Annotated in this window: 56 protein-coding genes; 22 read left to right on the forward strand and 34 right to left on the reverse strand. The window is 60.5% G+C overall.

Going from position 1 to position 55,455, the window contains the following annotated elements:
- Window positions 1-11: 11 nt before the first annotated feature.
- Window positions 12-848 carry a CvfB family protein gene (locus tag BFQ03_RS14910; protein ID WP_029292380.1) on the reverse strand — a complete coding sequence of 279 codons (837 nt, stop codon included), beginning with the start codon at window positions 846-848 and terminating at the stop codon, window positions 12-14.
- Window positions 849-1,185: 337 nt separating this feature from the next.
- On the opposite strand from BFQ03_RS14910, the gene BFQ03_RS14915 reads away from it, so the two are divergent.
- The 3 genes from BFQ03_RS14915 (at window position 1,186) to BFQ03_RS14925 (ending at window position 3,232) form a co-directional block, all read left to right on the forward strand.
- Window positions 1,186-1,365, forward strand: a complete 180-nt coding sequence (locus BFQ03_RS14915) for a hypothetical protein (protein ID WP_007946007.1) — start codon at window positions 1,186-1,188, stop codon at window positions 1,363-1,365.
- A gap of 211 nt (window positions 1,366-1,576) precedes the next feature.
- The gene (locus tag BFQ03_RS14920; RefSeq protein WP_065943464.1) at window positions 1,577-2,299 is read left to right on the forward strand and encodes a TorF family putative porin; all 723 of its coding nucleotides are present in this window, start codon (window positions 1,577-1,579) and stop codon (window positions 2,297-2,299) included.
- 66 nt (window positions 2,300-2,365) lie between these two features.
- The gene (locus BFQ03_RS14925) at window positions 2,366-3,232 is read left to right on the forward strand and encodes a DUF6279 family lipoprotein (RefSeq protein WP_032863466.1); all 867 of its coding nucleotides are present in this window, start codon (window positions 2,366-2,368) and stop codon (window positions 3,230-3,232) included.
- Here the strand turns inward: BFQ03_RS14925 and copD are convergent.
- Genes copD through BFQ03_RS14945 form a run of 4 tightly spaced genes read right to left on the reverse strand, consistent with a single transcriptional unit; the run spans window position 3,229 to window position 7,257 of the window.
- Entirely contained in the window at window positions 3,229-4,155 is a 927-nt protein-coding gene (copD, locus tag BFQ03_RS14930; protein ID WP_065943465.1) for a copper homeostasis membrane protein CopD, read from the reverse strand. The genes BFQ03_RS14925 and copD overlap by 4 nt on opposite strands.
- Window positions 4,152-4,538: a copper homeostasis periplasmic binding protein CopC gene (copC, locus tag BFQ03_RS14935; protein WP_032863468.1), complete on the reverse strand. Its 387-nt coding sequence runs from the start codon at window positions 4,536-4,538 to the stop codon at window positions 4,152-4,154. The genes copD and copC overlap by 4 nt, the downstream gene beginning before the upstream one ends.
- 60 nt (window positions 4,539-4,598) lie before the next feature.
- Window positions 4,599-5,441 (reverse strand): copper resistance protein B, encoded by an 843-nt coding sequence (locus tag BFQ03_RS14940; protein WP_065943466.1) that lies wholly within the window; start codon window positions 5,439-5,441, stop codon window positions 4,599-4,601.
- 10 nt (window positions 5,442-5,451) lie between these two features.
- Window positions 5,452-7,257, reverse strand: coding sequence for a copper resistance system multicopper oxidase (locus tag BFQ03_RS14945; protein ID WP_065943467.1), 1,806 nt, complete (start codon window positions 7,255-7,257; stop codon window positions 5,452-5,454).
- A gap of 173 nt (window positions 7,258-7,430) precedes the next feature.
- Here BFQ03_RS14945 and BFQ03_RS14950 point away from each other — a divergent pair, with 173 nt between their 5' ends.
- Window positions 7,431-7,706, forward strand: a complete 276-nt coding sequence (locus BFQ03_RS14950) for a hypothetical protein (RefSeq protein ID WP_032863471.1) — start codon at window positions 7,431-7,433, stop codon at window positions 7,704-7,706.
- A 47-nt stretch (window positions 7,707-7,753) separates the two neighbouring features.
- Here BFQ03_RS14950 and BFQ03_RS14955 read toward each other — a convergent pair whose 3' ends face one another.
- The gene (locus tag BFQ03_RS14955) at window positions 7,754-9,100 is read right to left on the reverse strand and encodes a DEAD/DEAH box helicase (protein ID WP_032863472.1); all 1,347 of its coding nucleotides are present in this window, start codon (window positions 9,098-9,100) and stop codon (window positions 7,754-7,756) included.
- Window positions 9,101-9,293: 193 nt separating this feature from the next.
- Between BFQ03_RS14955 and BFQ03_RS14960 the strand changes: the two genes are divergently transcribed.
- A complete protein-coding gene (locus BFQ03_RS14960; protein WP_032863473.1) occupies window positions 9,294-10,592 on the forward strand; it encodes a mechanosensitive ion channel family protein in 1,299 nt (432 codons plus the stop codon).
- 45 nt (window positions 10,593-10,637) lie between these two features.
- Here the strand turns inward: BFQ03_RS14960 and BFQ03_RS14965 are convergent, their stop codons facing one another.
- From BFQ03_RS14965 to BFQ03_RS14975, 3 genes are all read right to left on the reverse strand, one after another.
- Window positions 10,638-11,510, reverse strand: a complete 873-nt coding sequence (locus tag BFQ03_RS14965) for a carboxylate/amino acid/amine transporter (RefSeq protein ID WP_032863537.1) — start codon at window positions 11,508-11,510, stop codon at window positions 10,638-10,640.
- Between the two features lie 203 nt (window positions 11,511-11,713).
- The gene (locus BFQ03_RS14970; RefSeq protein WP_032863474.1) at window positions 11,714-12,313 is read right to left on the reverse strand and encodes an FMN-dependent NADH-azoreductase; all 600 of its coding nucleotides are present in this window, start codon (window positions 12,311-12,313) and stop codon (window positions 11,714-11,716) included.
- A gap of 152 nt (window positions 12,314-12,465) precedes the next feature.
- Window positions 12,466-12,780, reverse strand: a complete 315-nt coding sequence (locus tag BFQ03_RS14975; RefSeq protein WP_032863475.1) for a hypothetical protein — start codon at window positions 12,778-12,780, stop codon at window positions 12,466-12,468.
- Between the two features lie 49 nt (window positions 12,781-12,829).
- On the opposite strand from BFQ03_RS14975, the gene BFQ03_RS14980 reads away from it, so the two are divergent.
- The 5 genes from BFQ03_RS14980 (at window position 12,830) to aqpZ (ending at window position 17,917) form a co-directional block, all read left to right on the forward strand.
- Window positions 12,830-13,753: a PA3225 family LysR-type transcriptional regulator gene (locus tag BFQ03_RS14980; RefSeq protein ID WP_029292366.1), complete on the forward strand. Its 924-nt coding sequence runs from the start codon at window positions 12,830-12,832 to the stop codon at window positions 13,751-13,753.
- A gap of 14 nt (window positions 13,754-13,767) precedes the next feature.
- Window positions 13,768-14,571: an alpha/beta fold hydrolase gene (locus BFQ03_RS14985; RefSeq protein ID WP_065943468.1), complete on the forward strand. Its 804-nt coding sequence runs from the start codon at window positions 13,768-13,770 to the stop codon at window positions 14,569-14,571.
- 3 nt (window positions 14,572-14,574) lie between these two features.
- Window positions 14,575-15,135, forward strand: coding sequence for a peptidylprolyl isomerase (locus BFQ03_RS14990; RefSeq protein ID WP_032863477.1), 561 nt, complete (start codon window positions 14,575-14,577; stop codon window positions 15,133-15,135).
- 81 nt (window positions 15,136-15,216) lie between these two features.
- On the forward strand, window positions 15,217-17,049 hold the full coding sequence (locus tag BFQ03_RS14995) for an ABC transporter ATP-binding protein (protein ID WP_065943469.1): 1,833 nt from the start codon (window positions 15,217-15,219) through the stop codon (window positions 17,047-17,049).
- Window positions 17,050-17,215: 166 nt separating this feature from the next.
- Window positions 17,216-17,917 carry an aquaporin Z gene (gene aqpZ, locus BFQ03_RS15000; protein WP_065943470.1) on the forward strand — a complete coding sequence of 234 codons (702 nt, stop codon included), beginning with the start codon at window positions 17,216-17,218 and terminating at the stop codon, window positions 17,915-17,917.
- Window positions 17,918-18,063: 146 nt separating this feature from the next.
- Here the strand turns inward: aqpZ and BFQ03_RS15005 are convergent, their stop codons facing one another.
- The 7 genes from BFQ03_RS15005 to aceK form a co-directional block, all read right to left on the reverse strand.
- Window positions 18,064-19,188 carry a GNAT family N-acetyltransferase gene (locus tag BFQ03_RS15005; protein ID WP_032863480.1) on the reverse strand — a complete coding sequence of 375 codons (1,125 nt, stop codon included), beginning with the start codon at window positions 19,186-19,188 and terminating at the stop codon, window positions 18,064-18,066.
- Between the two features lie 165 nt (window positions 19,189-19,353).
- Window positions 19,354-20,688, reverse strand: coding sequence for an OprO/OprP family phosphate-selective porin (locus BFQ03_RS15010; RefSeq protein ID WP_032863481.1), 1,335 nt, complete (start codon window positions 20,686-20,688; stop codon window positions 19,354-19,356).
- Window positions 20,689-21,024: 336 nt separating this feature from the next.
- Window positions 21,025-21,258 (reverse strand): anti-sigma factor family protein, encoded by a 234-nt coding sequence (locus BFQ03_RS15015; RefSeq protein ID WP_032863482.1) that lies wholly within the window; start codon window positions 21,256-21,258, stop codon window positions 21,025-21,027.
- The gene (locus tag BFQ03_RS15020; RefSeq protein WP_032863483.1) at window positions 21,252-21,866 is read right to left on the reverse strand and encodes an RNA polymerase sigma factor; all 615 of its coding nucleotides are present in this window, start codon (window positions 21,864-21,866) and stop codon (window positions 21,252-21,254) included. The genes BFQ03_RS15015 and BFQ03_RS15020 overlap by 7 nt, the downstream gene beginning before the upstream one ends.
- Before the next feature lie 52 nt (window positions 21,867-21,918).
- Window positions 21,919-23,040 carry a beta-ketoacyl-ACP synthase III gene (locus BFQ03_RS15025; RefSeq protein ID WP_032863484.1) on the reverse strand — a complete coding sequence of 374 codons (1,122 nt, stop codon included), beginning with the start codon at window positions 23,038-23,040 and terminating at the stop codon, window positions 21,919-21,921.
- A 225-nt stretch (window positions 23,041-23,265) separates the two neighbouring features.
- Window positions 23,266-27,177: an ATP-dependent RNA helicase HrpA gene (gene hrpA / locus BFQ03_RS15030; RefSeq protein ID WP_065943471.1), complete on the reverse strand. Its 3,912-nt coding sequence runs from the start codon at window positions 27,175-27,177 to the stop codon at window positions 23,266-23,268.
- Between the two features lie 127 nt (window positions 27,178-27,304).
- Complete coding sequence (gene aceK / locus BFQ03_RS15035) at window positions 27,305-29,032, reverse strand: bifunctional isocitrate dehydrogenase kinase/phosphatase (RefSeq protein ID WP_065943493.1); 1,728 nt, start codon at window positions 29,030-29,032, stop codon at window positions 27,305-27,307.
- A gap of 235 nt (window positions 29,033-29,267) precedes the next feature.
- On the opposite strand from aceK, the gene BFQ03_RS15040 reads away from it, so the two are divergent.
- Complete coding sequence (locus BFQ03_RS15040; RefSeq protein ID WP_032863486.1) at window positions 29,268-30,164, forward strand: DMT family transporter; 897 nt, start codon at window positions 29,268-29,270, stop codon at window positions 30,162-30,164.
- Between the two features lie 30 nt (window positions 30,165-30,194).
- Here BFQ03_RS15040 and BFQ03_RS15045 read toward each other — a convergent pair whose 3' ends face one another.
- Entirely contained in the window at window positions 30,195-31,055 is an 861-nt protein-coding gene (locus BFQ03_RS15045) for a DMT family transporter (protein WP_065943472.1), read from the reverse strand.
- Window positions 31,056-31,483: 428 nt separating this feature from the next.
- Here BFQ03_RS15045 and BFQ03_RS15050 point away from each other — a divergent pair, with 428 nt between their 5' ends.
- Complete coding sequence (locus BFQ03_RS15050) at window positions 31,484-32,017, forward strand: hypothetical protein (RefSeq protein WP_065943473.1); 534 nt, start codon at window positions 31,484-31,486, stop codon at window positions 32,015-32,017.
- 48 nt (window positions 32,018-32,065) lie between these two features.
- Window positions 32,066-32,224 carry a hypothetical protein gene (locus BFQ03_RS30260; RefSeq protein ID WP_156356829.1) on the forward strand — a complete coding sequence of 53 codons (159 nt, stop codon included), beginning with the start codon at window positions 32,066-32,068 and terminating at the stop codon, window positions 32,222-32,224.
- A gap of 57 nt (window positions 32,225-32,281) precedes the next feature.
- Here BFQ03_RS30260 and BFQ03_RS15055 read toward each other — a convergent pair whose 3' ends face one another.
- Both BFQ03_RS15055 and cysK read right to left on the reverse strand, forming a co-directional pair.
- Entirely contained in the window at window positions 32,282-33,220 is a 939-nt protein-coding gene (locus BFQ03_RS15055) for an aspartyl/asparaginyl beta-hydroxylase domain-containing protein (RefSeq protein WP_032863489.1), read from the reverse strand.
- A 301-nt stretch (window positions 33,221-33,521) separates the two neighbouring features.
- Window positions 33,522-34,496 carry a cysteine synthase A gene (gene cysK / locus BFQ03_RS15060; RefSeq protein WP_032863490.1) on the reverse strand — a complete coding sequence of 325 codons (975 nt, stop codon included), beginning with the start codon at window positions 34,494-34,496 and terminating at the stop codon, window positions 33,522-33,524.
- 253 nt (window positions 34,497-34,749) lie between these two features.
- On the opposite strand from cysK, the gene BFQ03_RS15065 reads away from it, so the two are divergent.
- Window positions 34,750-35,595, forward strand: coding sequence for an AAA family ATPase (locus tag BFQ03_RS15065; RefSeq protein ID WP_029292347.1), 846 nt, complete (start codon window positions 34,750-34,752; stop codon window positions 35,593-35,595).
- Window positions 35,596-35,606: 11 nt separating this feature from the next.
- Window positions 35,607-36,785 carry a vWA domain-containing protein gene (locus BFQ03_RS15070; protein WP_032863491.1) on the forward strand — a complete coding sequence of 393 codons (1,179 nt, stop codon included), beginning with the start codon at window positions 35,607-35,609 and terminating at the stop codon, window positions 36,783-36,785.
- Window positions 36,786-36,899: 114 nt separating this feature from the next.
- On the opposite strand, the gene BFQ03_RS15075 is transcribed toward BFQ03_RS15070, so the two are convergent.
- From BFQ03_RS15075 to BFQ03_RS15085, 3 genes are read right to left on the reverse strand one after another with little or no spacing between them, the layout of a single operon-like run.
- Window positions 36,900-37,814 (reverse strand): 5-oxoprolinase subunit C family protein, encoded by a 915-nt coding sequence (locus BFQ03_RS15075; protein WP_065943474.1) that lies wholly within the window; start codon window positions 37,812-37,814, stop codon window positions 36,900-36,902.
- A complete protein-coding gene (locus BFQ03_RS15080; RefSeq protein ID WP_032863493.1) occupies window positions 37,811-38,515 on the reverse strand; it encodes a 5-oxoprolinase subunit B family protein in 705 nt (234 codons plus the stop codon). The genes BFQ03_RS15075 and BFQ03_RS15080 overlap by 4 nt, the downstream gene beginning before the upstream one ends.
- Window positions 38,512-39,255 carry a 5-oxoprolinase subunit PxpA gene (locus BFQ03_RS15085; protein WP_032863494.1) on the reverse strand — a complete coding sequence of 248 codons (744 nt, stop codon included), beginning with the start codon at window positions 39,253-39,255 and terminating at the stop codon, window positions 38,512-38,514. Before BFQ03_RS15085 ends, BFQ03_RS15080 begins: the two co-directional genes overlap by 4 nt.
- 178 nt (window positions 39,256-39,433) lie before the next feature.
- Here BFQ03_RS15085 and BFQ03_RS15090 point away from each other — a divergent pair, with 178 nt between their 5' ends.
- Entirely contained in the window at window positions 39,434-40,372 is a 939-nt protein-coding gene (locus BFQ03_RS15090; protein WP_032863495.1) for a LysR family transcriptional regulator, read from the forward strand.
- 127 nt (window positions 40,373-40,499) lie between these two features.
- Here the strand turns inward: BFQ03_RS15090 and BFQ03_RS15095 are convergent, their stop codons facing one another.
- From BFQ03_RS15095 to BFQ03_RS15105, 3 genes are read right to left on the reverse strand one after another with little or no spacing between them, the layout of a single operon-like run.
- Window positions 40,500-41,042, reverse strand: coding sequence for a DUF2937 family protein (locus BFQ03_RS15095; RefSeq protein ID WP_065943475.1), 543 nt, complete (start codon window positions 41,040-41,042; stop codon window positions 40,500-40,502).
- Window positions 41,043-41,053: 11 nt separating this feature from the next.
- Entirely contained in the window at window positions 41,054-41,830 is a 777-nt protein-coding gene (locus BFQ03_RS15100; protein ID WP_032863497.1) for a class II glutamine amidotransferase, read from the reverse strand.
- A gap of 30 nt (window positions 41,831-41,860) precedes the next feature.
- Window positions 41,861-42,325, reverse strand: coding sequence for an MFS transporter (locus tag BFQ03_RS15105; RefSeq protein WP_223232741.1), 465 nt, complete (start codon window positions 42,323-42,325; stop codon window positions 41,861-41,863).
- A 90-nt stretch (window positions 42,326-42,415) separates the two neighbouring features.
- Between BFQ03_RS15105 and BFQ03_RS15110 the strand changes: the two genes are divergently transcribed.
- Window positions 42,416-44,470, forward strand: coding sequence for a S9 family peptidase (locus tag BFQ03_RS15110; protein WP_065943476.1), 2,055 nt, complete (start codon window positions 42,416-42,418; stop codon window positions 44,468-44,470).
- Here BFQ03_RS15110 and BFQ03_RS15115 read toward each other — a convergent pair.
- Entirely contained in the window at window positions 44,467-44,757 is a 291-nt protein-coding gene (locus BFQ03_RS15115; protein ID WP_032863499.1) for a hypothetical protein, read from the reverse strand. The two genes, BFQ03_RS15110 and BFQ03_RS15115, sit on opposite strands and share 4 nt — an antisense overlap.
- 81 nt (window positions 44,758-44,838) lie before the next feature.
- Between BFQ03_RS15115 and BFQ03_RS15120 the strand changes: the two genes are divergently transcribed.
- The 4 genes from BFQ03_RS15120 to BFQ03_RS15135 all read left to right on the forward strand — a co-directional run bounded on the left by BFQ03_RS15120 (window position 44,839) and on the right by BFQ03_RS15135 (window position 46,950).
- Window positions 44,839-45,525, forward strand: coding sequence for a spermidine synthase (locus tag BFQ03_RS15120; RefSeq protein ID WP_057441278.1), 687 nt, complete (start codon window positions 44,839-44,841; stop codon window positions 45,523-45,525).
- 75 nt (window positions 45,526-45,600) lie between these two features.
- A complete protein-coding gene (locus BFQ03_RS15125; protein WP_003172528.1) occupies window positions 45,601-45,975 on the forward strand; it encodes a YajD family HNH nuclease in 375 nt (124 codons plus the stop codon).
- Between the two features lie 96 nt (window positions 45,976-46,071).
- Complete coding sequence (locus BFQ03_RS15130; protein WP_032863501.1) at window positions 46,072-46,539, forward strand: RNA methyltransferase; 468 nt, start codon at window positions 46,072-46,074, stop codon at window positions 46,537-46,539.
- Between the two features lie 69 nt (window positions 46,540-46,608).
- Window positions 46,609-46,950 (forward strand): YgaP family membrane protein, encoded by a 342-nt coding sequence (locus tag BFQ03_RS15135; RefSeq protein ID WP_065943477.1) that lies wholly within the window; start codon window positions 46,609-46,611, stop codon window positions 46,948-46,950.
- Between the two features lie 113 nt (window positions 46,951-47,063).
- Here the strand turns inward: BFQ03_RS15135 and BFQ03_RS15140 are convergent, their stop codons facing one another.
- Window positions 47,064-48,296: a hypothetical protein gene (locus tag BFQ03_RS15140; protein WP_032863503.1), complete on the reverse strand. Its 1,233-nt coding sequence runs from the start codon at window positions 48,294-48,296 to the stop codon at window positions 47,064-47,066.
- A gap of 12 nt (window positions 48,297-48,308) precedes the next feature.
- Window positions 48,309-48,758, reverse strand: a complete 450-nt coding sequence (locus tag BFQ03_RS15145) for a YcgN family cysteine cluster protein (protein WP_032863504.1) — start codon at window positions 48,756-48,758, stop codon at window positions 48,309-48,311.
- 152 nt (window positions 48,759-48,910) lie between these two features.
- Here BFQ03_RS15145 and BFQ03_RS15150 point away from each other — a divergent pair, with 152 nt between their 5' ends.
- Window positions 48,911-49,504: a nitroreductase family protein gene (locus BFQ03_RS15150; protein WP_032863505.1), complete on the forward strand. Its 594-nt coding sequence runs from the start codon at window positions 48,911-48,913 to the stop codon at window positions 49,502-49,504.
- A gap of 36 nt (window positions 49,505-49,540) precedes the next feature.
- Here the strand turns inward: BFQ03_RS15150 and BFQ03_RS15155 are convergent, their stop codons facing one another.
- The 6 genes from BFQ03_RS15155 to cynR form a co-directional block, all read right to left on the reverse strand.
- Window positions 49,541-50,473 carry a D-2-hydroxyacid dehydrogenase gene (locus BFQ03_RS15155; protein ID WP_032863506.1) on the reverse strand — a complete coding sequence of 311 codons (933 nt, stop codon included), beginning with the start codon at window positions 50,471-50,473 and terminating at the stop codon, window positions 49,541-49,543.
- Between the two features lie 112 nt (window positions 50,474-50,585).
- Window positions 50,586-50,879, reverse strand: a complete 294-nt coding sequence (locus BFQ03_RS15160) for a YcgL domain-containing protein (RefSeq protein ID WP_032863507.1) — start codon at window positions 50,877-50,879, stop codon at window positions 50,586-50,588.
- Window positions 50,876-52,009: a ribonuclease D gene (gene rnd / locus BFQ03_RS15165; RefSeq protein ID WP_065943478.1), complete on the reverse strand. Its 1,134-nt coding sequence runs from the start codon at window positions 52,007-52,009 to the stop codon at window positions 50,876-50,878. Before rnd ends, BFQ03_RS15160 begins: the two co-directional genes overlap by 4 nt.
- A gap of 122 nt (window positions 52,010-52,131) precedes the next feature.
- A complete protein-coding gene (locus tag BFQ03_RS15170; RefSeq protein WP_065943479.1) occupies window positions 52,132-52,788 on the reverse strand; it encodes a class I SAM-dependent methyltransferase in 657 nt (218 codons plus the stop codon).
- Window positions 52,789-52,879: 91 nt separating this feature from the next.
- Entirely contained in the window at window positions 52,880-54,253 is a 1,374-nt protein-coding gene (locus tag BFQ03_RS15175; RefSeq protein ID WP_032863510.1) for a glutamine synthetase family protein, read from the reverse strand.
- 286 nt (window positions 54,254-54,539) lie between these two features.
- Complete coding sequence (gene cynR / locus BFQ03_RS15180; RefSeq protein ID WP_065943480.1) at window positions 54,540-55,451, reverse strand: transcriptional regulator CynR; 912 nt, start codon at window positions 55,449-55,451, stop codon at window positions 54,540-54,542.
- Between the last annotated feature and the right edge of the window lie 4 nt (window positions 55,452-55,455).

Consider the following 55,455-nt stretch of genomic DNA (forward strand, 5'->3'; position numbering starts at 1 on the left):
CCAGCCACTGATCAGCTCAGTTCAATGCGATCGGCATGAATCACGATCTGGCCCTGCTTATACAACGCACCAATGGCCTTCTTGAAGTTGCCCTTGCTGACGCCAAACAGGTTACTGATCACGGTCGGGTCGCTCTTGTCGCTGACCGGCAAGCTGCCGTTGTTTTCACGCAACTTGGCGAGGATCTTCGAGTTCAGGCTGGACGCCGCTTGCTCGCCGACCGGTTGCAAGCTCAGGCTGATATTGCCATCGGCGCGGATTTCCTTGATGAAGCCCTTCTCTTCCTTGCCCGGACGCAGGAACTTGAACACTTCGTTCTTGTGGATCAGGCCCCAGTGCTTGTTGTTGATGATTGCCTTGAAGCCCATATCAGTGGCTTCGGCAACCAGCAAGTCGACTTCCTGGCCCACGGTGTAGTTGGCCGGGGTCTTGTCCAGGTAACGGTCAAGGCGCGCAGTGGCGGTGATGCGCTTGGTGTGCTTGTCGAGGTAAACGTGTACCACGCAGTATTCACCGGCGGTCAGTTGGCGCTTTTCCTCGGAGTACGGCAGCAACAGGTCCTTGGGCAAGCCCCAGTCGAGGAACACCCCGATGCTGTTGACTTCTACCACTTTCAGGCTGGCAAACTCGCCCACCTGCACTTTCGGTTTTTCGGTGGTCGCGATAAGTTTGTCATCGCTGTCCAGATAAATAAAAACGTTAAGCCAGTCTTCATCTTCACTGGGAATATCTTTGGGAATATAACGATTAGGCAAGAGGATTTCGCCCTCTTGCTCACCGTCCAGATACAAACCAAAGTTAGTGTGTTTAACCACTTGCAAACTGTTGTAGCGCCCGACTAAAGCCATTTCCAATACCCTCATTGCGTGGGCGGCATTCTACCCGAGTTGAAGGCCGCGGTCCCGTATCCAGGCGCGCGCCCCCCCTGAAAAATCGCGGGTTTGCCAAGGATTTTGGCCAATCGCTCCGCTCGTCAGGTCAACCCACAGGCCGGCACCGCTGGCCAGGTGCTATTTTTCACCCGGGGTTTCTATTTAAAACAGCGAGTTAGGGCCCTCAGCCAAACACCAACTTAGGGTATTTATAATAACGCAGCTTATTCCTGGGAGATATTTACCAAGCAATTGTCAAGCATTTCATGTACGATAGCTGGCCAAGTTAATTTTCTACAGGTTAGTGGCCGCCATGCGCGTAAAAGCATCCAACAGCAAAGCAAAGCCAGCTCCCGCCGTTGAAACCAGCGAATCGATCAACAACCAAATCGCCGCGTTCCTCAAGTCTGGCGGCGAAATCCAGCAGATCGCCAAGGGCGTGAGCGGCCAGACCTTCGGCCCGTCCAAGCAGATCACCCTGGGTAAAAAGTAAGCGCGCCAAGCCGCCTACCTGGTCCCTAAGCGCCTTGCCTATCAAGGCGCTAGGACTAGAGCAAGCAACATCCCCCCGACACACACTCAAATCATGCCAATCGACGAACGGGCCTCAACCCCTGACTTTCGCCGGTATGCTTGCACACGTCTAGCACGGGCGTTTGCCCGATTCCTTCTGTTACTGCTCCTCGCTTTTCATGGAGTGACGCATGCTCAAACCCTGCATTTTCCTGGTCAGCGCCCTGCTCGCCAGCCCCCTTGCCGAAGCGCAGGTGTTCCAGCATGAGTTGGGTGACTTCGACCTGAAACTGGGTACCACGCCCAGCCGCAGCATGGCCCAGGGCCTAGTCAAACCCACGTCACCGGGCAGCAACTCGTTCCACGGCGGCCTCGACCTGAGCCACGCCAGCGGCCTGTATTTCGGCCAGTTCTCGCCGAGCATGGGCCTGTCGCCTGCAAACAACCTCGAAGTCGACTCCTATATGGGCTTCAAGCGCCCGTTCGACCAGACCCTGGGCTATGAACTGGGGATGATTCACTACAGCTACCCCAAGCTGAGCCCCCTCGACAGCCAGGAGTTCTACGGCGGCCTGAATGTGCTGGGCAATCGGTTTGGCGTTTCACTGGGCAACGACCCCGACCGCCGCGACAGCACCCTGTTTGCCGACCTCGGCGGCACCCAGCCGTTTGGTATTGGCGTTAGCATGAAGTACACCACCCATCAATTGGGCACCCCAGCGGCAGTGGATGGTGGCTCGATTCGCAGTTTCAGCGACTGGTCGGTGAAATTCTCCCGGCCGTGGATGGGCATCGACCTGGACCTGATCTACAGCGACTCCAACCTCAGCGGCAGCGACTGCTCGGCCTACTCCGGACACAATTCGCAATGTGATGGCCTGTTGACCTTGAAGGCCGAGCGGTCGTTTTATTGATGGGCTGAACTGTCGCGCCACTGGCGGGTTCAGATGAACACCCCTGGCCCGCACAAGGACACGCCCATGCTGCGTCGGTTAAAACTGCTGGTAGTCTTGCTGACCTTGAGCGCCGCTCTGGCTGGCTGTAGCCGTGTCGACCTGGCCTATCGCAACCTCGACGTGATCATCCCCTGGACCCTCAACGACTACCTGGACATGAACCCAGGGCAGAAGAGCTGGTTCAACGACACCCTCAAGGAACACCTGGCCTGGCATTGCACCACTCAATTGCCGGGTTACCTGGGCTGGCTCGACCGCCTGCAACAGATGGTCGCCAACCATCAAGTGACAGACGCCACACTGCAAGCCCGCACCCTTGAAGCCAAACAGGCGATTGCCGACGTTGCCCGGCAAATCACGCCATCAGCCATCGAGTTGCTGCGCGGGCTGGATGAACAACAGGTGCACGAGATGGACCTGGCACTGGCCAAGGATCTGCGTAAACGCCAGGACGAATACCTCAAGCCGCCCCTGGCGCAACAGATCAAGGACCGCAGCGAGCGCATGAGCAAACGCCTGGATGGCTGGTTGGGCCCATTGAGCGCCAGTCAGCAAGAACGTGTGCGCAACTGGTCCACCGCCCTGGGTGCACAGAACCAACAATGGATCGGCAACCGCGCCCAGTGGCAGGCGCAGTTCATCGCGGCGCTCGATCAACGGGCAAACAGCGACTTCCCGCAGAGGATGGAGCAACTGCTGGTGGACCGTGAAAGCCTGTGGACCGCCGACTATCGCCAGGCCTATGCCCAGACCGAAGCCGCGGCCCGCAGCCTGCTGGTGGACTTGATGGCCGAAAGCACAGTGCAGCAGCGCCAGAAACTGGTGCAGAAAATCGACAAGGTGCGCAGCGACTTCCAGTCACTCAAGTGTCTCAAGGGCAGCCAAGCCTAGTCCGGCGACATCGGGCCCAATGTCCCCAGCCACGCGACCAGTCCGAGGATCAGCAACACCGCGCCAAACTCCAGGCTCAAGCTGCGCCGCAGGGCACGACAGGCCACCGTGTACTCGCCAGCATCCACCGCCCGTTGCATGAATGGGCTCAGGTGGAAGCGGTTGAGTGCCGCCATCCCCAGCATCACGCCAAACAGCGCCAGTTTCAGGCTGAGTAAAATGCCGTAGGTGCCACTCGTGATGCCATCCAGGTTCGGCCCGACAATAAACAGGTAATTCACCACGCCGGTCAGTATCAACACCGTCACCAGCGCCGCGCCGATCACCTCAAAGCCGGTCAGTGCCCTGGCCAGGATCCTTGCACGCTGAATGTCCTGCACACTGCCTGGCATCAACAACAACCCAAACGCCGCCAATGCCCCGACCCACGCGCCGGCCGCCAACAGATGTGCACTGTCCGCGATCAGGTGCCAGGCCCGCAGCGCTCCGTCATCCATCGCACCATGACCGGCCCAGGCCAGTGTCGCCAGGGCGACACCCGCTGCCCAGGTCGCCAGCCACAGACTGGCACTGGGCCATCTTGCACTGGTCAAGACAGCCAGAACGGCCACCAACATCGCGCCGATACGCAGCATCCAGGTCAAGCCCAACTCGGTCTGCCACAGCATCATCTGCAGATGCGGCCCAAGCGCCTGCCACTCTTGCTCGCCGCTCATGGCCTGAGTCATAACCAGCAACGAAGCCATCGAAAGCAACACGCCAAGAAACGCGGCACCGACCAGCCAGCCCTTGAAATTCAACACAGCACCGGATATCCGCTCCGATGCCTTCAGACCATACAGACCAAACAAGCCCAAGCCGAACAGCAGCATCAAGTCCAGATACAGCGCAAACCGCAAGGCGACGCCCACTGAATCACTCATGGCTGGACGCTGAACACCACATCGCCGGTAATGGGGTGGGTGTCAGACGACACCGCGCGCCAGTCCACCCGGTAAGTCCCGGCCGGCAACGGCGCCGCAGGCTTGATCAGCATCACCTTGGGGTCGCTGCTGCCCGACACACTAGCTTTGATTGGCATGGGCGAATGGGCCATACCGGGCATCGCGGTCATGATCAGCTTGGCCCCGGAAAACTGGGTCATCAGGTTTTCCGAAAAGTGCAACTCGATGGTCTCGGGCGCCGGCCCGCTTGCCCCGGCCGCTGGCAGTGAAGACAGCAACTTCGGATGGGCCCAAGAAGGTCCACTGAGCAATAATCCAGAACACAGCGCAACCGCCACCAACGTAGTTTTAAACACAGACATGCAAGGCTCCTGGCCGCTCATGGCGGCAGGTTATAGGTAGAGTTGTTTAATCAGCATCCATCAAAACCACAGGCGTACACCCAGTACCCAGCGCACCTCGCTGCGGTCCTCGCCCTCGTCCCTGGCGTACTCGGCCGTCTGGCCGTAGGCACGATTCCAGGTCACACCGACATAAGGCGCAAACTCGCGACGAATTTCGTAGCGCAACCGGACCCCGACCTCGGTTTCCGAAAGGCCTGAACCCATCCCGCGTCCGGGATCGTTTTTCCCGTAGAAATTAACTTCGGCGGTAGGCTGCAGCACCAGCCGATTGGTCAGCAAAATATCGTAGTCCCCTTCAAGGCGCGCAGCGGTCTGCCCACCTTCACCGACAAACAGCGTGGCCTCGGCCTCAAAGTTGTACAGGGCCATGCCTTGCAAGCCGAACGCCGCCCAACTCTCGCTGTCACCGGGCTTGAAGTCCTGGCGCAGACCGGCCACTACGTCCCACCAGGGGCTGATGGCATGCCCCCATAGGGCCTGGATCTCAGCTTTTTCAGTCTTGCCCTTGGCGCGCTCACCTTCGGTGCGCAGCCACAAGCGGTCGATATCACCGCCAATCCAGCCCTTGGCATCCCAACCCACGGCGCGGCCATCGTCAGAGCCTTGCCATTCCAGTTGATTGATCACAAACAATGAGTTGATGCCACTGTCATGCACCATATGCCCGCCCGGGGCGTTGTAGACCGCGGCGCGATCAGCGTCGGTCAACGGTGGAATCGGCGTACGACTCTGGCTGGTCGCCACCGGTTTGGCTGGCGTCATGCCCTGCATCTGGCTGTGGTCCATGGTTTCGGCGCTGACCAGCGCTACGGGGGCAAATGTTGCGATCAGCAGCGCTACGGGACGAAATAGATGGCTCATGCTCGGTTCCTCATTCTTGCACCCGGACTTCACGGAACATGCCCATTTCCATGTGGTACAGCAGATGGCAGTGATAGGCCCAACGCCCTAGGGCATCGGCCGTTACCCGGTAGCTGCGGCGCGATCCCGGCGGCATGTCGATGGTGTGTTTGCGCACCATGAACTGGCCGTTTTCGTCTTCCAGGTCACTCCACATGCCATGCAGGTGAATCGGGTGGGTCATCATGGTGTCGTTGACCAGCACCACCCGCACCCGCTCGCCATAAGTCAGCCTCAGCGGCTCGGCATCGGAGAACTTCACCCCGTCAAAGGACCAGGCAAACTTCTCCATATGCCCCGTGAGGTGCAACTCGATGGTGCGACTGGGCTCGCGGCCGTCGGGGTCTTCAAAGGTGCTGCGCAAATCGGCATAGGCCAGGACCTTGCGCCCGTTGTTGCGCAAGCCGATGCCCGGGTCGTCGAGCTTGGGTGAGGTGCTCATCGCCTGCATGTCTACCAGCGGGTTGTTGTTTTCGCTGGCCGGATGGCTTTGCATTGGCATCGCCATCGGCATCCCCGCCATGGCGCCGTGGTCCATGCCCTCCATCGCCCCGCCGGACATACCTTGCATAGCCCCACCGTCCATACCGGTCATCTGACTGTGATCCATGGCCGGCATATCAGCCATGGTCCCATGATCCATGGCACCGTGGTCCATCCCGCCCATCCCCATGTCGTCCATGGTCAGCCAGGGGCGAGGGTCCAGCGCAGGGACCGGCGCCAGCAAGCCCGGCTCACGGCTGAGGGTGCCGCGTGCGTAGCCGGTGCGGTCCATGGATTGGGCGAACAGGGTGTAGGCGGCTTCGCTCGGCTCGACGATCACGTCGTAGGTCTCAGCCACGGCGATGCGGAACTCGTCCACGCTGACCGGTTTCACCGGCTGGCCGTCGGCCGCCACCACCGTCATCTTCAGGCCCGGAATACGCACATCGAAGTAGGTCATGGCCGAGCCGTTGATAAAGCGCAGGCGGATCTTCTCGCCGGTGCGGAACAGCCCGGTCCAGTTTTGCGCAGGTGGCTGGCCGTTCATCAAGAAGGTGTAGGTCGCGCCGCTGACATCCGCCAAGTCCGTGGGATTCATCTTCATTTGCGCCCACATCAGACGGTCGGCGGCGGTGGCCGACCAGCCCTTCTCGGCCACATCCTTGATGAAGTCGCCCACGGTGGGCTTATGGAAGTTGTAGTAATCGGATTGTTTCTTCAGGGTTTTCATCAGGCTGGCGGGGTCTTCATCGGTCCAGTCCGTCAGCATCACCACGTAGTCACGCTGGTACGTGAAGGGTTCGGGCTCCCTGGGATCGATCACCAACGGGCCGTAGACCCCTTGCTGCTCCTGGAGCCCGGAGTGGCTGTGATACCAGTAGGTCCCATGCTGGTTGAGCTTGAATTGATAGACATACACCCCGCCCGGCTCGATCCCCTTGAAACTGAGGCCCGGCACACCATCCATGTTGGCCGGCAGGATAATCCCATGCCAGTGGATCGACGTCGGCTCTGCCAGGCGATTACGCACGCGCAGGGTCACGGTATCGCCTTCACGCCAGCGCAGCAGCGGGCCCGGCAAACTGCCATTGATGGTCAACGCGGTGCGTACGTTGCCGGTGATATTGACCGGGGTCTGGCCGATAAACAGCTCAAACTCGTTACCTGCCAATACACCCGGCTGGCCTGGGCTGGCCAGGGCCCACACGGGCGGGCGCCACAGCCCTGCCCCGCCCAGCAAGCCGACCGCTGCCAAGCCTTTGACGAAGGTTCGTCGAGAAGTGTTGGAGTGCATGCCGATTCCATTCCCGTCAATTGAATCACCGCAGAGTAGGGATCGGCGCCTGTCAGTTGGCTTAGCGATAGATTACAGATTTGACAGCTTCAGCCTGCTCGGGGCGCGATTGGACTGAACTTTCTGCTGGCCCGCAGCCTCAACCGGGTATCACCGCCATGGAGGTCCAAACCATGAAAACCCTGATGCAACTGACTGTTGCCGCTGCCCTGTGCAGCGCCCTGCCCGCCTGGGCCTGCACCCTGGAAGAGGCCACGGCCAAACGCGAACAACTGGCCCAGGAAGTCGCGACGCTCACCCAGCAAAACCCGACCAAGGCCAAGGAGATCAATGACGAGCTGCAAAAAATGGACCTGGACACCGAAAGTGCCAAGGTCCCCGACAAGTGCCAATTGATCAACGCCCGGCTCAAGGAACTCAAGGAAGCCGCCGCCAAGGCAAAAAACTGAAGGCATAAAAAAACCGGACAATGTCCGGTTTTTCAGTGCGCCAAGGATTACTCGGCAGCGGGGGCTTCTGGCTTGCGGCGCTTGAGCGGAGCCATGCCGTCCTTGCTGACCAACGACAGGTTGTCGGTCTTCGGCCGGTTGGCGATCTTGCGCTTGGTCGGCGACTTGGCGCCGGTTTTTTTCTTGTCGCCCTTGGCGTCGACCTTTTTCTTCTTAACGCCGACAGCCTTGCCCGACGCCTTGACCTTCTTCGGCCCGGTGTAGGTGCCTTTGACTTCCTTGATGGTGCGGCGCTCGAACGACTGCTTGAGGTAGCGCTCGATGCTCGACATCAGGTTCCAGTCGCCATGGCAGATCAGCGAGATGGCCAGGCCATCGTTGCCGGCACGCCCGGTACGGCCGATACGGTGCACGTATTCGTCGCCGCTGCGCGGCATGTCGAAGTTGATCACCAGGTCCAGGCCATCAACGTCCAGGCCGCGTGCGGCAACATCGGTAGCGACCAGGATCTTCACGCCACCGGCCTTGAGGCGGTCGATGGCCAGTTTGCGGTCTTTCTGGTCTTTTTCGCCGTGCAGCACGAACGCCTTGTATTCCTGGGCCACCAGGCGCCCGTAGATACGGTCGGCCGCAGCGCGGGTGTTGGTGAACACGATAGCCTTCTGATAGGTCTCGTTGGCCAACAGCCAGTTGAGGATCTGCTCTTTGTGCACGTTGTGGTCGGCGGTGACGATCTGCTGGCGCGTGGTCGCGTTCAGGTCGCTGACGTTGTTGACCTGCAAGTGCTCAGGGTTGTTCAGGACCTTGGCGACCATGTCGCGCAGGGTCGAACCACCAGTGGTGGCGGAGAACAGCATGGTCTGCTGGCGATTGACGCATTCGGCGACCAGGCGCTGCACGTCGTCGGCAAAGCCCATGTCGAGCATGCGGTCGGCTTCGTCCAGCACCAGCACTTCGACTTCCTTGAGGTCCAGGTTGCCGGCGTTCAGTTGCTCGATCATCCGCCCAGGAGTGCCGATCAGGATATCCGGTACCTTGCGCAGCATCGCGGCCTGGACCTTGAAGTCTTCGCCGCCGGTAATGATGCCGGACTTGATGAAGGTGAACTGCGAGAAGCGCTCCACTTCCTTCAAGGTCTGCTGGGCCAGTTCGCGGGTCGGCAGCAGGATCAGGGTCTTGATGCTGACGCGTACCTTGGCCGGGCCGATCAAGCGGTTCAAGACCGGCAGGACGAAAGCGGCGGTCTTGCCACTCCCGGTTTGAGCCGTCACCCGCAGGTCACGCCCTTGGAGCGCGAGCGGGATGGCCGCTGCTTGCACAGGCGTAGGCTCGACAAATTTAAGCTCGGCCACGGCTTTGAGCAGGCGTTCGTGCAGGGCGAATTGGGAAAACACGGGTGCTACCTCGAAGAAATACAAAAAATCAGCTGCATAGGGTAACGGTTTCGGGCGCCCAGGCCGAGTTTCTTTACGCGAAGTGGGCCAATCAGATGGTTTTTTGTCAGGTGATTTGTCTGCCTGCACAACTTTGCAGCACTTAAATGCTCTAATCGACCCGTCATGTCTTACAGAAGAATCGCGTTAAACCATGGATATCAAACAGCTCTGGCTCAACGTCCAAGACCTCTGGGGTGCCCTGGACCAACATCCGCTGCTGCATTCAAGCATCGCCCTGCTGGTGCTGCTGGTCGTGGCCCTGATCGTCGGACGGGTGGCACGCTACCTCATCCTGCACACCGTCAAACTGCTCGGGCGCCAGCCGGCGCTGCACTGGCTCAATGACCTGCGGCACAACAAAGTCTTCCATCGCCTGGCACAGATGACGCCGTCCCTGGTGATCCAGTTCGGCCTGCACCTGGTGCCGGAGCTGAGCAAAAACGCCGCGCTGTTCATCGGCAATGTGGCGCTGGCGTTCACCATCCTGTTCCAGGTCCTGGCCATGAGCGCCCTGCTCAACGCCCTGCTGGATATCTACGCCCGCACCGAGCATGCCCGCACGCGCTCGATCAAGGGTTATGTGCAGTTGGCAAAGATGGTGCTGTTCGTGTTTGGCGCGATCATCATCGTCGCCACCCTGATCGACCGCTCGCCGTTGTTGCTGCTGTCAGGCCTGGGTGCGATGTCGGCGGTGATCCTGTTGGTCTACAAGGACACGCTGTTGTCGTTTGTCGCCAGCGTGCAGTTGACCAGCAACGACATGCTGCGGGTCGGCGACTGGATCGAAATGCCCCAGGTCGGCGCCGATGGCGATGTGGTGGACATCACCCTGCACACGGTCAAGGTGCAGAATTTCGACAAGACCATCGTCTCGATCCCCACCTGGCGCCTGATGTCCGAATCGTTCAAGAACTGGCGCGGCATGCAGGCTTCGGGTGGGCGGCGGATCAAGCGCAGCCTGTTTATCGACGCCGCGGGCGTGCGCTTCCTGAACGACGCTGAAGAAGTGCGGATGACCCAGGTCCACCTGCTGACCGACTACATCAGCCGCAAACAGGCGGAATTGAAAGCCTGGAACGAAGCCCAGGGCCACAGCGCACAACTGTCGGCCAACCGCCGGCGGATGACCAACCTGGGGACTTTCCGCGCCTATGCCCTGGCGTACCTCAAGAGCCATCCGGATATCCAGCCGAACATGACGTGCATGGTGCGCCAGATGCAGACCACCTCCCAGGGTGTGCCGCTGGAAATCTACTGCTTTACCCGCACCACGGCGTGGGGCGATTACGAGCGGATCCAGGGGGACATTTTTGACTACCTGCTGGCGGTATTGCCGGAGTTTGGCTTGAGCCTGTACCAGCAACCGAGTGGCAATGACCTGCGGGCCGGGGTGTTGCCGGCGGTGCTGGGCGCCAGTCATTTGCCGGTACCGGAGAAGGCCGCGCTCTAAGCTGCACCCTTGTGGGAGCGGGCTTGCTCGCTCCCACAACGTTCATCACCGGTTTGCAAGCCCCACAGCCGGGCGAGCACCCAACCGGCTGATCCACACCGCCGCCACAATCACCGCCCCGCCCAGGAACAACCGCCCCAACGGCTCATGCTGGTTCCAGATCAGCAGGTTCAGCAGCAACCCCACCGGCACATGCAGGTTGTTCATTACCGCCAGGGTGCCGCCATTGACCATGCACGCCCCCTTGTTCCACCAGTACAGGCCCAACGCCGTACTGACCAGGCCAAGAAACAGCAATACGCCCCACTGCAACGGTGCCTCAGGCAAGAAGTTGGCCTTGCCGAACAACAGAAACGCCGGCAACACCACCGCCAATGCCCCCAGGTAGAAGTAACCAAACCGCCGATAGTGCGGCAGGTCGCTTGGATGGCGTGCCACCAGGCGCCGGTACAACACTTGCCCTGCGGCGTAGGTGAAGTTGGCCAGTTGCAGCAGCAAGAAACCCATGAAGAAGTCCGGATTGATCTGGTCAAACCGGATCACCGCCGCCCCCGCTACTGCCACCAGGGCAGCCACCAATGCCCATGGATTGAAACGTCGGTTCAGTGCGTCTTCGATCAACGTCACATGCAGCGGCGTGAGAATGGTGAACAGCAACACCTCCGGCACCGTCAACACGCGGAAGCTCAAATACAGGCACACATACGTCACACCGAACTGCAACGCGCCGATCAGCAGCATGCCGCGCATGAACGCAGGCTCCACCGAGCGCCAACGGGTCAGCGGGATAAACACCAGCCCGGCCAGCAGCACGCGTACCAGCACGGCGAAGTAGCTGTCGACATGACCGGCCAGGTATTCGCCGATCAAGCTGAAGGAAAACGCCTGGATCAGCGTGACAATCAGTAAATAGCCCATGTTCGCCTCATCTTTGAATGGGCGCGACATTAGCGTTTTTCACGGCCAGGCGAAACTCAGGGCAAAAAAAACCCGACCTCGCTAAAGCGGCAGTCGGGCAGGAGCACTCAGGAGCAACAAGTGCAAAGGGAGGTTCGATACGCGTACTTGAAGGGTTGCGTGGGGTTATAAAAACACCCCGCGATTATCTGGCGATTAACGCCTCAGGCGACCTGAGCCAACAGCGCCTTGGCATGGTTCAAGCCTTTTTCCTGGAAGTCGCCCCCCAGGTTCACCCCTTCGGCATGAATGAAGGTGACGTCATGGATGCCGACAAAACCCATGACCTGACGCAGGTAAGGTTCCTGATGGTCACTGCTCGCGCCGGTATGAATGCCACCGCGGGCGGTCAGTACAAAGGCGCGCTTGCCGGTCAGCAAGCCCTGGGGGCCGGTGGCGGTGTATTTGAAGGTCACACCGGCACGCAGGACATGGTCGAGCCAGGCCTTGAGGGTGCTGGGAATGGCAAAGTTGTACATCGGCGCGGCCATGACCAGCACGTCGGCGGCCAGCAGCTCATCAGTCAGCTCGTTGGAGCGCGCCAATGAAGCCTGCTCATCCGAGCTGCGCTGTTCGGCCGGTTTCATCCAGCCGCCCAACAGGTTGGCGTCCAGGTGCGGTACCGGGTTGACGGCCAGGTCGCGCACAGTGATCTGATCGGCCGGGTGGGCAGCCTGCCATTGGCTGATGAACTGTTGGGTCAGTTGGCGGGAAATAGAATCCTGCTGGCGGGCGCTGCTTTCGATGATCAGAACGTTGGACATGACTATGTAGGCTCCATCGGTAATTGCTGTAAGTCGATGAAGTGGAGGTTAAACAGAGCCAGTTCGATAAAAAAGCGTAAAAAACTGCTATAAACCATCTATAAAGTTGTTTATAAGCGGAGCATCACGATAGCCGTGCCCCCGCGCCTGGCTTATTTGGGTTCGCAGGTCAGCTTGATGCGCATCTTGATAATCGCGCGGCTGAACTTGACCGTGGTGTTGGTGCTTTTGCCAGCAGGGACCGTCACCTTGCGCACACGCGCCGGCTCCGGGCCGTTGGTAAACGCTACCGTACACGCGGCGTCGTTGGTGCCGTAGTTACTTAATTCGATGGAGCTGATCTCGCTATCAACGTCGGACGCGTTGTAATCGACGCTGACCCCCTTGATCGATTTCGAGACATCGATCGGGTAGGCAAACGCGCTCAACGGCAACAGTGCCAGCACCACACAACAGAATTTTCTCATTCGGCAGTCTCCAATAAGGACCGCCAGCTTAGGACAAGAGGAGCCCATCTTGAAAGCGCCCCGCGTGACCCTTGATCAATGGCGTACGTTGCAAGCCGTGGTCGACCATGGCGGCTTCGCCCAGGCGGCCGAAGTACTGCACCGCTCGCAATCCTCGGTGAGCTACACCGTGGCCCGCATGCAAGACCAACTGGGCGTGCCCCTGCTGCGTATCGACGGACGCAAGGCGGTCCTCACCGAAGCCGGCGAAGTGCTGCTGCGCCGCTCCCGGCAACTGGTGAAGAACGCCAGCCAACTGGAAGACCTGGCCCATCATATGGAACAAGGTTGGGAAGCCGAGGTGCGTCTGGTGGTCGATGCCGCCTACCCCAACGCCCGCCTGGTGCGCGCCCTCACCGCCTTTATGCCGCAAAGCCGTGGCTGCCGCGTGCGCCTGCGCGAAGAAGTGTTGTCCGGGGTCGAGGAACTGCTGATTGAAGGTGTGGCGGACCTGGCAATCAGCGGCTTCAGCATTCCCGGTTACCTGGGTACGGAAATGAGCGATGTCGAATTTGTCGCCGTGGCCCACCCCGAGCACCCGCTGCACCGGCTTAATCGCGAGTTGAGCTTCCAGGACCTGGAAAGCCAGATGCAAGTGGTGATCCGCGACTCCGGCCGCCAGCAACCGCGCGACGTCGGCTGGCTCGGTGCCGAACAGCGCTGGACCGTGGGCAGCCTGGCCACCGCCGCCACCTTTGTCGGCAGCGGCCTGGGGTTTGCCTGGCTGCCCCGCCACCTGATCGAGCGCGAGCTCAAGGAAGGCGTGCTCAAGCAACTGCCCCTGGAGCAAGGCGGCAGCCGGCACCCGACGTTCTATCTGTATTCGAACAAGGACAAGCCCCTGGGCCCGGCGACGCAGATTCTCGTCGAACTGCTGCGCACCTTTGATACCGCACCGCTGGACGCACCCTTTGCCGCCCCTCGGCAAGCCTGACACGGAGTTCACCCATGGCCTATTTCGAACATGAAGGTTGCACCCTGCATTACGAGGAATATGGCCACGGCGAGCCGCTGATCCTGATCCACGGCCTGGGCTCCAGTTGCCAGGATTGGGAACTGCAAATACCGGTATTGTCCCGGTATTACCGCCTGGTTGTGATGGATGTGCGCGGTCACGGCCGCTCCGACAAGCCCCGCGAGCGCTACAGCATCGCCGGCTTTACCGCCGACCTGGTGGCGCTGATCGAACACCTGCAACTGCCCGCCGCCCATGTGGTCGGCCTGTCGATGGGCGGGATGATTGCCTTTCAACTGGCGGTCGACCAACCGCAGATGCTCAAGAGCCTGTGCATCGTCAACAGCGCGCCCGAGGTCAAGGTGCGCAGTGCCGACGACTATTGGCAATGGGCCAAGCGTTGGAGCCTGGCACGCCTGCTCAGTTTGAACACCATCGGCAAGGCGCTCGGCGACCGGCTGTTTCCCAAACCCGGCCAGGCCGACCTGCGGCGCAAGATGGCTGAACGCTGGGCAAAAAACGACAAACGTGCTTACCTCGAAAGCTTCGATGCGATTGTGGGCTGGGGCGTGCAGGAACGACTTTCGCGAATCGCCTGTCCAACCCTGGTCATCAGCGCCGACCACGACTACACCCCAGTGGCGCAGAAAGAAATCTATGTAAGACTGCTGCCTGATGCGCAGTTGGTGGTGATCGAGGATTCGCGCCACGCCACACCGCTGGACCAGCCCGAAACGTTCAATACAACCCTGCTCGACTTTCTCAAGACCGTTCCAACCACTACTCAGGATCACTGACCCATGCTGAAAAAAATCGCCCTCTTTGCCGGTTCTGTGCTGTTTGCTGCCAACCTGATGGCGGCTGACGCCAAGGCTCCGCATGTCGTGCTGGACACCAGCTTTGGCAAAATCGAAATCGAACTGGACCCGGTCAAGGCGCCGATCTCCAGCAAGAACTTCCTGGAGTACGTGAAGAGTGGTTTCTACACCAACACCATCTTCCACCGCGTAATCCCAGGCTTCATGGTCCAGGGCGGTGGTTTTACCCCGCAGATGGTCCAGAAAGACACCAAGGACCCGATCCGCAACGAAGCCAGCAACGGCCTGCATAACGTACGCGGCAGCCTGTCGATGGCCCGTACCTCCAACCCCAACTCGGCGACCAGCCAGTTCTTCATCAACGTGGCCGACAATGCCTTCCTTGATCCGGGCCGCGATGCTGGCTATGCAGTCTTCGCCAAGGTCGTCAGCGGCATGGACGTGGTAGACCAGATCGTCAACTCGCAGACCACCACCAAGCAAGGCATGCAAAACGTGCCCATCGACCCTGTGCTTATCAAGTCGGCCAAAATCATCGACTGATCGACAGGGAGTCTCGCGCGCTGCCCACAAGGCCGCGCGCGTATTTAACAAGGAGAGCCCGCCCGGCGGGCGTCAGACCCAATGCTCTATCGTCGCTTTGAACAACTGATCGATATTTTCCGCGACGCTCCCAGCGCGGCCCCTCCCGATAAAGTCCTGCCCTTCTACCTCTATTACCTGCGCCAGGTGTGGCCGTGCTTCGCCGCACTGCTGGTGGTGGGCCTGATCGGCGCGCTGATCGAAGTGGCGCTGTTCAGCTACCTGAGCCGCATCATCGACCTAGCCCAGGGCACGCCGCCGGCCAATTTCTTCCAGATCCACGCCACCGAACTGATCTGGATGGCCGTGGTGGCCCTGCTGCTGCGCCCGATCTTCGGTGCCTTGCACGACCTGCTCGTCCACCAGACCATCAGCCCTGGCATGACCAGCCTGATCCGCTGGCAGAACCATAGCTATGTGCTCAAGCAGAGCCTGAACTTCTTCCAGAACGATTTTGCCGGGCGCATTGCCCAGCGCATCATGCAGACCGGCAACTCATTGCGCGACTCGGCAGTGGCCGCCGTGGATGCCATCTGGCACGTGGCAATCTACGCCATCAGCTCACTGGTGCTGTTTGCCGAGGCCGACTGGCGCCTGATGATCCCGCTGGTCACCTGGATCGTCGCCTACAGCCTGGCGTTGCGCTACTTCGTGCCACGGGTCAAGGAGCGCTCGGTGATTTCCTCCGAAGCGCGCTCCAAGCTGATGGGCCGCATCGTCGATGGCTACACCAACATCACCACCTTGAAGCTGTTCGCCCATACCCAGTCCGAGCAGGAGTACGCCAAGGAAGCGATCATCGAACAAACCGAAAAAACCCAGTTGGCCAGCCGTGTGGTCACCAGCATGGACGTGGTCATCACCAGCATGAACGGCCTGCTGATCGTCACCACCACCGGCCTGGCCCTGTGGCTGTGGACCCAGTCGCTGATCTCGGTCGGCGCCATTGCCCTGGCCACTGGCCTGGTGATCCGCATCGTCAACATGTCCGGCTGGATCATGTGGGTGGTCAACGGTATTTTCGAGAATATCGGCATGGTCCAGGACGGCCTGAAAACCATCGCCCAGCCGCTGGCAGTGACCGACCGCGAAAACGCCCCGCGCCTGAGCGTGCCCCACGGCGAAGTGCGCTTTGAACAGGTGGATTTCCACTATGGCAAAAGCAGCGGCATCATCGGCGGCCTGAACCTGGTGATCAAACCGGGGGAAAAAATCGGCCTGATCGGCCCGTCCGGTGCCGGTAAGTCAACCCTGGTCAACCTGCTGCTGCGCCTCTACGACCTGCAAGGCGGACGCATCCTGATCGACGGCCAGAACATCGCCGACGTAGCCCAGGAAAGCCTGCGCGAGCGCATCGGCATGATTACCCAGGACACCTCGCTGCTGCACCGCTCGATCCGCGAGAACCTGCTGTATGGCAAGCCCGACGCCACCGACCAGGAACTCTGGGAAGCCATACGCAAAGCACGCGCCGATGAATTTATCCCGCTGTTGTCGGACGCCGAGGGCCGTACCGGCCTGGATGCCCATGTCGGCGAGCGCGGGGTGAAACTGTCCGGCGGGCAACGCCAGCGCATCGCCATCGCCCGGGTCCTGCTCAAGGACGCCCCGATCCTGATCATGGACGAGGCCACCTCGGCCCTGGACTCGGAAGTGGAAGCAGCGATCCAGGAGAGCCTGGAAACCCTGATGCAAGGCAAGACGGTGATTGCCATCGCCCACCGCCTGTCCACGATTGCGCGAATGGACAGGTTGGTGGTCCTGGAAAAAGGCCAGATCGCCGAGAGTGGCAGCCATGCCCAGTTGCTGGCACACGGCGGGCTCTACTCGCGATTGTGGCAACACCAGACCGGAGGGTTCGTCGGCATCGACTGATTTGAGGCTACAGGCAACACCACCAATTCCGAACAAATCTGACAGTTTTCTCCGTCTCACTGGTGTTACATCACAATCCTGCTGTACTGCAATCAGGGTCCAGGAGGACCCTGACATCAGACAGCAAGGAAGCATCACCGATCAGTTGATTTAGAAGGACGCATTCATGTCTCTGTTCAAACGTTCCGTTACAGAAGGGTTAGGTACGTTTTGGCTGGTGTTGGGTGGCTGCGGGAGTGCGGTTCTGGCCGCAGCGTTTCCCGATGTCGGAATCGGCCTGCTGGGTGTCTCGCTGGCATTCGGGCTTACCGTGTTGACCATGGCGTTTGCCATTGGCCATATCAGTGGCTGTCACCTCAACCCGGCAGTCACCGTGGGCCTGGTGGTCGGCGGCCGGTTTCCGGCCAAAGAGATGCCAGCGTATATCGTCTCGCAAGTCATTGGTGGCGTGGTCGCAGCGGCCCTGCTGTACTTCATTGCCAGTGGCAAACCGGGTTTTGAACTGGCTTCTGGGCTGGCGTCCAATGGCTATGGTGAACATTCGCCGGGTGGGTATTCGATGGCGGCTGGGTTTGTCACTGAACTGGTGATGACCGCAATGTTCGTGCTGATCATCCTCGGCGCCACTGACCGTCGTGCACCGGCGGGCCTGGCACCCATCGCCATTGGCCTGGGGCTGACGCTGATCCACCTGATCTCCATCCCGGTCACCAACACCTCGGTCAACCCGGCCCGCAGCACGGGGCCTGCGCTGATTGTCGGCGGTTGGGCAATCCAGCAACTGTGGCTGTTCTGGCTGGCGCCGATCCTTGGCGCGGTGATCGGTGGCATCACCTATCGCTGGTTGGGTAAGGAAGAAAACGCCTGATCCAACAGTATTGACCCCCCCTGTAGGAGCGAGCTTGCTCGCGAAGAACTCAAGTACACCGCGTTCATTCTGGATAAACGCGGCGCCCTCAGGTTCTTCGCGAGCAAGCTCGCTCCTACAGGGGAACAGGTTGAATTCCCTGAGCGTTATTCCTGCCGATACGGCAACGCCGCACGCGCTTCTTCGGCATACGCCAGAATCCCCACGCGCTCGCGCTCCAGGAAGTCTGCCACGGCGGTTTTCAAGCCAGGATGGCGCAAGTAATGCCAGGAACGGGTAATCACCGGTTCAAACCCACGAATCAACTTATGCTCGCCCTGGGCACCGGCATCGAAACGTTGCAGCCCATTGGCAATCGCGTAATCCATGCCTTGATAGAAACAGGTTTCGAAATGCAATCGGTCGAACTCGCCCAGGCAACCCCAATAGCGCCCATATAGGCTATCGCCACCGACCAGGCTGAATGCCATGGCCACCGGCCGCGTCCCTTGCTTGGCCAGCACCACCCGGATCGCCTGCGGCATGCGTTCGGCCAACAGGCTGAAAAACGCCCGGCTCAGGTACGGCGACTGCCGGCGCACGGCATAGGTGTTGGCGTAACAGGCGTAGACAAAATCCCACTGAGCCTCGCTCAACTCATGGCCTTGCAGCCACTCGAACTCGATCCCCTGCCCCGCCACTTGCTCACGTTCCTTGCGCATCTGTTTGCGCTTACGCGAACTCAAGGCATCGAGGAAGTCCTGGAAATCGCGATAGCCCCGATTCTGCCAATGAAACTGGCAACCCAGGCGCGCAAGCCAACCGGGTTGCTGGCCCAGCGCGGCATCGGCCATGGCGTCAGTGAAGTTGATATGGGCGCTGGAAAGCCCTTCGATCTCCAGGTAGCCGGGCAGGCTCTTGAGCAGCTCAAAGCCGTCCGCGCCACTGGCCACCAACAGGCGCGGCCCGCTGACCGGGCTGAAGGGCACTGCAGTCAGCAGCTTGGGGTAATAATCGATACCCGCGCGTTCACAAGCATCCGCCCAGCCATGGTCGAACACGTATTCGCCATAGGAGTGCCATTTGCGGTAGCTGGGCAGCGCCGCGACCAGCCGTTCACCCTCGTAATGCAGCAAGTGTTCCGGCTGCCAGCCAGAGTGCCGGCCAAGGCTGGCACTGTCCTCCAGCGCACTGAGGAACCCATGGCGCAGAAACGGCTGATCCTCGGGGACCAACGCGTTCCACTCATCAGGCGCTATCTCGGACAGGCTATTCAAACGTTTCAACGGCATGCCATTCCCCGACGGTAAACGCTCGCTCACGATATTCGGGCCATTCTGACAGAACCCGCTGCCTGCGCGGGGAGCAAAAAAAAACCCCGCCAATCGGCGGGGTGAAAAAGAGGATCGCGCTTTAACGGATGAAGAAAGAGCGCGTTGGTGCGGTATTACCGTTGCTTAGAACACGTACTGCACACGGCCGACGATCGAATCACCGCTGTCATCGCCATTGGCGTTGGTGATCTTGTCGGTGCTGACCTTGCTGTAGTTCAGGGACAGCTTGACTGCTTCGTTGGCGTACCAGTTCACACCCAGGGTGTTCACGTTGGCCTTGGCGTCGCCGGTTTCGCGGGTAGCGCTGCTGACGACGATGTTCTTGTCATCAACCTTGATGTTGTCGTAGCGGTAGAACACTTCCCAGGCGCCGTATTGCTTGTTCTCGGGCTTGATCGCGTCGAACTTGCCGCCATCGAGCTTGTAGGCACGGGATTCGCCGGTCAGGGTGTACGCCAACTGGCCGTAGAAGCCGCTGGTTTTCACGTCCTGGTAGGCGTTGCTGTCAGCTTTCATCTTGCGGCTCAGGGCTTCAGCCTGTACCGAGAATGGACCGCTGGCGAAGGCAAATTCACCACCGAACACGGTATCGGTGTCGTAGGCGCCCACTGCTGTCAGGTTGCTGGCGTTAAGGCCCACACCGCCGCCGAAGGTAGCGCGGTTGCCGTTGGTACCGGCATCGTTACCACCGGTGGTAGCCACGCCACGAGCGCCAAGACGCGGGCGGATGCGGGAGTCGAAGGCCGCGTCGTTCAAGTCACGCGCCGCTACGTTCAAGCCGAAGTGCAGGACGTTGCCGCCTTTGTTCATCGGTGCCAGCACGATACGGCCGTTGAATTGCTTCACGCCCTTGCCGTCTTCGTCGTTGATGTCCTTGGAGGCCAGGCTGGCGGAGCCGTAGAACAGATCAGCCGCAGTGCCGCTGACCTGGATGCCCATGCCGTTTTCGTGGGTGTTGACCCAGTCTGCAACCTCGTAGGCCGAGTTACGCTCCATGGCGGTGATCCACTTGGAGCTGGTGGCTTTTTCCAGGCCGAAATCCGGGTCAAAACGACCGACGCGGATGGTTACCGGCTTGAAGCCCACGTAGGACATGGACGCTTCGTCGAAGTAACCGTCGTCGGAGTTACCCGAGTTGTGGGAGAAGTCGTAGTTGAGCTGGTATTTGAAATCCTTGTAGACGGTGCCACCCAGTTCCAGGAAGGCGCGACGGAAATAAGCGGCGTCGCCCGAGTCACCGTTCTTGGTGTAGAAGCCGTCAAATGTGCCGTAATCGGCTTGCAAGCGACCACCCAGCTTGAAGCTGAAGTTCTGGTCGGTAGTAGCAACCTCAAGGCCGCCCTTGGTTTTGACAACGATATCGGCGCCGTCAGTAGTGACAGTACCAGCGAAAGCCTGGGCGGTAACGGCCAGGGCCAGGGCGCTGGCCGCGAAACCGGCGAAGTGCTTACGGATCATCGAAGAATTCCCCTAATTGGTGGTCTTTAGCGTTGGAAAACACACGGGTTCTGGCCCGCTGGTGTTGGGAGGGGATCTTGGCGAGGGGATATTTCAGACAAGTTGCCAGAAGATAAATATTTTATTACAGGGGAACTTTCTTACAACCAGGAGACATAAGCGCAACGCCATGGCCGACGCGGGTTTGAGCTGGAAAAGTACGAAAAATGCCAGGTGAAAAAAAGGTGAAAAAAACTTACAAACCTGCAATGTTTTCCACCCAAAAGCGTTTCAGGGACGCAAAAAAGCCCGCGACGGGGACATCGCAGGCTTGGGGTGCTACGGACAGCTCAGGGATCAGGAGTTGCGTTTAAGCTCCGCGGCCAGGCGTTCGGCCAACGCTTGGGCATCGCTCACTTCTGGCTCAGGCAAGATGCGCAACGTAGCCTGCATCAGACGCATCTGGCGGATGAAACGCCGGCAATTGGCACAGAACAACAAGTGATGGCGCATAAGCAGGCGCTCACGAAAGGTCAGTTGCCCATCGAGAAAATCGCTGGAGCGCGCCACTTGTTCTTTGCAGGTCAACATTCGCCGGTTTCCTCGAAATGCTCCACCGTAGCGAAGACTTTAAGCCGCGCCCGATGCAGCAGTACTCGCACATTGGAGAGCGAGATCTCCAGAAGATTACAAATTTCCTCCAACTCCAGTCCCTGACGCTCGCGTAACAGCAGCACGCTGCTTTGCAGCTCGGAAAGACTCAGCAACGTGTGCTCCAGGCACTCGCGCAGCTCGTTTTCGGTCAACAGTGCTTCGGGCGTGTCTTCATGCCAGGCGAACGGCGCGACCAGCCAATGACCGTCACCGGCAGCAAAGCGCTCATCACCAATGGTCCCGTGGGGCGACGGCAGGTCGTCCAGCAGCACCTCTCGCCGGTTCTGCTTGTAGCGCCCCTTGGCCGAATTGGCGGTGATGGTCAGCAGCCAGGTCTTGAGGCTGGAGCGCCCCTCAAACCTGGCAAGGCTGCGCACCACTGAGAGCCAGGCGTCCTGGACCACTTCGTCGGCATGGCGCTGGCCAACGATAGCGTAGGCCACCGCACGCATCGCACTCTGATAGGTGGTGACCAATTCCTTGTAGGCCCGCTGTTCGCCCTTGAGCAGGCGTTCAAGCAGGTGCGCGTCGTCGGCTGCTGCCATTCAGAACCTCATTGTGCAGGATATGACCGCAATTGCCTGTAGGCGCTAGTTCCTAGCGCTTGCGCAGGATCACGCTACCAATCGAATACCCGGCGCCAAACGAGCTGAGTACCGCCAGCGCGCCCTTGGGCAGGTCGTCCTGATAGGTGTGGAACGCGATCACCGAACCCGCCGAACTGGTGTTGGCGTAGGTATCGAGGATCACCGGTGCCTCTTCGATCTCGGCCTCACGGCCCAGCAATTTCTTGACGATCAGGTGGTTCATGCTCAGGTTGGCCTGGTGCAGCCAGAAGCGCTTCACGTCCGTGATGCTCAACTGGTTTTCAACCAGGTGCTGGCCGATCAGCTCGGCAACCATCGGGCAGACATCACGGAAGACTTTGCGGCCTTCTTGCACGAAAAGCTTGTCTGGTGCGCCAATCCCCTCTTCCGCCGCGCGGTTGAGAAAGCCGAAATTATTGCGGATGGTATTGGAGAATTTGGTCAGCAACTTGGTGCTGACGATGTCGAACTGATACTCGGACGTGGCCAGGTCGGCGCGCTCCAGAATCACTGCCGTGGCCGCATCGCCAAAGATGAAATGGCTGTCACGGTCACGGAAGTTCAGGTGGCCGGTGCAAATCTCCGGGTTGACCATCAGGATCGCCCGGGCCTGGCCCAGTTGGATGCTGTTGCAGGCGTTCTGGATGCCGAAAGTGGCCGAAGAACAGGCCACGTTCATGTCAAAACCGAACCCCTGGATGCCCAGGGCTTCCTGGACTTCGATAGCGATGGCCGGATAGGCCCGTTGCAGGTTGGAGCAGGCAACGATCACCCCGTCGATATCGGCGGCCGTCTTGCCGGCACGCTGCAAGGCTTGCTCGGCGGCGCCCACGGCCATCTGGCAGAGGATCGACCACTCGTCATTGGAGCGCTCGGGCAAGCGTGGGGTCATGCGCTTGGGGTCCAGGATGCCTTCCTTGTCCATGACAAAGCGGCTCTTGATACCCGAAGCCTTTTCGATAAAGGCGGCGCTGGATTCGGTCAACGCCTGAACGTCACCCTGCTCGATGGCCACGGCGTTGTCGGCATTGAACTGTTGAACGTAAGCATTGAAAGACTGCACCAGCTCTTCGTTGGAGATGCTGTTGGCCGGGGTATACAGGCCTGTGCCGCTGATGACGACGTTATGCACGGTCGTTCCTCTAAATCTGTTCAGGCAGAAGGGATTGGTACCGTCGTACCAAACCGTAAGTCGTTCTAGTCCGCCGCGCGGACATCAAACGGGGAAACGCTTTTCCCGGCGCGTCGAGGCTGATACAGCCAATCTAGACGATCCTGGCATTTATAGCGGCGAAGTTTGCCATAAACCGGGGGGTTTGGCGCCTGTCACGCGCACACCTGCCCCCGGTATTGCAGGTCAAGGCTCGACCTGGCTCCACTGTTTGCTCAAGCGCTTGTCGGAAATCGGTACCTTGGTGCCCAACTGCTGGGCAAACAACGACACCCGGTACTCCTCCAGCCACCAGCGGTAGAGTTCCAGCTGCGGGTCGCGCTTGCCTTCCTGGGTGTGTTTGTTCAGGCGTGTCTGGTACTGGCTCCACAGGCCACTCAACTCGCCGCTCCAGACCCGGTCCTTCTGCACCTGGCTGGGCAGTTTCTCCAGGCGCAGCTCAATGGCCTTGAGATAGCGCGGCAGTTCCTTGAACCACTGCGCCGGGGTTTCGCGCACAAAGCCCGGGTACACCAGATTGCTCAGTTGCTGCTTGATATCGTTGAGTGCCACGGCCTGGGCCAGGTCGATCTTGCCCTTGAAACGCTTTTGCAGGCCATGCCACAGCTTCAATACTTCCAGGGTCAAGCGCGCCAGGCGTTCGGCATGTTCGGTCCAACTGCCGCGTTTGCGCTCGGCCAGGGCTGCCAGGCCCGCGCCATCCCTGGGCAGGCTGGCCTCGCCCTCCAGCACACAGGTGTCGAGACTGGCCAGCAGGATGTCTTCCACCAGGGCGTCGATACGTCCCAGCTCGCGATACATCAGCCCCAGCTCGGTCAGACCCGGCAGTTTGCCGCGCAGGAATTTTGCCGGCTCGGCCAATTGCTGCATCAACAAACGCTGCAAGGCTCGTCGATGCTGGAACTCGGCTTCGGCAGCAGTAGAGAAACGTCCTTCCTTGACCGTACCGTTTTCCTCCACCAATGCCGGATACACCGTCATCGACAACCCGGCAATCTTCTGCTGGGTGGTCTCGGCCACGGCGGCGAAGACCTTGGCCTCCACCGGCTGCTGGCTTTTGGCAGTCTGTGGCACCGCCAGGGCGGCCTGGCTGGCTTCGACAAAACGTGCGGTCAGCGCTGCCAGGTCGCGGCCCTCACCGAGGAACTTGCCCTGGGCGTCAACCACTTCAAGGTTCATCTTCAGGTGGTTTTCCACCTGCTGCGCGGCTTCGCTCCAGGCTTCATCGCTGACCCGCGCCCCGGTCATGCGCAGCAGTTCGCGCCCCAGGGCCTGGGGCAGCGAGCCCTGGGCAAATTCGATACGTTGCAGCGCAGCCTTGACGAAGTCCGGCACCGGCACGAAGTTCTTGCGCAGGGCCTTGGGCAGGTTGCGCACCAGGGCAATGCACTTGGCCTCGATCAGCCCGGGCACCAGCCATTCCAGGCGCTCGGCGGGCAAGGCCGGCAACAGCGGCGCCGGCACGCGCAAGGTCACGCCGTCGCGAGGGTGGTTGGGTTCAAAGTGATAACTCAAGGCCAGGGCCAGGTCACCCAGGTGCAATGTATCCGGATAATGCGCAGCGGTGACTTCACTGGCCTCACGGGCCAGCACGTCTTCTTCGCGCATGATCAGCAGTTGCGGGTCTTTCTGGCTGGTGATTTTGTACCAACTGTCAAACGTCGCCGTCTGGTGGATCTCCGCTGGCAGGCGTGCGTCATAGAAGGCGTACAGGGTTTCTTCGTCGGCCAGGATATCGCGGCGCCGGGCCTTGGCTTCCAGTTCGTCCAATTGCTCCAGCAACTGCTGATTGGCCACCAGGCACTTGGCCCGGGACTGGATCTCGCCACGCACCAGGCCTTCACGAATAAACAGCTCGCGCGACACCACCGGGTCCACCGGCCCGTAATGCACTGGCCGGCGCCCCACCACAATCAGGCCAAACAGAGTGATCTGTTCAAAGGCCACGACCTGGCCGCGCTTCTTTTCCCAATGGGGTTCGAAGTGGTTTTTCTTGATCAAATGCCCCGCCAGCGGTTCGATCCAGTCAGCATCGATCTTGGCCACCATGCGCGCATACAACTTGGTGGTTTCCACCAGCTCGGCAGTCATCAGCCATTGCGGGCGCTTCTTGCCGATCCCCGATGAGGGGTGGATCCAGAAGCGCCGCTGACGAGCACCGAGATAGTCGCCGTCTTCGGTTTTCTGGCCGATCTGGCTGAGCAGGCCGGACAGCACCGCCTTGTGCAGTTTCGGGAAATCCGCCGGTTCCTTGTTGACCGTCAGCTGCATGTCGCGACAGATCAGGCTCAACTGGCGATGGGAATCGCGCCACTCGCGCAGGCGCAGGTAGTTGAGGAAGTTCTTGCGACACCAGTTGCGCAACGGGCTGGCGGTCAACTCCTGGCGCTGCTCTTCAAAGCCGCGCCACAGGTTGACCAGCCCGGCGAAGTCCGAGTCCGGATCCTTCCATTGCGCGTGGGCCTGGTCGGCGGCCTGCTGGAGCTCCGGCGGACGCTCGCGCGGGTCCTGGATCGACATGGCACTGGCGACGATCAACACTTCCTGCAAACTGCCGAGCTTGGCCGCCTCCAGCAACATGCGGCCCATGCGCGGGTCCACTGGCAGACGCGCCAGTTGCCGACCCAGGGGCGTCAGCTGGCTGTTGCGATCAACCGCCGAAAGTTCTTGCAGCAAGTTGAAGCCATCGCTGATGGCCTTGCCATCCGGTGGCTCGATAAACGGGAAGTCGGTGATTTCGCCCAGGCGCAGGTGCAGCATCTGCAGGATGACCGCCGCCAGGTTGGTGCGCAGGATCTCCGGGTCGGTAAATTCCGGGCGCCCGATAAAATCTTCTTCACTGTACAGGCGCACGCAAATGCCCGGCTCGACCCGGCCGCAACGGCCTTTACGCTGGTTGGCGCTGGCCTGGGAAATCGCCTCGATCGGCAGGCGCTGGACCTTGGCGCGGTAGCTGTAGCGGCTGATGCGTGCGGTACCGCTGTCGATCACGTAGCGGATGCCCGGCACCGTCAGCGAGGTCTCCGCAACGTTGGTCGCCAGCACCACGCGCCGCCCCGGATGGGACTGGAAAATGCGCTGCTGTTCGGCCGGCGACAGGCGCGCGTACAACGGCAGGATTTCCGTGTGCTTGAGCTGGGCCTTGCGCAGCATATCGGCGGCATCGCGGATCTCGCGCTCACCAGGCAGGAACACCAGCACATCGCCCGGGCTCTTGCGCTCGCTGCGTTCAAAAGCGGCGATTTCATCGAGGGTGGCGAGGATCGCCTGGTCCACGGTCAAGTCGTCTTCGACGCGGTTACCTTCCTCGTCCTGCTCCAGGGTCAGCGGGCGGTACCAGGTTTCCACCGGGAACGTACGCCCCGAGACCTCGACAATCGGCGCATCGTCAAAGTGCTTGGAAAAGCGCTCCAGGTCGATGGTGGCCGACGTGATGATGACTTTCAGGTCCGGACGACGTGGCAGCAGGGTTTTCAGGTAACCCAGCAAAAAGTCGATGTTCAGGCTGCGTTCGTGGGCCTCGTCGACGATGATCGTGTCGTAGCGTTCGAGGTAGCGATCATTCTGGGTCTCGGCCAGCAGGATGCCGTCGGTCATCAGCTTGATCAGGGTGTTGGAATCGCTCTGGTCCTCGAACCGCACCTGATAGCCGACCAGCGCGCCCAAAGGCGTCGCCAGTTCTTCGGCAACCCGGCTCGCCACACTGCGTGCCGCAATACGCCGGGGCTGGGTATGGCCGATCAAGCCGTACTGGCCGCGACCGATTTCCAGGCAGATCTTCGGCAACTGCGTGGTTTTACCCGAGCCGGTCTCGCCCGCAATGATCAGCACCTGATGCTTTTGCAGTGCCGCCTTAATTTCATCGCGCTTGGCGGCGATGGGCAGGCTGTCGTCATAACGAATCTGCGGCACGCTGGCACCACGCGCCGTCACCTGGGCACAGGACGCCTGCATACGCAGCACCCATTGCGCCAGCTTCTCCTCATCGGGCTTCTTGCGCAGCTCAAGCAACTGCCGACGCAAGCGGTGGCGGTCAGCGAGCATGGCGTGATCGAGGTTTTTCAGGAGTTGGTCGATAGCGGGCGCTTGGTCAGTCATCAGGTACTTTGGAGGTCGTCTATTAATGCACGGCCGGCAATTGTGGCAGAAAAGCAGTGGCTAGCGGCAAGCTTCAAGCGGCAAGTAAGAGCCGTTGCGCGTTTACTTGCCGCTTGAAGCTTGCCGCTTATAGCTGCTCCTTCCTGCGATACGGGAATACATCAATCACCTTCCCCGCCCGAATCGCCTCTTGCAGGCCTTTCCAGTAGTCGGCGTTGTACAACTCGCCATGCAACTCATCAAACAAGCGTCGCTGCCCGGCATCGGCGAACAGGAACGGTGGGAACTCTTCGGGGAACACGTCCAGCGGGCCGATGGAGTACCAGGGCTCGGAGGCCATTTCATCCTCCGGGGTGCGCGGGGCCGGGATATGGCGGAAGTTGGCCTCGGTCAGGAAGCAGATCTCGTCATAGTCGTAGAACACCACGCGACCATGGCGGGTGACGCCAAAGTTTTTCAGCAGCATGTCGCCGGGAAAGATATTGGCCGCCGCCAGTTGCTTGATCGCCAGGCCGTAGTCTTCCAGAGCTTCGCGTACCTGGGCTTCGTTGGCGTTCTCCAGGTAGAGGTTGAGCGGGGTCATGCGCCGTTCGGTCCAGCAGTGGCGAATCAATACTGTGTCGCCTTCCACCTCGACCGTGCCAGCGGCCACTTCCAGCAACTCGGCCAGACATTCGGGCTCGAACTTGCTCAAGGGGAAACGGAAGTCGGCGAACTCCTGGGTGTCGGCCATGCGCCCGACCCGGTCGACACTTTTGACCAGGCGGTACTTCTCGATCACCGTGGCACGGTTGACGTTTTTCGACGGCGAGAAACGGTCCTTGATGATCTTGAACACGGTGTTGAACCCGGGCAGGGTGAACACGCTCATGACCATCCCGCGCACGCCCGGCGCCATGATGAACTGGTCGTCGGTGCTGGCCAGGTGGTTGATCAGCGCACGATAGAACTCCGACTTGCCGTGCTTGTAGAAGCCAATGGAGGTGTACAGCTCGGCGATGTGCTTGCCCGGCAGGATGCGCTTGAGAAAGCCGATGAACTCCGCCGGTACCGGCACATCCACCATGAAATAGGAACGGGTGAACGAGAAGATGATCGACACATCGGCTTCGTCGGTGATCAACGCGTCGATGCGAATGCCCTGGCCTTCGCGGTGCAGCAGCGGGATGACCAGCGGCCATTGTTCATCGCGGGTATAGAGGCGGCCCACCAGGTACGCGCCCTTGTTGCGATAGAGCACCGAGGAAAACAGTTCGACGTTGAGGTCCGGGTCCTTGCACACCCAATCCGGCAGGTTCTCGCGCAACTGCGCTTCGAGGCGCTGCAGGTCAGCGGGCAGGTCGGCGTAGGGCTCGCTGAAGCGGTAGTCGCTGAAAATCTGCTCCAGCATGCCCGCCAGTTGGCCCTGGGGCTTGTAGGTGCGGGTTTGCGCGGCGCGGGCCCGGCGCAGGCTGGGGCGGGTGGTGTGGATGAACATGCAGCCGTCGCTGATCAGGTCATGACTGAACAGCCCGCAAAAAATCGAGTTGTACCAGGTCTCGGACAGTTCATCGTCAAACCGCAGGTCGATCAGGCTGATATAGGCGCTCTTGACCAGGGGCCAGGACTGGATATCCAGCAGCGCCCCCTCATCGAAGGTTGCCCGCAGGCGCGTGGTGACTTCACCGACCTTCTCTTCATACAGGTTGATCCGCGCCGCCGAAGCGGTTTGCGCCTCTTGCCACTGGGCCTTTTCAAAACGCTCGCGAGCGCCGTCGGTGATCTGGCGAAAGTGCTCGCGGTAATCGTCGAAGCCATCAAGGATCATCTGTGCGATGGACTGCGCGGTGTCGATGGCAGGCGTTTGCTGCGGCATGTCGGAGACCTCTGCGGGCATTCGGAAGACCTGAGATTAGCCAGTGTGCGCAAACAGGAGAAGTACAATTTTTGCAGGACGATGTGCCACGGATAAGGGCGACTCAAACAATTGTCGCGTCTGGCGGCAGACCTCTATGGCCTGGTGACGCGCTTTACTCTGTAGGAACAAGTAAAAGATTGTGTCGGACAGGTCCCTGGGCAACACTCTCGCCCTGATTAAAAAGGAGCTGTCTGTGAGACCTGTCGACACCCTGTACCTGCTGGTACTGGCCGCCATCTGGGGCGCGAGTTTTCTGTTCATGCGCATTATCGCCCCCGAGATCGGCACGATCCCTACAGCATTCTTCCGCGTGTCAATTGCCGCCGCCGGCTTGCTGGTGATCCTGGCCATGCTGCGGGTGCGCTGGGACTTCCAGGGCAAATTCAAGACGGTCCTGCTGCTGGGGGTGATCAACTCGGGGATTCCCGCGACCATGTATTCGGTGGCGGCCCAGGTATTACCCGCAGGTTATTCAGCGATTTTCAACGCGACGACGCCGTTGATGGGCGTATTGATTGGCGGGCTGTTTTTCCATGAGCGGCTGACGCTGTCGAAGATTGCCGGGGTAGGCCTGGGCCTGTTCGGCGTGGGCATCCTCACGCGGGCCGGGCCGGTGGCCTTTGACCTGGAACTGCTGATGGGCGCCCTCGCCTGCCTGCTGGCAACCACCTGCTATGGCTTCGCCGGTTTCCTGGCGCGGCGCTGGCTGGATCAACAGGGTGGCCTGGACAGCCGTCTTTCGGCATTGGGCAGCATGCTCGGCGCCACCTTGTTTCTATTACCGTGGTTTGGCTGGAGCGCCCTCAGTCATCCGCCCGCCAGTTGGGGCGGCTGGAATGTGTGGTTGTCGCTGCTCGGTTTGGGGCTGTTGTGTACGGCATTTGCTTACATCCTGTACTTTCGCCTGCTGACGGCCATCGGGCCGGTCAAGTCGATGACCGTCACCTTCATGATTCCGCCGTTTGGGGTGTTGTGGGGGGCGTTGCTGCTGGATGAGCCGTTGTCCATGGCCCATCTGTATGGCGGGCTGTTGATCGCGGGGGCGCTGTGGCTGGTGCTACGCCCTGGGAAACTGATCAAAACCGCGTAGGAGCCGGCTTGCCGGCTCCTACGCGGGGTATCAGGTTTTACGGAAGACGAACACCAGACCGATGATGATCAACCCCATCCCCATCACACTCAGCAACGCCAGCCGATTACCAAAGATCAGGTAATCCATCACAGCGGTGACGGCCGGCACCAGGTAGAACAAGCTGGTGACATTCACCAGGTTGCCCCGTGCAATCAGGCGGTACAGCAACAGCGTCGCCAACAGTGACACCACCAGCCCCATCCACAGCACCGGCAGGTAGAAGCCGCTGTTGTGCTCGAAATGAAAAGGCTGGAACGGCACAAACACCGCACACAACAACAAACCCGCCAGGTATTGCACCGGCAAGGTGCCCAGTGGGTTATCGGTGATGCGCTTTTGCATGATCGAGCCCAGGGTCATGCTCGCCAACGCCAGCAAGCCGAAAAGCATCCCGGCCAGGGACATGCCGGCCAGACCGATGCCCTGGTACACCACCATGATCAGGCCCGCCAACCCCAGCGCCAGGCCGAACATCCGGCGCCATGAACGCTGGCATTCCATCAGCACCACGGTGAGGATCGGTTGCACGCCCATGATGGTTGCCATCACGCCGGGGGTGACCTTCAGGTCCAGGGCCAACAGATAAAAAATCTGATAGGCGCCCAACAACACCAACCCGGTGGCCGCCGCATACCACAGCGGTTTACCCGGGCGTGGCAACTTGAGCCTGAGGACCGGCACCAGCACCACCAGACCCGCCAGGGCAATGGCAAAGCGGATCAGCAGGAAAGCAAAGGGTGACGCATGGGCCAGGCCCAGCTTGGAAAAAATCGCCCCGCTGCTCCACAGCAGGACAAACAGGCTCGTCGAGGCCGCCGCGGCCACGGATTGTTTCGAAAGAACAGACATGATGAACACCTGTAGTCAGGCAAAAAGCCAACTCAGCCAAGGCTGAAATTCAGTAGGTTCGGTACAGGCGGGCAACGGGCAACAGCGATCTGCTGATCAGCCCGAAATGCCAACACCCGGCGGTGATACGACTGCGTACACCGGCGTGCTACTGACAGGTGGGGGGTAATGACTGATCTGCGCAGGCTGCTGGCTCCCACACGGCACGACCGCAGCGTTGACCGCTGAATCGACTACCGCTATGCGTTGGGAAGCAGGCATGGGCTGATCTTTTTTGAAGGGATTTAAAGGTGTCGTGAAACACCTGGTGTCGACTATAACCAGCCGGTGACACGCTTTGCAATGGCTTTGCCAAAAGGCCAGTAAGGACAGGCGGCTGATCAGTACCTAGGCTCGAAAAACCCACCCATTATTACTCAAGAGCATCGATGCCACGACCACACACCTTTCTCAGGTATCAACTAAACAGATCCAAAACTAGGAACATTGCCAACGCAACACTTGCCCGGCTGCCGCCATCCACAAGGCAAACCAAGCACACAGGCATCGACCTACAGGGAGTCAGGCCCGAAGCCATCGATACGGCAGCACTGAACGCTTATCACACTTGGGAATCCAGCCACTTTTCATGGGATGACGTCGTACAGTGGAAAGCGAAAGAGCTGATGTATTTCGACTTAGCGATCTGGTTGGATCTTGAACTCTGCGGGTTGTGTTTCGCTAACCCGAACCACAGCCGTATGCGGATGCGAGTTGTACGACTGGAAGCAACGCCAGGAGGCACACATTCATTACGCGGGTACATCGCCCCTCTCGCGTTAATGGCCGTTGAACACTACGCGCAGATAGTCGGCAGCAAGACCATTGAAATACAGGAACCGATGCAGGGAGCGGTCCCTACCTACGAAAAGCTCGGTTTTGCATTCGATGCGTCGGGCAGGCTTGCAAAGGACATAACCTGAACCTAGCATCATGCAAATCGCTCAATTAATGATCACTTTGGAGACACCATGAAAGGTCTCATCAAAACCAAATCAGGCAAGAGCAAAAAAGCACACCGTGCCCCTGACCGGAACAACGGGCGACCTGCTGAAGTTGACCCGCGCATTATCCAGGCGCTACTTGAGGGCGTTGACGAGCCGCAAGGCGTGCTGGCAGGACGCATGTAATCCGGCACATAAAAAAACGCTCTGATAAAGAGCGTTTTTTTATTTCGGATGCCAGTATCAGCCAAACAACCAATAACCCAGCGCCACCAACACCACCACTGCCAGCACCGGCCGCATGACGCGATAGGCTTTGGGGTGCTTGCGCTTCCACTGCTTGACCACACCACTGAAACGATCGCTGAAGCCCTTGCTCCAGGCATAGGCCTGGTTGATCCCGCCCACACGCTCGTCATCCAGATTCTGTGGTGCGGTTGCGCGGCCCAACTGGGCACTGACCCAACGGTTGATACGAGTCATCAACCGGTTGCTCAAAGGCCGCTCGATGTCACAGAACAGAATCACCCGGGTTTTCTCGGTTTCGTTCTTCACCCAGTGCACGTAGGTTTCGTCGAACATCACATCTTCACCATCGCGCCAGGCATAGATCTGGCCATCGACGAAAATGCGGCAGTCGTCGGAGTTGGGTGTCGACAACCCCAGGTGATAACGCAGGGACCCGGCAAACGGGTCGCGATGCGGGTTAAGGTGGCTGCCACCCGGCAACAGCGCAAACATAGCGCCCTTGACGTTGGGGATACTGCTGACCAGGGCCACGGTTTTCGGGCACAGCAACTCAGCCGATGGCAGCGGTTTGTCGTACCACTTGAGGTAGAAGCGCTTCCAGCCCTTCTTGAAGAACGAGCCAAAACCGGCGTCGTTGTTCTTCTCGGCGGCGCGGATATAGCCTTCGTCAAACAGATGCATGGCCTCGTCGCGGATCACTTCCCAGTTGTCCTTGAGCACATCCAGTTCCGGGAACTTGCTGCGGTCCAGGTAAGGCTTGGACGGCACGCCCGAGAAGATGTACATCAAGGCGTTATATGGGGCGAACAGCGCCGAATGGTTGACGAACTGGCGCAGCACCGGCAAACGCGCCTTGCCGCGCAGATGCACGTAAAGCGTACTGCCGATAAACAGCAGCAGCACCGACAGCTTGGCGGCCAAAGAAAAGGTCATGCAGCAACTCCTGGAAATAGCCTCCCGGCAGCGGGAAACCAGACATAGCAGCCGGCCATGATAAACATTCCAGGCCGGAGGAAAAACCCGCGATAGACAACAATCCGTTTTAAGGGGGGCGCGGCGAGTAATCAATTATGCATAAGGGGCTTAAAAACGGGCTGATTTGGATCAACCCGTTTTCTGTAGGAGCGAGCGTGTTTGCAAGGGGCATTCAGGCGAAGAATGAAAACGGTACGCGTGCCTTCTGATTAGACGCGGCGCCCTCAGGGTCTTCGCGAGCAAGCTCGCGCCTACAGGGTCAGGCCTGGGTTTCCTGATCGGTGAACAGATCGCTGAAGAGCATGCTCGACAGGTAACGCTCTCCGGAGTCCGGCAGGATCACCACGATGGTCTTGCCCTGCATTTCCGGTGTCTCGGCCAGGCGCACCGCTACTGCCATCGCCGCACCACAGGAAATCCCGCACAGGATGCCTTCTTCCTGCATCAACCGCAGGGCCATGGCCTTGGATTCATCGTCACTGACCAACTCCACCCGGTCGACCATCGACAGATCGAGGTTCTTCGGCACAAAACCCGCGCCAATGCCCTGGATTTTGTGGGGGCTGGGCTTGATTTCCTCACCGGCCAGCGCCTGGGTAATCACCGGCGAGCTGATCGGCTCCACCGCCACCGAGAGGATCGGCTTGCCCGCCGTGTTCTTGATATAGCGCGAAACACCTGTGATGGTCCCCCCCGTGCCGACACCTGCTACCAGCACATCCACAGCGCCATCGGTGTCATTCCAGATTTCCGGGCCGGTGGTTTTTTCATGGATGGCCGGGTTGGCCGGGTTGTCGAACTGGGCCGGCATAAAGTAGGTCGCCGGGTCGCTGGCAAGGATTTCGCCGGCTTTCTCGATGGCGCCTTTCATGCCCTTGGCCGGCTCGGTCAGCACCAGTTCGGCCCCCAGTGCCTTGAGCACCTTGCGCCGTTCGATGCTCATGGACGCCGGCATGGTCAGCAGCAACTTGTAGCCACGGGCAGCGGCAACAAAGGCCAGGCCAATCCCGGTGTTGCCCGAAGTCGGCTCGACGATGGTCATGCCCGGCTTGAGTCGGCCGCTGCTTTCCGCGTCCCAGATCATGTTCGCGCCAATCCGGCACTTCACCGAATACCCAGGGTTACGCCCTTCGATCTTGGCCAGGATGGTCACGCCACGCGGCGCGATACGGTTGATCTGAACCAGGGGCGTGTTACCGATGGAGTGCGCGTTGTCTGCAAAAATGCGGCTCATGGCGGGGTCCTTTAGGCGGTGTTCAAGAAGGCAACAAGGGTATGCCTCGTACTCCAAGGCGTCCAGTCGAGGAACGTTGCCGGCTCCTGCGCAGTTAACCGCCTATACACTGGGAAGAAAAACCAATGCCGATTAACCCTGGCGTGACTGGTCATTCAGAGACTGAATAACCCGTCTGCGTTCACAGTCGCCGGGGCTGCGCGGTATAGTCGCAGCCATGCTGACTACCGGCGTCACGTTCGAGGATTGATAGATGAAGTTCGAAGGCACCCAGGCCTACGTTGCCACCGATGACCTGAAACTGGCCGTCAACGCCGCCATCACGCTGGAGCGCCCGCTGCTGGTCAAGGGCGAGCCGGGCACCGGCAAGACCATGCTCGCCGAGCAACTGGCCGAATCGTTCGGCGCACGCTTGATCACCTGGCACATCAAGTCCACCACCAAGGCACATCAAGGCCTGTATGAATACGATGCGGTCAGCCGCCTGCGCGACTCACAGTTGGGAGTGGACAAGGTCCATGACGTGCGCAACTACCTGAAGAAGGGCAAGCTGTGGGAGGCTTTCGAGTCCGAGGAGCGGGTGATCCTGCTGATCGACGAGATCGACAAGGCCGATATCGAGTTCCCCAACGACCTGTTGCAAGAACTCGACAAGATGGAGTTCTACGTCTACGAAATCGACGAGACCATCAAGGCCAAGAAACGCCCGATCATCATCATTACCTCCAACAACGAGAAAGAGCTGCCGGATGCGTTCCTGCGTCGCTGCTTCTTCCACTACATCGCCTTCCCCGACCGCACCACCCTGCAGAAAATCGTCGACGTGCATTACCCGGACATCAAGAAAGACCTGGTCAGCGAAGCGCTGGACGTGTTCTTCGACGTGCGCAAGGTGCCGGGCCTGAAGAAAAAACCCTCCACCTCCGAACTGGTGGACTGGCTCAAGCTGCTGATGGCCGACAATATCGGCGAAGCAGTGCTGCGCGAGCGTGATCCGACCAAGGCCATCCCGCCACTGGCCGGCGCCCTGGTGAAAAACGAGCAGGATGTGCAACTGCTTGAACGCCTGGCGTTCATGAGCCGTCGCGGCACTCGATAAGGGCTTCTGCCATGTTGCTCAACCTGTTCAATGAAATGCGTGCAGCCAAGGTACCGGTTTCGGTGCGTGAACTGCTGGACCTGATCAACGCCCTGAAACAGCGGGTGACCTTCGCCGACATGGACGAGTTTTACTACTTGTCCCGGGCGATCCTGGTGAAGGACGAGCGTCATTTCGACAAGTTCGACCGAGCCTTCGGCGCCTACTTCAATGGCCTGGAAAAACTCGACGATCACTTGCAGGCCCTGATTCCCGAAGACTGGCTGCGCAAGGAGTTCGAACGCTCGCTGAGCGCTGAAGAACGCGCGCAGATCCAGTCCCTGGGCGGCCTGGACAAGCTGATCGAAGAGTTCAAGAAACGCCTGGAAGAACAAAAGGAACGCCACGCCGGCGGCAACAAGTGGATCGGCACCGGCGGCACCAGCCCGTTCGGTTCCGGCGGTTTCAACCCCGAGGGCATCCGCGTGGGCGATGCCGGCCAGCGCCAGGGCAAGGCGGTCAAGGTCTGGGACCAGCGCGAGTACAAGAACCTCGATGATTCGGTGGAGCTGGGCACACGCAATATCAAGGTCGCGCTGCGCCGCTTGCGCAAATTCGCGCGCCAGGGTGCGGCCGAAGAGTTGGATATCGACGGCACCATCGACCACACCGCCCGCGATGCCGGCCTGCTGAATATCCAGATGCGTCCGGAACGGCGCAACACGGTCAAGTTGCTGTTGCTGTTCGACATCGGCGGCTCGATGGATGCCCATGTGAAGATCTGCGAGGAACTGTTCTCGGCCTGCAAGACCGAGTTCAAGCACCTGGAGTACTTCTACTTCCACAACTTCGTTTATGAGTCGGTGTGGAAGAACAACATGCGCCGCACCTCCGAGCGCACCTCGACCCAGGATTTGCTGCACAAGTACGGCGCCGACTACAAGGTGATCTTCATCGGCGACGCGGCCATGGCCCCCTACGAAATCACCCAGGCCGGGGGCAGCGTGGAGCACTGGAACGAGGAGCCGGGGTATGTATGGATGCAGCGGTTCATGGAGAAGTACAAGAAGCTGATCTGGATTAACCCGTACCCGAAAGATACCTGGGGCTATACCTCGTCGACCAATATCGTGCGCGATTTGATCGAGGACCAGATGTATCCGCTGACCTTGCGGGGGCTTGAAGAGGGGATGCGTTTTCTCTCTAAATAGGCGGTGAATTCACTGACGCTATCGCAGGCAAGCCAGCTCCCACATGGAATGCATTCACATACTTTACTGTGTGAGCGCAGTTTAAATGTGGGAGCTGGCTTGCCTGCGATGCCTTTAGCGGTTCGTAAATCGCTGCAAATAGCTCAGATGCTCACGGTGCGCCGTCTCTTGCATCACCGGCGCCAACCGCACCTTCTCCCCCGGCAAGCACTGCGCCAGGCGCGCCAATGACAACGGTGTCAACGCGCCCAATCGCGGGTAGCCACCAATCGTCTGCCGGTCATTAAGCAAGACAATCGGCTGCCCATCGGGCGGCACCTGAATCGCGCCCAAGGGAATGCCTTCAGAGATCAACGACGGCCCCTGATACTGCAACGGCGTGCCCAGCAAGCGCATACCCATGCGGTCGGCACGGCTGTCCAGGGTCCATTCGGTATTGAACACATCGAACAGACTCTGGCCACTGAACTGGCCGATCTGCGCGCCAAGGATCACCTCCAGGGACGCCGCTGTGGGCAACCGCTCAACAGGCAACTCCCGTAAATGAGTGCCCGTGCCGGAATACACCAGGGATGCGCCTTCAGCCAGGGCGCGGCCAAAACCATCCAGCCCGCCCAAGGCTTCACGTGCGACGCTGGCACAACTGCCCAGCACCTTGGGTGCATCAAAACCACCTGGCGCCGCCAGGTAAGCCCGCGCTCCACTGTGGGGTTGGGTGAAACGCAAACGCTGGCCTTTTTGCAGAATGAAACTACGCCCAGGGCTGATGGCACGCTCATCGATGTAAGCCCCCAGGTCAGCACCGGCCAGGGCCAGCACGCAATAGTCCTCGGCCAGTACGGTAAAACCGCCCAAGGTGATTTCCACCACCGGCACATCCAATGGATTGCCCAGCAGCCAATTGGCCCAGGACATCGACACCCAATCCAGCGCGCCACCCTGGGTCACGCCCAGATGCCGCACACCAAAGCGCCCGGCATCCTGCAACAGGCATAACGCGGTGCTGGCCTCGATCAACAAGCGGCTCATGCCTGGGCCTCCAAGGGCGTGTCATCGCCACCCAGGTTGATAAATTCAGCACGTCCAATGGCTTCGAAACGCACGCTGTCGCCCGGCTGCACCAAGCTGTAGCCATCGCGCTCACGATCGAACAATTTGGCCGGGGTGCGGCCAATCAGGTTCCAGCCGCCAGGGGATTCCACCGGATAGGCTGCGGTCTGCCGCTCGGCGATGCCGACACTGCCTGGCGCCACCCGTTTGCGCGGGGTGCCTAGACGTGGCGCGGCAAGCTGTTCTTCCACCAGCCCCATAAAGGCAAAACCCGGGGCAAACCCGAGGGCGAAGACCTGGTATTGATGCTGGCTGTGGCGGCGGATCACCTCGTTGACCTCAAGCCCGCTACGCCGTGCGAGCAAGGCCAGTTCAGGGCCGACGCTCAGGTCGTACCACACCGGCAATACATGACACTGCCCACTACCCTGGGCCTGTGGCTGCAAGTCCGTCAGAGCCTGATCGATCAATTCACGGGCCTGTGTCGGACTCAACGCCAGCAGGTCGTAATGCACCATCAGGGTCGTGTAGGACGGCACCAAATCCACCAGCGCTGCGCCAAACCCTTCACGCAACCGACGCGTAGCGGCGAGCATCCAGGGCATGTTGTCTTCAGCGATCACCTCAAACAGGCGCACCATCAAACAATCGATGGCCACTACTTCAATCCGTGGCTTCATTGTGGCCTCAACGCCTGGCGAATACGCTGCACCGCCGCCACCGAGCTGGCGTTATCGCCATGCACGCAAAGGGTGTTGGCCTGCAACAGCAGCGGGCTGCCATCGCTGGCGACCAGGGTTTCGCCACGGGCAATGGTCAGGGCTTGCTGGAGGATGACCTGCGCATCGTGATGCACAGCTCCCGGCAACTGGCGCGAGACCAGATGCCCGGCATTGTCGTAGGCACGGTCGGCAAAGGCTTCGAACCACAGGGTCACGCCGTACTCATCACCCAGGGCCTGGGCAGCACGATTGTCACGAGTGGCCATCAGCATCAACGGCAGGCTGGCGTCGTACGCTGCCACGGCCTGGATCACCGCGCGCAATTGCGCAGGCTTGGCCATCATGTCGTTGTACATCGCGCCATGGGGTTTGACGTAGCTGACACGACCGCCCTGGGCCCGGCAAATACCGTCGAGGGCACCGATCTGGTAATGCAGCAGGTCCTGGAGTTCCTGGGGCGCATACGCCATGGAGCGGCGGCCAAAGCCTGCCAGGTCCTGATAGGCCGGGTGCGCACCGATTTGCACGCCATGCTGCAGTGCCAGGGCGACAGTCTTGCGCATGATGCTCGGATCGCCAGCATGGAAACCGCAGGCAATATTGGCGCAATCAATGAATGGCATGACTTCGGCATCCAGACCCATGGTCCAGGCGCCAAAGCTTTCGCCGATGTCGCAATTCAGTAGCAGGCGGCTCACGGTGAGGACTCCTGTAGGCTTTATTTTTTTGTAGTGTGGGATCTTTTACCAAGATCCCGCAATGATGTTGTCCTGAGCCCCGACGACGCTTATCGTGAGACAGCCCGATTTTTGGCGCGCAGCCCCTGTTGCGTCCAACTAATAAAAACCGATCCATGCATAAGAAAAAGTTGATCCCATGAATTTGAAGTTCCTCGAAACCTTCGTCTGGGTGGCCCGGCTCAAGAGCTTCCGGCTGACGGCAGAGAAGCTGTTCACCACCCAGGCCTCGATCTCCAGCCGCATTGCGGTGCTGGAAAGCGAGCTGGGGGTGAAGCTGTTCCTGCGTGACTCACGAGGTGTGAGCCTGACCCCGGACGGGGTGAAGGTGCTCGATTATGCCGAGCAGATGATGGTCACCATGCAGGGGCTCAAGCAGTCGCTGGAAACCACCAGCAGTAAGGTCGGACGGATCCGTATCGGCGCGATGGACACCGTGATCCACACCTGGCTCAGCCCGCTGGTGACCGAGTTGATGGACCATTTTCCGCTGGTGGAAATCGAACTGGTGGCCGATACCGCGCTGAACCTCTGCGATCAGTTGCAAAAAGGCTTTCTCGACCTGATCCTGCAAACCGACCTGCTGCGCCAGGAATCAGTGCGCAGCCTGGATCTGGCCAGCCACCCCATGGGCTGGATCGTCGCCAGCCATTCGATCTACAACCGTGACTACGCCTCCCTCGCCGAGCTGGCCCAGGAACGGATCATCACCTACTCGAAAAACTCTCATCCACACCAGGACGTATTGAGCCTGATGCAGGCCCATGGCGTAGCGGCACCGCGCATGAACTGTGTGAACTCGGTGTCGGCCATCACTCGCTTGCTGCGCGATGGTTTCGGTATTGGCGCGTTGCCACCGGTGCTGGTCAGCGAGGAATTGGCGCGCGGCGAGTTGATAGTGCTTCCCATGGCGCAGCGTTTGCCGAACCTGCAGGTGGTGGTGTCGTGGCGGGTGGGAGTGGAGTTGGTGGAGGAGATGGTTGCGTTGTGCCAGAGCGTCGTGGCGCGATATGCCGAGGAAGTGGGTGAAGAGCGCATGGTGCTCAGTCAACCACTCTCACTGAAGAAACCCGATTAAACCTGTGGGAGCGGGCTTGCTCGCGATAGCGGTGGATCAGTCAATGTATCCGGCGACTGAAATACCGCTATCGCTGGCAAGCCAGCTCCTACACAAGCCCAGCTCCACAGTTGGATTTTCGGCGTACTTAAAGGCCCTTGAGGTCCCGCTCTTCAATCGGCCGGCTCTGGCGCAAACGCTTGCCGCCCAGCACCACCCAGTCGATCAGGCGGAACAGGCATTCCAGGCCGAACGACAACAGCATCGCCCCGCCCAGGCCCCAGCCCATGGCTTCGGGGGTCAGGAGGATCTGGTAGCTGTAGCCATTCCAGGTCTCCTTGCGGATATCCGGGTCGGCGGCCACCGCCACCTGCAAGGCGCGGATGTACCACGGCCCCTGCATGGCCTGGAACTGCTTGTCCAATGCCACCTGGCGATCGAGCAAGCTGCCGAGGCTGTTGGCATCGCTGCGGAACACCGGATCCTCGCTGGCACGGTAATGCGCCACCAGGGCCTGTAAATCGCCATTGAAGAACTGCTGAGCGGTGCTTTCAAAACCGCGCAGGCCGGTCTGGGCTTCGATCAAATGGGCTTCGACGCGCTTGGCGTAGTCGTTGATGAACCCCGGGACTTGCACCCCGACCAACAAGCCGATGGCAAACAACACCAGTCGCAGATAGCTGAGCAACATAGTCGACGTCCTTATTCGGTTGTGCCCTGGCTGACGCATTCGCCGCGCCGCCACAGGCTCCACTGGCCGGGCTCGTAGCGGGTCCAGGTCTCGTTTTCGGTCAAGGGTTCGGTGGCAATCACCGTCACCACATCGTTGGGAGTCGTTTCAGCCTGAAAATCGACGATCACGTCGACATCTTTCAGGCGCGCGGGGCCAAAAGGCGCACGACGGGTAATCTGTGCCAGTTTGGTCGAGCAGTAGCAAAACAGCCAATCACCATCACTGAGCAGGCAGTTGAACACGCCCTTGCTGCGGTATTCGGCACAGGCGGCGATCAGGTCAGGCAGCACCTGTTCGATATCCACCGGCTCGGGAAACGCCTCGCGGATACGGTTGAGCAGGTCGCAGAATGCCGCTTCGCTGTCGGTATCCCCCACCGGGCGGTAGAACGTGGCCTGGGGCGTGAAGTCTGCCAATTGGCCGTTATGCGCGAAACACCAGTTGCGCCCCCACAGCTCACGCACGAACGGATGGGTATTGGACAGGCTCACCTTGCCCACGTTGGCCTGGCGGATATGGCCAATCACCACTTCACTCTTGATCGGATAACGCTGCACCAGCAGCGCGACTTCCGACTCACTGCTGGCGGCCGGGTCCTGGAACAGCCGCAGGCCACGGCCCTCGTAGAAGGCAATGCCCCAGCCATCGCGATGCGGACCGGTGCGCCCACCACGCTGCATCAGCCCGGTGAAGCTGAACACGATATCGGTCGGTACGTTGGCACTCATGCCCAATAATTCACACATGCCAGGACTCTCGATGCAGGGCAGACAACGTTAAAGGCGCGGTTCGACCCGCATGCCACCGACAGGGGCCGGCGGACGGCCATAGGGCTCGTCGTCCTCAGGCTCGGCCGCGACCGCTGCCGCAGCGGCGGCCTTCTCTTCGCGACGGGCCTTGGCAGCACGCTCGATGGGCCAGCGAATCAGCACAAAGACCAGGTACAGGCCAAAGGCGATCATCGCGTACATGAGCAAGTCGGAAATCGCCCGCCAGGCGTTATTACCCACTTTGAGCAGCAGATCCAGGGCGGTGATGGCCACGGCAGGGGCAAACTGCTCCTTGACCGGATCGACAATGGTCGGGCTCAACAGCAGCACCGCCATCAGCAACCGCAGCGGTTCGCGCAGCCAGCGCCAGATCCAGCGGGTCAGGCGAAACCACACCAACAGGCAGCCCAAAGCGGCGAAGGCGTAGAGGCCCCAAGCGGTCAGATAGTCGTTCTCGGTCATGGTGTCCATGGCAAGGTAGGCAAACAGGCCCGTATGATAACGGCTTTTCCGTGCCACGGCTGCAATGCCGTCGGCCCACTGCCAGACAGAGAGTGATCCATGCCTCCATCGACCCACATCACTGCTGCCCCGATTGCCCGCAGCGCCCCAGGCCAGGACCCGTATGCCTGGTTGCAGGAACGCGACAGCAGCGAGGTGCTCGACTACCTCAAGGCCGAAAACGCCTGGCAGGAGGCGCAGCTCGCAGATCAAAAAGAGCTGCGCGAAACTCTGTTTCAAGAGATTAAGGGGCGCATCCTCGAAACCGACCTGTCACTGCCCTCGCCCTGGGGGCCATACCTGTATTACACGCGCACCACCGCCGGTGACGAATACGCACGCCATTACCGCTGCCCACGCCCGGCCGATGACAGCCAGCAGATCGATGAACACGCCGAAGAACTGCTGCTGGACCCCAACGTCCTGGCCAATGGCGGCTTTTTCTCCCTTGGCGCCTTCAGCATCAGCCCGGACCACAAGCGCCTAGCCTACAGCCTGGACACCAACGGCGAAGAGATCTACACCCTGTACGTGAAGGAATTGTCTTCGGGCAAGGTCAGCGAACTGGCCTTCGAAGACTGCGACGGCAGCATGACCTGGGCCAACGACAGCCTGACGCTATTTTTCGGCGAGCTGGACGAGACTCATCGCCCACACAAGCTATATCGCTATCACCTGGACGGTACCGCTGCCGAAGAAGTGTTCCACGAGCCCGACGGACGTTTCTTCCTGCATTGCTACCGCTCAAGCTCCGAACGCCAACTGCTGCTGTCCCTGGGCAGCAAGACCACCAGTGAAATCTGGGCCCTGGACGCCGAGCAGCCGCAACAGGCGTTTGCCTGCCTGGCGCCACGGGTTGAAGGTCATGAGTACGATGTCGACCACGGCAAGCTGAATGAACAGTGGACCTGGTTTATCCGCAGCAACCGCGACGGCATCAACTTTGCGCTGTTCCAGGCGGCTGACAACGCCGGCGTGCCCAGCGAAGACCAGTGGCAAAACCTGATCGCCCACGATAACGCAGTGATGCTTGATGGCGTTACCCTCAACGCCCGGGCCATGACCCTGAGCCTGCGTATCGGCGGCCTGCCGGTGATCGACGTGCACCCACAAGGCCTGCCGAGCTATCGTGTGGAACTGCCAGACGCGGCCTACAGCCTGTACGTGCAAAACAGCCTGGAATTCGACAGCGACAAGATCCGCCTGCGCTATGAGGCGCTGAATCGCCCGGCCCAGGTTCGCCAGTTGGAACTGGCCAGCGGCGTGCAACACGTGCTCAAGGAAACCCCGGTACTGGGCGTATTCAATGCCGACGACTATGTCAGCCAGCGGCTGTGGGCTACCTCGGCCGATGGCACCCAAGTGCCGATCAGCCTGGTGGTCAGGCGCGACCAGGTGGGCCAGCCAACACCGCTGTACCTGTATGGCTACGGCGCTTACGGCTCAAGCCTCGACCCGTGGTTTTCCCATGCGCGCCTGAGCCTGCTGGACCGCGGCGTGGCGTTTGCGATTGCCCATGTGCGCGGCGGCGGCGAATTGGGCGAAGCCTGGTACCGCGCCGGCAAGCAGGAGCACAAACAAAACACCTTCAGCGACTTTATTGCCTGCGCCGAGCACTTGATCGCCCAGGGCCTGACCACCTCAGAGCAGTTGGCCATCAGTGGTGGCAGCGCCGGTGGGCTGTTGATCGGTGCCGTGCTCAACCAGCGCCCGGAACTGTTCCAGGCGGCGATTGCCGAAGTGCCGTTCGTCGATGTGCTCAACACCATGCTCGACCCGGACCTGCCGTTGACCGTCACCGAATATGACGAATGGGGCAATCCCCAGGAACCCGAGGTGTACGCGCGGATCAAGGCCTATGCGCCCTACGAAAACGTCAGCGCCCAGGCCTACCCGGCGATGCTGGTGATCGCCGGCTACAACGACAGCCGTGTGCAGTACTGGGAGGCGGCCAAATGGGTGGCCAAGCTGCGTGCGACCAAGACCGACGACAACTTGCTGCTGCTCAAGACCGAACTGGGGGCCGGCCACGGCGGCATGAGCGGGCGCTACCAGGGCCTGCGTGACGTAGCCCTGGAATACGCCTTTGTGTTCAAGGCCCTGGGGCTGGTTTAAGACCCCGCCGCCGGCGCCTTCGGCTTGCTGTCGTTTTGCTGCAGGCCGGGCAAGGTCTGGTCCTTCGGCGGCTTGGGCATTTCAATCGGCGGCAACAAAGGCGCCCCAGTCCCTTGTGGCTTGGGTGCCGTCGGCGGTGTGACTTGCGGATACGGCGTCGGCGTTGCGGTACCCGGTGCACCCGTGGTGGTCGCCGGTGTGTTCGGCACGGCTTGCAACTCCTGGGCGTGCGCAGCACCCAATGTGAGCACACTTCCTACAATGACCGCTAGAATGCTGCACTTCATCGATGGCTCCATGGCCTGACTGTTAACCAGTCCCAAGGCTACTCCCAACCGCGCAAGAATGCCCTTCCCAATGAGATTTCCATGAAACGTTTCGTGCTGCTCGACACCACTCCGATCCCCGATAACGGCGGCGCCCTGTGCCTGTTCGAGTACGGCGAAGATTTTGTGATCAAGATCCAGGGCGGTGACGGCGGGCAATTGATGAACACGCGCATGCACGGTTCCGAAGATGCCCTGGCAGAGATTCCCTGCCGCAAGGTCGCCGGTCGTCCAGGCTCGCGGGTGTTGATTGGCGGCCTGGGCATGGGTTTTACCCTGGCTTCGGCGCTCAAGCACCTGGGCAAGACGGCCGAAGTGGTAGTGGCTGAGTTGGTACCTGGCGTAGTGGAATGGAATCGCGGCCCGCTTGGAGAAAAATCCGGCAACCCGTTGCAGGACCCACGCACCGTGATCCGCCTGGAAGACGTGGCCAAGGTGCTGCAAGCCGAGCCCCAGGGCTTTGATGCGATCATGCTCGACGTCGATAACGGCCCCGAAGGCCTGACACAGAAAGCCAACAGCTGGCTGTATTCCGCCGGTGGCCTCAGCGCCTGCGCCAAGGCCCTGCGTCCAAAAGGCGTGCTGGCCGTATGGTCGGCCAGCGCCGACAAGCAGTTCAGCGACAAACTGCGCAAGGCCGGCTTCAAGGCCGAGGAAGTGCAAGTCTTCGCCCATGGCAACAAGGGCACCCGGCATACCATCTGGATTGCCGAGAAGCTCAAGGGCTGAGGTAAATTGCCAGGCGAGCAGCTAGAATCAACGTCACCCGTGATCTATCCAATAAATAAATGAACAGGAGCCATGATGAGCTCGACCAACCCGCCCTCCCACACCGCCAAGCTGGACCGTATCCTCGCCGATGCCCAGCGCGACCGGGAAATGGGCTATCGCGACAAAGCCCTGAAAATGTACCCCCACGTGTGTGGCCGCTGCGCCCGTGAATTCGCCGGCAAGCGCCTGAGCGAACTGACCGTGCACCACCGTAACCACAACCATGACGACAATCCCCAGGACGGCTCCAACTGGGAGTTGCTGTGCCTGTACTGCCACGACAACGAACACTCGCGCTATACCGACCAACAGTATTTTGGCGAAGGCTCCACCAGCAGCCCGACCATTGCCAAAGCCACGCACAACCCGTTTGCCGCGTTGGCCGGGCTGATGAAAAAAGACAGCTAAAAGCATGAAGCTGCAAGCCACAAGAAAAAGCCGCCCCGCTTTTTAACTTGCCGCTTGCAGCTTGCCGTTATAATGCTGCCTTTTTAAGGCATCCCCGTGGGCAATAAACGCTACAGCTGCATCGGTCTGTACAACCCCAAATCCCCCGAAAACGTCGGCTCGGTCATGCGCGCCGCCGGCTGCTATGGCGTGGCTTCGGTGTTCTACACCGGTAAACGCTATGAGCGGGCCCGGGACTTTATTACCGACACCAAGAAGGTCCACCACGACATCCCGCTGATCGGCATCGACGACCTGAAAAAGATCCTGCCCCTGGGCTGTATCCCGGTCGCCGTGGAGCTGGTGGACGGTGCCCGACCGCTGCCGGAATACACCCATCCTGATCGTGCGCTGTACATTTTCGGCCCCGAAGACGGCTCCCTCGACAAAGAGATTCGTGACTGGTGCGAAGATGTGATCTACATCCCGACCACCGGTTGCATGAACCTCGCGGCCACCGTCAATGTGGTGCTCTACGATCGCCTGGCCAAGGGCAATAACACCCGTTCGGGCCCCAAATACTGAGTTTTCGGGAACATCCGCGACCCACGCGCAGTCAGTTGCATATCAATGGCCCTTTGTTGGAGACAGACCATGAGCGACAGCAAACCCCTGAAACCTGTGATTGAATCGACGCCGTTCCAGACCCACCCGACCCAGAACGTGCAAGGCTGGGAGCGCATTGGCTCGCTGGCCGGTGGCGTGGTGATGATGGGCAAGGGCATTCGCCGAGGTGGCTTTTTCGGCCTGATCCAGGTGGCGATTGGCGGCGTGGCACTGGCGCGCGGGATCAGCGGCCATAGTTCGGCCAAGTCGCTGCTGGAGAAAAGCCGCCGGGATATGAACAATGTGCGGACCAAGATCGAACGCGCCGGCGAGGAGTTGAAAAACCTCAAGACCCGCGCTGAAGTGGCTGCCGAAAAAACCACCCACTGACACCCAATCAAACTGTAGGAGCTGGCTTGCCAGCGATGCAGGCACCTCGGTCCATCAGGCACACCGAGGTGATGCTATCGCTGGCAAGCCAGCTCCTACACGGGCCTTCTCGGTCAGTGCAGCAGCTTGCTGTCGAGTACCACTGACGATTCGCCGATCACGCTTTCAGCCAACTGCACAAACGCCTTGGTACTGATGCTATCCAAACGCATCAGTGCCTGCGTCAGGTCATCCAGGGAGCGTTTGTTGTGGGTTTTCAGGCGAATTTCGCGATCCAGTTCCTGCAACACCACCACCGCCCGCGCCACCGTGGCACCGCTGACGTGCTCGCCGCGCAAGGTCGTCACGCCTTTGCCGTCCTTGCTCAAGCGCGCCTGTATCGCCACATAACGCTCATCGCTGATACCGCCTGCGCGCCGCAATAACTCGATAGCGTAATACTCCGAAAGGCCTTCGCTGATCCAGTCACTGCCTTGATGGTCATTGAACCGGCCAATGGCCTGCACCACCTCGCGGATCAACGGGCTGCTGCCATTTTCGCTGACCAGCGGCGTACGGCTATTGAGATAGATCGAATCGCGTCCGGAGAACACGCCACGGCGCATCGGGTCGCTGGCACCCACCACCAGCAACTTGGCCGGGTGCCGGGGGAACGCCGCTTGTACCTGGGGCCAGACGAACGTCAGCAACGTCAGCACATCCATGCGGCGCATGGCCTGGCCCTTGGGCGAGGTCACGGTAATTTCGGTTTCGCCCAGGCGCACCCGGCGGCTGCCTAGGTTACCGGCGAGCATCCAGCCGGTGGGACGGTCGAACAGGCGGGACACATTGTCGATGCGGAATTTGTGCTTGCCAATGCGTGGCCAGGGGGTCTCGACACTTTTCCAGCCCGCCGGCAGCTCAAAGGTCAGCCGCGACACCAGCTCCACACCGTCCTGCTGGTCAAGACGCGCCGCAGGCACCAGGTCTTCACCACGAAACAGCGCCCAACCGGGCGTCATGCGTGACTCGTAGATGCCGGCCTTGCGCGCATGGCTCAAGCGCACGCGGTAGGTCAGGCTGGCCTTGTCGGCGCCCGGCTGCCACAGGCCACGACTGGCCCCCGCGTCAGGCCTGACCTGCCACTGGCCGTCGGCCTTGAAATCGCTGTAGTCACCGTCGCGGCCCAAGTCGAAGTCCAGGCTGCGCACCGCCGAGCCCTGGGACAGGCTTAAACGGACTTCGGCCTGATCGCTCTGGGGCAAGAGTTTGACGTGATAATCGAGGTCGACTTTTTTCGCCGACCACGCCGCCGCGCTCAACCCCAACAACAGCAGACTCACCGCCAGCTTGGCTTGGACCGTCATACGCTCTCCTTTTCAGCCTGCGCGGAAAATCAGGTAATCCTCCCAATCGTCCTCGGGCACGCTGCCTTCGCTGAGCATGCGTCCGGACTGGGAAATGCGTTCGTGGTGCACGGCATCGCGGTCACCGCAAACCAGGTGGTGCCAGAGCGGCAAGTCCTTGCGCTCACTCACCAGGCGATAGCCGCAAGTCGGCGGCAGCCATTTGAACTGATCGGCCTGGCCCGGCGTGAGCTGGATGCAATCAGGTACCGAGTCGCGACGGTTAGGATAGTCGGTGCACTGGCAGGTGTTCAGGTCCAGCAGTTTGCAGGCGATACGCGTGTAATAGACGCTGTTGTCGTCTTCGTCTTCGAGCTTTTGCAGGCAGCACAGGCCACAGCCGTCGCACAGCGACTCCCATTCCTCCTGGTCGAGGTGCTCAAGGGTTTTGCGTATCCAGAAAGGTTCGACTTTGGCGGCCATGGCTCTACATCAGTTTCGGTAGGTGAAAAGGCCGCCAGTCTAGTGCCCAAGCCCCCTGGGGCCAAGCGCTTACGACTGCCGGTAGGGCAAGACTTGTCAGGCGCGCAGTGGCGAAGTAGCTTTGAAGGCCGTTTTTTCTCCAGGATCCGCTGATGAGCACTGAGCCACGTATTGCCGATTATCCGATCCACCCGCAGTTCACCGAGCGCTGGTCGCCGCGTGCGTTTACTGGCGAGAGCATCCCGGTGGAAACCCTGCTGAGCTTCTTCGAAGCGGCGCGCTGGGCGCCTTCGGCCTATAACTCGCAGCCATGGCGCTTTCTCTACGCGCGTCGCGATACACCAGACTGGGAACGTTTCCTGGGTTTGCTCAACGAATTCAACCGGAGCTGGGCGCAGCATGCATCGGCACTGGTCATCGTGGTCTCGAAAACCGATTTCGCGGTACCGGGCGCCAGCGAAGAAACTCCAGCGCTGTGGCACACCTTTGACACCGGTTCGGCCTGGGGCCACCTGGCGCTGCAAGCCAGCATCAGCGGCTGGCACACCCATGGCATGGCCGGTTTCGATCAGGAACTGACCCGCAAGGAGCTGAAAATTCCCGAGGGTTATGCGCTGCATGCGGCGGTCGCCGTGGGCAAGCTGGGGGACAAGGCCACCCTGGCCGACTACCTGCAAACCCGGGAAGCCCCAAGCCCGCGCCGCCCGTTGAGCGAGTTGGTAGCGGCAGGTGATTTCAGCCTGTAACACGCTGTAGGAGCTGGCTTGCCGGCTCCTACAGGGTCAGTAACCGCGCTCGAAACTCACTTCGCCGCGCAACGCATCCTTGGCCTGATAAGCCCGCAGGTTCTCGACAAACAGCGCCACCATCAAGCGCGGGCAGGTCGGCGCCGAGCTATGGCCCGTCAACAGCAAGCCCCAGGCGGTCCAGAACGGATGGCGCTGTGGCAGTGGTTCCTGACGGCAAACGTCGATCACCGCCCCGGCCAGGTGCCCTTCTTTCAGGGCCTCGACCAGATCGGCATCGACCACCGCCACACCACGCCCAACGTTGATAAACAGCCCCGTCGGCTTGAACTGCTTGAACAGCGCAGCATCGTACAGATCGTGGGTATTGGGCGTGTTGGGCAGCAGGTTGACTACATAATCCACCTCGCCCACCAGGCGACCCAGTTGATCCGGCCCGGCCACCTCGATAAACGGGGCCTGCTCCCGGGCTTCGCTGGCAATGCCGTACAACTCCACGCCAAAGGGCAGCAGGAACTGCGCCACGCTCTGGCCGATATCACCGGTGCCAACGATCAGCACCTTGCGCCCCGCCAGGCTCTGGCCCATGCGGTTATCCCATTTGCGCTCGACCTGACTGACCAGCCGCGCCAGCACTTCACGCTCGTGACCGAGCATGTAGGTGAGCACGTACTCGGCCATCACCTGGCCAAAAATGCCGACCGCGCGGGTGAGCCGATAATCGCGTGGCAAACCATCGGCCAGCAGCGGCGTGATGCCGGCCCAGGTCGATTGCAGCCACTGCGGGTGGTGGCCCTGGCGCAGCAGGGTTGCCAGCAGGTCCGGCTGGCCCAGCCACACCGGGCAATCGGCGGCCAGGCGCGACAGTTCGGCCGAGTCGCCACTGGTCAGGACTTCAAGATCCGGCGCTGCTTCGCGCAGCAGCCGGGCATACAGCGGGTGGTCCTGTTCTGCAATCAGAACGCGCATGGTTCAAACCTTTCAAAAACAGTGCAGGCGGCCGCCGGCAGCAAACTACTGCTGAACTCGGGGCTCGCCAGGTCATTCGATTCAAACGTGTCCCGAACGGGGCACGGGTCGATCACATCGGGTCGTTACGGCGCAGCAGTTCTTCGGGCAGGTGTTCGATGTACTCGTCATCCGGCGGTGGCATCTGCAGGTGGTAGCCCTGCTTTTGCAGGTTGGCCAGGACCGCCACGATATCTTCCTGCTGCAGCTTGCGCTCAGGCGTCAGCACCAGGTTGAACGCGTGTACCGGCTTGCCGAACACCGTCAGCAGGCCTTCGGGCACGCGCTCCAGGGCATCGCTCTTGAGCACGTAGAGGTACATGCCGGCGCGTTTCGGGCTGCGGTAGATGGAACAAATATGTTTCAAGGCTGTTCTCCGGCAGTGGCCAGGCTGTCCAGCAGCGCCTGGCCCATCAACTCGCGGCGCCAGCCACGCAGCGAGTCAGGCAATTGGTAAGGCCCATCGGGGTAGCCACTCTTGACCAGCGCCTCAAGGGTTTTCTTGCGCAGCATCAGCTCCGGGGCCATGTCCAGACGTTCGGCGAAGGTCTGGCCCAGGGCGCGCAGTTGCTTGATCAGCACCGCGGCATCCACCGGCAACGGCTCAGGCACGGCTGGCGGCCATTGGTCCATCGACACGCTGGCGGCACGCTTGATCAGGCCCAGCAGGAATTCGCCGTCCTGGCGCACGGTGCGCGGGTGCATATCTTCGATTTTGCCCAGGGCGGCGAGGTTATCCGGCTGCGACTTGGCCAGGGGCCATAGCGAGTGTTCGCGGATGATACGGTTGCGTGGCAGGTCACGGGCGCGGGCTTGCTGCTCGCGCCAGGCGCACAGCTCACGCAGCACGGCGAGCTGGGCACGGGACAGTTTCCAGGCCAGCTTGGCGTCGCGGTAGACATCAAAAGGGTCGATTTCTCGACGCAGGTTGGCCACCAGTTCGGCGCCATCTTCCAGGACCCAGGCGTATTTTTCGTCGGACAGTTGCGGGCGCAGGCGTGTGTAGACTTGCGCCAGGTGCACCGCGTCTTCGGCGGCGTAACTGACCTGGGTCTCGGACAATGGCCGCTGCAGCCAGTCCGAACGGGTCTCGCCCTTGGGCAAGTCGATGTCGAGCACCGCTTGCACCAGGCGCGAGTAGCCCATGGAGAAACCGAGGTTCAGGTAGGCGGCGGCCAGTTGGGTGTCGAACAATGGCACCGGCAGGCTGCCAGTCAGGCGCAGCAGCACTTCCAGGTCTTCGCTGCAGGCGTGCACCACCTTGATCACCGCCGGGTTTTCCAGCAAGGCGGCCAACGGTTGCCAGTTATCGATGGTCAGGGGGTCGATCAGATAAGCACTGATACCGTCCCCGATCTGGATCAACCCGGCGATGGGATAGAAGGTATCGACCCGCATGAATTCGGTGTCGAGGGCGACGAATGGCAACTGCTGCCATTTGGCGCAATGCTGGCCGAGGCTATCGTTGTCGCAGATCCAGTGAATATCGATGGCCACACGGCTCTCCCTTGAAGAATGGCGCGCAGTATATATCGCCCGAGGGTCTTTCGAGCACCCGCAGTGTGCCAGCCATCATGAAAACTCTGACAGGAGACGAAGAATAGCCCGACAGTTGAGGGTTATCCTCGTTTACGCAACACATAAACCCGCCACAAGGCCGAGCCGGGCATGAACTCTTGCTGGTTCAGCACAGTGAAGCCTGCCTGGCGAAACTCCGCTTCCACCTCGACGCGATGGGACAGCATGGGTTGCCCCGCACCTGCGGGATGGCGTTGACGATGGCGGCTGTCGCTGTCCACCGAGACAATCAGCGTGTCGCGGCTGACCCGGTGAAACTCGCGCAACAGTGCCAATCGCGCATCGGCCGTGGGGACGTGGCGAAACAGTTCTAGGCAAAAAATGCAGTCCACCGCGTTGGCCGACAGACCGATGGCGAATGCCGAACCCTGGAACGTCTTGACCCGCCGCAAAAATGTCGCGCCGTGGTGGCTCATGGCGTGGTCGAGCATGGCCTGGGAAGGGTCCGAGGCGAGGATCACGCGATTACTGTGTTCGGCCAGCACCGGCCAGAAGCGCCCCGCCCCACAAGCCAGGTCCAGCAACAGCCCGGGCTCCCCCGCGACTTTAAGGGCGTGGCGCACCAGGCGCTCGTCGCGCCATGACCACAAGCGCCGCAGCAAACCGGGCGGCCGCGTGTCGCCACAGACCCGCGCGTGATCACGATCACAGCGCGCGGCAAACTCAGCCTCAATGGACGACGGGGGTTGTGGCGACATCACGGGACTCATGTAGATGAACCGGTCTCTACGGACACTGGATCTTGAGCTTAACCACCCCCGCGTGAAAAAAAGGTCGAAAGGTTCATCATCACGCCTGGTGCAGATACCAGCGCCAGTCCTGCTCGCCCACCTCGCCCATGAACTGCCGGTACTCGGCCCGCTTGACCGCCAGGTACACACCGAGGAACTCCTGGCCGAACGTTTCACGCGCCCAGGCCGAGCCTTCCAATGCACGCAAGGTGGTCAGCCAGTCGGTGGGCAGCAGCTCCTTGGCCTGGGCATAGCCGTTGCCTTCAACCGGGGTTCCGGGGTCGCGCTGTTCGCGAATACCACGGTGAATACCGGCCAGGATCGCCGCCGCTGCCAGGTACGGGTTGGCATCGGCTCCGCAGATCCGATGCTCGATATGCCGCGAATACGCAGGGCCTCCCGGCACCCGCAGGCTCACCGTGCGATTGTCGACACCCCAGGTGGCCGCCAGCGGCGCGTAGCTGTTGCTTTGGAAGCGCCGGTAGGAGTTGGCGTTGGGGCAGAACATCAAGAGCGTATCGAGCAAGGTGCTGAGCATCCCGCCGACTGCCTGGCGCAGCAGCGGCGTACCGTCAGGGGCCTCACTGGCAAACAGGTTGTTGCCGTCGGCATCTGCCAGGCTGACGTGCATGTGCATGCCGGTGCCGGCCAGGTCATCGAACGGCTTGGCCATGAAACAGGCGGTCATCCCATGCTTGTGGGCCACGCCCTTGACCAGGCGTTTGTAACGCACCGCCTCGTCCATCGCCTGCAAGGCATCGCTGCGATGCTCCAGGGTGATCTCCACCTGGCCGGGGGCGTATTCGGAAATCGCCGTGCGCGCGGGAATGCCTTGCAGTTTGCAGGCGCTGTACAGGTCAGCCAGAAACGGCTCGATCTGTTCCAGCTCGCGCAGGCCATAGACCTGGGTCGAGCGTGGGCGGCCGCCATCCACATCCCGCGCCGGTTGCGGGCGGCCATTGCTGTCGGGTTTCTGGTCGAGCAGGTAGAACTCCAGTTCCGCCGCCATCACCGGGTAATAACCATCGGCCTTGAGCCCGTCGATGACCCTGGACAGCAGATGCCGGGGATCGGCAACCGTCGCCGGCAGGCCTTCTTCAGGGTGCATGCTGACCTGCACTGCGGCGGTGGGAATCAACCGCCACGGCATGCGTTGCAAACTGCCGCTGATCGGGTAGGCACGGCAATCGATATCGCCCACTTCCCACACCAGGCCGGAGTTTTCCACGTCATCGCCATTGAGGGTCAGACCAAGAATGGTACTGGGCAGCGGCCGACCGCTTGCGTAGACCGCCAGCAGTTCATCACGGTGCAGCAACTTGCCCCGGGGCACGCCGTTGCTGTCGAGGATGAACAGTTCGAACATCTCGATATCGGGGTTGTGATCAAGAAAGGATTGGGCTTCGTGCAGGCTGGCAAAGACGGTACTCATGGCAACTCTCTTACGTTTGCGTCAGGCAGGCACGCACGACGGCGCGCCCCGGAGGTGGGCAATCAGCGTAAGGAGGTGGTATCCGGCGGGCGCGCATGGCGACAGTGCCACAGCGCCCAAAAGGCCAGTTCGGAAGGCAGTGCATCAATGTCCATCCGACATACCGGGCGGCTGGGCGCGATGGCGCCAGGCGAGGCCTCGGGGTGAGTGTCGGGGGAACCGTCCATGCAGTGATCACAGTGAAGAGATGAGTGGCAGCGTCACATGCCGGGTCAGTCCATTAAATTCAGTCTTGATGGAGTTCACTCTCGCAATCGCTAAACATTCGCCACGTACTCGCCAATTCGACAAACGCCCCGCATGCCGCACTGCGATAGGCGCCCTTGCGACTGAGCAGGGCCACCGTGCGCTGCGCCAGCGCCGGACGCAGTTGCACCGCGTGCAAGCCTTGCTGGGTCTGCGCCACTTCCCGGGGCAGGATCGTCGCCAGGTGGGTGTGGCGGATGATCTCAATCACGGCACTGATTGAATTGGCCTCCATGGCAATCTGCGGTTTTATCGCCAGCGTGCGGCAATAGTCATCGATGTAACGACGCGTCGCAAAGTCGGCGTTCAACAGCACCAAGGGTTGCTGCTGGAAGTCCGCCAGCTTGAGCCACTGCTTGCGACTCAGGCTTGGATGGCTGGCGCTGGCCACCAGGCTCAACGCCTCGACAAACAACGCCTGGCAGGCAATGTCCGGCATGTGCTCACCGGTGAAGCCAAGGCCAATGTCCAGCAAGTCCTCGGTCAATGCATGCTCAAGGCGATCCTGAGTCATTTCCTCGACGCTGACGCTAATCCCCGGATACAAGCGATAGAACTGGGCCAGCAGCGGCCCGATCAGGTACGCGGTAAAGGTCGGGGTCATGGCCAGGCGCAAATTGCCCCGGCTCAGGTCCTGCACGTCGTGCATGGCGCGGGTACCGGCCTGCAGGTCCTGCAACGCCAGGCGCGCAAACCGCACATAGGCCTGGCCCGCGTCGGTCAGGCTGACAGTACGGCCGGAGCGATCGAGCAACGGTGCCCCGAGGGTCTCTTCCAACTGCTTGATCTGTTGCGACAAGGTCGGCTGCGACACATGCAGTGCCTCGGCCGCCCGCGTGAAGTTGCGGTGGTCGGCGACGGCCAACAGGTAGCGGATATGGCGCAACAGCATAAAA

Source organism: Pseudomonas sp. 25 R 14 (assembly GCF_900004755.1).
In the GTDB taxonomy this organism is placed as follows: domain Bacteria; phylum Pseudomonadota; class Gammaproteobacteria; order Pseudomonadales; family Pseudomonadaceae; genus Aquipseudomonas; species Aquipseudomonas brenneri.

Coding starts and splice junctions, on each gene's coding strand:
- BFQ03_RS14910 (WP_029292380.1), bottom strand. CDS start 848: ATGGCTTTAGTCGGGCGCTACAACAGTTTGCAAGTGGTTAAACACACT.
- BFQ03_RS14915 (WP_007946007.1), top strand. CDS start 1,186: ATGCGCGTAAAAGCATCCAACAGCAAAGCAAAGCCAGCTCCCGCCGTT.
- BFQ03_RS14920 (WP_065943464.1), top strand. CDS start 1,577: ATGCTCAAACCCTGCATTTTCCTGGTCAGCGCCCTGCTCGCCAGCCCC.
- BFQ03_RS14925 (WP_032863466.1), top strand. CDS start 2,366: ATGCTGCGTCGGTTAAAACTGCTGGTAGTCTTGCTGACCTTGAGCGCC.
- copD (WP_065943465.1), bottom strand. CDS start 4,155: ATGAGTGATTCAGTGGGCGTCGCCTTGCGGTTTGCGCTGTATCTGGAC.
- copC (WP_032863468.1), bottom strand. CDS start 4,538: ATGTCTGTGTTTAAAACTACGTTGGTGGCGGTTGCGCTGTGTTCTGGA.
- BFQ03_RS14940 (WP_065943466.1), bottom strand. CDS start 5,441: ATGAGCCATCTATTTCGTCCCGTAGCGCTGCTGATCGCAACATTTGCC.
- BFQ03_RS14945 (WP_065943467.1), bottom strand. CDS start 7,257: ATGCACTCCAACACTTCTCGACGAACCTTCGTCAAAGGCTTGGCAGCG.
- BFQ03_RS14950 (WP_032863471.1), top strand. CDS start 7,431: ATGAAAACCCTGATGCAACTGACTGTTGCCGCTGCCCTGTGCAGCGCC.
- BFQ03_RS14960 (WP_032863473.1), top strand. CDS start 9,294: ATGGATATCAAACAGCTCTGGCTCAACGTCCAAGACCTCTGGGGTGCC.
- BFQ03_RS14965 (WP_032863537.1), bottom strand. CDS start 11,510: ATGGGCTATTTACTGATTGTCACGCTGATCCAGGCGTTTTCCTTCAGC.
- BFQ03_RS14970 (WP_032863474.1), bottom strand. CDS start 12,313: ATGTCCAACGTTCTGATCATCGAAAGCAGCGCCCGCCAGCAGGATTCT.
- BFQ03_RS14975 (WP_032863475.1), bottom strand. CDS start 12,780: ATGAGAAAATTCTGTTGTGTGGTGCTGGCACTGTTGCCGTTGAGCGCG.
- BFQ03_RS14985 (WP_065943468.1), top strand. CDS start 13,768: ATGGCCTATTTCGAACATGAAGGTTGCACCCTGCATTACGAGGAATAT.
- BFQ03_RS14990 (WP_032863477.1), top strand. CDS start 14,575: ATGCTGAAAAAAATCGCCCTCTTTGCCGGTTCTGTGCTGTTTGCTGCC.
- BFQ03_RS14995 (WP_065943469.1), top strand. CDS start 15,217: ATGCTCTATCGTCGCTTTGAACAACTGATCGATATTTTCCGCGACGCT.
- aqpZ (WP_065943470.1), top strand. CDS start 17,216: ATGTCTCTGTTCAAACGTTCCGTTACAGAAGGGTTAGGTACGTTTTGG.
- BFQ03_RS15005 (WP_032863480.1), bottom strand. CDS start 19,188: ATGCCGTTGAAACGTTTGAATAGCCTGTCCGAGATAGCGCCTGATGAG.
- BFQ03_RS15010 (WP_032863481.1), bottom strand. CDS start 20,688: ATGATCCGTAAGCACTTCGCCGGTTTCGCGGCCAGCGCCCTGGCCCTG.
- BFQ03_RS15015 (WP_032863482.1), bottom strand. CDS start 21,258: ATGTTGACCTGCAAAGAACAAGTGGCGCGCTCCAGCGATTTTCTCGAT.
- BFQ03_RS15020 (WP_032863483.1), bottom strand. CDS start 21,866: ATGGCAGCAGCCGACGACGCGCACCTGCTTGAACGCCTGCTCAAGGGC.
- hrpA (WP_065943471.1), bottom strand. CDS start 27,177: ATGACTGACCAAGCGCCCGCTATCGACCAACTCCTGAAAAACCTCGAT.
- aceK (WP_065943493.1), bottom strand. CDS start 29,032: ATGCCGCAGCAAACGCCTGCCATCGACACCGCGCAGTCCATCGCACAG.
- BFQ03_RS15045 (WP_065943472.1), bottom strand. CDS start 31,055: ATGTCTGTTCTTTCGAAACAATCCGTGGCCGCGGCGGCCTCGACGAGC.
- BFQ03_RS15050 (WP_065943473.1), top strand. CDS start 31,484: ATGCCACGACCACACACCTTTCTCAGGTATCAACTAAACAGATCCAAA.
- BFQ03_RS30260 (WP_156356829.1), top strand. CDS start 32,066: ATGAAAGGTCTCATCAAAACCAAATCAGGCAAGAGCAAAAAAGCACAC.
- BFQ03_RS15055 (WP_032863489.1), bottom strand. CDS start 33,220: ATGACCTTTTCTTTGGCCGCCAAGCTGTCGGTGCTGCTGCTGTTTATC.
- cysK (WP_032863490.1), bottom strand. CDS start 34,496: ATGAGCCGCATTTTTGCAGACAACGCGCACTCCATCGGTAACACGCCC.
- BFQ03_RS15065 (WP_029292347.1), top strand. CDS start 34,750: ATGAAGTTCGAAGGCACCCAGGCCTACGTTGCCACCGATGACCTGAAA.
- BFQ03_RS15070 (WP_032863491.1), top strand. CDS start 35,607: ATGTTGCTCAACCTGTTCAATGAAATGCGTGCAGCCAAGGTACCGGTT.
- BFQ03_RS15075 (WP_065943474.1), bottom strand. CDS start 37,814: ATGAGCCGCTTGTTGATCGAGGCCAGCACCGCGTTATGCCTGTTGCAG.
- BFQ03_RS15080 (WP_032863493.1), bottom strand. CDS start 38,515: ATGAAGCCACGGATTGAAGTAGTGGCCATCGATTGTTTGATGGTGCGC.
- BFQ03_RS15090 (WP_032863495.1), top strand. CDS start 39,434: ATGAATTTGAAGTTCCTCGAAACCTTCGTCTGGGTGGCCCGGCTCAAG.
- BFQ03_RS15095 (WP_065943475.1), bottom strand. CDS start 41,042: ATGTTGCTCAGCTATCTGCGACTGGTGTTGTTTGCCATCGGCTTGTTG.
- BFQ03_RS15100 (WP_032863497.1), bottom strand. CDS start 41,830: ATGTGTGAATTATTGGGCATGAGTGCCAACGTACCGACCGATATCGTG.
- BFQ03_RS15105 (WP_223232741.1), bottom strand. CDS start 42,325: ATGGACACCATGACCGAGAACGACTATCTGACCGCTTGGGGCCTCTAC.
- BFQ03_RS15110 (WP_065943476.1), top strand. CDS start 42,416: ATGCCTCCATCGACCCACATCACTGCTGCCCCGATTGCCCGCAGCGCC.
- BFQ03_RS15115 (WP_032863499.1), bottom strand. CDS start 44,757: ATGAAGTGCAGCATTCTAGCGGTCATTGTAGGAAGTGTGCTCACATTG.
- BFQ03_RS15120 (WP_057441278.1), top strand. CDS start 44,839: ATGAAACGTTTCGTGCTGCTCGACACCACTCCGATCCCCGATAACGGC.
- BFQ03_RS15125 (WP_003172528.1), top strand. CDS start 45,601: ATGAGCTCGACCAACCCGCCCTCCCACACCGCCAAGCTGGACCGTATC.
- BFQ03_RS15135 (WP_065943477.1), top strand. CDS start 46,609: ATGAGCGACAGCAAACCCCTGAAACCTGTGATTGAATCGACGCCGTTC.
- BFQ03_RS15140 (WP_032863503.1), bottom strand. CDS start 48,296: ATGACGGTCCAAGCCAAGCTGGCGGTGAGTCTGCTGTTGTTGGGGTTG.
- BFQ03_RS15145 (WP_032863504.1), bottom strand. CDS start 48,758: ATGGCCGCCAAAGTCGAACCTTTCTGGATACGCAAAACCCTTGAGCAC.
- BFQ03_RS15150 (WP_032863505.1), top strand. CDS start 48,911: ATGAGCACTGAGCCACGTATTGCCGATTATCCGATCCACCCGCAGTTC.
- BFQ03_RS15155 (WP_032863506.1), bottom strand. CDS start 50,473: ATGCGCGTTCTGATTGCAGAACAGGACCACCCGCTGTATGCCCGGCTG.
- BFQ03_RS15170 (WP_065943479.1), bottom strand. CDS start 52,788: ATGTCGCCACAACCCCCGTCGTCCATTGAGGCTGAGTTTGCCGCGCGC.
- BFQ03_RS15175 (WP_032863510.1), bottom strand. CDS start 54,253: ATGAGTACCGTCTTTGCCAGCCTGCACGAAGCCCAATCCTTTCTTGAT.
- cynR (WP_065943480.1), bottom strand. CDS start 55,451: ATGCTGTTGCGCCATATCCGCTACCTGTTGGCCGTCGCCGACCACCGC.